Annotated in this window: 57 protein-coding genes and 1 tRNA gene (2 of these 58 cut by a window edge); 25 read left to right on the plus strand and 33 right to left on the minus strand. The window is 70.2% G+C overall.

The window, feature by feature from the left end:
* From E0L17_RS00450 to hflX, 15 genes are all read left to right on the plus strand, one after another.
* Nucleotides 1-919, plus strand: the 3' portion of a protein-coding gene (locus E0L17_RS00450; RefSeq protein ID WP_167929331.1) for a ribonuclease J. It extends 746 nt beyond the left edge of the window; 919 of the gene's 1665 nt are visible here — the last part of the coding sequence; its start codon lies off the left edge, out of view; its stop codon occupies nucleotides 917-919.
* A gap of 4 nt (nucleotides 920-923) precedes the next feature.
* The gene (locus E0L17_RS00455) at nucleotides 924-3470 is read left to right on the plus strand and encodes an FtsK/SpoIIIE family DNA translocase (protein ID WP_167929332.1); all 2547 of its coding nucleotides are present in this window, start codon (nucleotides 924-926) and stop codon (nucleotides 3468-3470) included.
* A gap of 1 nt (nucleotide 3471) precedes the next feature.
* Nucleotides 3472-5109, plus strand: coding sequence for a helix-turn-helix domain-containing protein (locus E0L17_RS00460; RefSeq protein WP_167929333.1), 1638 nt, complete (start codon nucleotides 3472-3474; stop codon nucleotides 5107-5109).
* 46 nt (nucleotides 5110-5155) lie between these two features.
* Complete coding sequence (locus E0L17_RS00465) at nucleotides 5156-5653, plus strand: YajQ family cyclic di-GMP-binding protein (protein ID WP_167929334.1); 498 nt, start codon at nucleotides 5156-5158, stop codon at nucleotides 5651-5653.
* Between the two features lie 14 nt (nucleotides 5654-5667).
* Nucleotides 5668-6990: a 30S ribosomal protein S12 methylthiotransferase RimO gene (gene rimO / locus E0L17_RS00470; RefSeq protein WP_167929335.1), complete on the plus strand. Its 1323-nt coding sequence runs from the start codon at nucleotides 5668-5670 to the stop codon at nucleotides 6988-6990.
* 3 nt (nucleotides 6991-6993) lie between these two features.
* Nucleotides 6994-7590, plus strand: a complete 597-nt coding sequence (pgsA, locus tag E0L17_RS00475) for a CDP-diacylglycerol--glycerol-3-phosphate 3-phosphatidyltransferase (RefSeq protein ID WP_167929336.1) — start codon at nucleotides 6994-6996, stop codon at nucleotides 7588-7590.
* Nucleotides 7587-8117, plus strand: a complete 531-nt coding sequence (locus E0L17_RS00480; RefSeq protein ID WP_353652919.1) for a CinA family protein — start codon at nucleotides 7587-7589, stop codon at nucleotides 8115-8117. Before pgsA ends, E0L17_RS00480 begins: the two co-directional genes overlap by 4 nt.
* Before the next feature lie 208 nt (nucleotides 8118-8325).
* On the plus strand, nucleotides 8326-9432 hold the full coding sequence (gene recA / locus E0L17_RS00485; RefSeq protein WP_167929337.1) for a recombinase RecA: 1107 nt from the start codon (nucleotides 8326-8328) through the stop codon (nucleotides 9430-9432).
* Nucleotides 9429-10088, plus strand: a complete 660-nt coding sequence (locus tag E0L17_RS00490) for a regulatory protein RecX (protein ID WP_167929338.1) — start codon at nucleotides 9429-9431, stop codon at nucleotides 10086-10088. The genes recA and E0L17_RS00490 overlap by 4 nt, the downstream gene beginning before the upstream one ends.
* Nucleotides 10089-10348: 260 nt before the next feature.
* Nucleotides 10349-11899 (plus strand): ribonuclease Y, encoded by a 1551-nt coding sequence (rny, locus tag E0L17_RS00495; RefSeq protein ID WP_167929339.1) that lies wholly within the window; start codon nucleotides 10349-10351, stop codon nucleotides 11897-11899.
* A gap of 3 nt (nucleotides 11900-11902) precedes the next feature.
* Complete coding sequence (locus tag E0L17_RS00500; RefSeq protein ID WP_167929340.1) at nucleotides 11903-12997, plus strand: ATP-binding protein; 1095 nt, start codon at nucleotides 11903-11905, stop codon at nucleotides 12995-12997.
* A gap of 97 nt (nucleotides 12998-13094) precedes the next feature.
* The gene (locus tag E0L17_RS00505; RefSeq protein ID WP_075280137.1) at nucleotides 13095-13400 is read left to right on the plus strand and encodes a stage V sporulation protein S; all 306 of its coding nucleotides are present in this window, start codon (nucleotides 13095-13097) and stop codon (nucleotides 13398-13400) included.
* A complete protein-coding gene (gene miaB, locus E0L17_RS00510; RefSeq protein ID WP_445330964.1) occupies nucleotides 13397-14767 on the plus strand; it encodes a tRNA (N6-isopentenyl adenosine(37)-C2)-methylthiotransferase MiaB in 1371 nt (456 codons plus the stop codon). The genes E0L17_RS00505 and miaB overlap by 4 nt, the downstream gene beginning before the upstream one ends.
* On the plus strand, nucleotides 14764-15708 hold the full coding sequence (miaA, locus tag E0L17_RS00515) for a tRNA (adenosine(37)-N6)-dimethylallyltransferase MiaA (RefSeq protein ID WP_167929341.1): 945 nt from the start codon (nucleotides 14764-14766) through the stop codon (nucleotides 15706-15708). The genes miaB and miaA overlap by 4 nt, the downstream gene beginning before the upstream one ends.
* Nucleotides 15695-17089, plus strand: a complete 1395-nt coding sequence (hflX, locus tag E0L17_RS00520) for a GTPase HflX (RefSeq protein WP_167929342.1) — start codon at nucleotides 15695-15697, stop codon at nucleotides 17087-17089. Before miaA ends, hflX begins: the two co-directional genes overlap by 14 nt.
* Here the strand turns inward: hflX and E0L17_RS00525 are convergent.
* Nucleotides 16979-17740 carry a heparan-alpha-glucosaminide N-acetyltransferase gene (locus tag E0L17_RS00525; protein ID WP_353652920.1) on the minus strand — a complete coding sequence of 254 codons (762 nt, stop codon included), beginning with the start codon at nucleotides 17738-17740 and terminating at the stop codon, nucleotides 16979-16981. The genes hflX and E0L17_RS00525 overlap by 111 nt on opposite strands.
* Nucleotides 17741-18397 (minus strand): transcriptional repressor LexA, encoded by a 657-nt coding sequence (gene lexA, locus E0L17_RS00530; RefSeq protein ID WP_167929343.1) that lies wholly within the window; start codon nucleotides 18395-18397, stop codon nucleotides 17741-17743.
* A gap of 196 nt (nucleotides 18398-18593) precedes the next feature.
* Between lexA and E0L17_RS00535 the strand changes: the two genes are divergently transcribed.
* The 6 genes from E0L17_RS00535 (at nucleotide 18594) to E0L17_RS00560 (ending at nucleotide 23852) form a co-directional block, all read left to right on the plus strand.
* Nucleotides 18594-19031 (plus strand): LysM peptidoglycan-binding domain-containing protein, encoded by a 438-nt coding sequence (locus tag E0L17_RS00535; RefSeq protein ID WP_167929344.1) that lies wholly within the window; start codon nucleotides 18594-18596, stop codon nucleotides 19029-19031.
* Between the two features lie 98 nt (nucleotides 19032-19129).
* The gene (gene nrdR / locus E0L17_RS00540) at nucleotides 19130-19579 is read left to right on the plus strand and encodes a transcriptional regulator NrdR (protein ID WP_167929345.1); all 450 of its coding nucleotides are present in this window, start codon (nucleotides 19130-19132) and stop codon (nucleotides 19577-19579) included.
* Entirely contained in the window at nucleotides 19572-20018 is a 447-nt protein-coding gene (gene dut / locus E0L17_RS00545; RefSeq protein WP_167929346.1) for a dUTP diphosphatase, read from the plus strand. Before nrdR ends, dut begins: the two co-directional genes overlap by 8 nt.
* An 80-nt stretch (nucleotides 20019-20098) precedes the next feature.
* Nucleotides 20099-21412 carry an NCS2 family permease gene (locus E0L17_RS00550; protein ID WP_167929347.1) on the plus strand — a complete coding sequence of 438 codons (1314 nt, stop codon included), beginning with the start codon at nucleotides 20099-20101 and terminating at the stop codon, nucleotides 21410-21412.
* A gap of 77 nt (nucleotides 21413-21489) precedes the next feature.
* Nucleotides 21490-22764 (plus strand): uracil-xanthine permease family protein, encoded by a 1275-nt coding sequence (locus E0L17_RS00555; RefSeq protein WP_167929348.1) that lies wholly within the window; start codon nucleotides 21490-21492, stop codon nucleotides 22762-22764.
* A 140-nt stretch (nucleotides 22765-22904) separates the two neighbouring features.
* Nucleotides 22905-23852 carry an NAD(P)/FAD-dependent oxidoreductase gene (locus tag E0L17_RS00560; protein ID WP_167929349.1) on the plus strand — a complete coding sequence of 316 codons (948 nt, stop codon included), beginning with the start codon at nucleotides 22905-22907 and terminating at the stop codon, nucleotides 23850-23852.
* 132 nt (nucleotides 23853-23984) lie between these two features.
* On the opposite strand, the gene E0L17_RS00565 is transcribed toward E0L17_RS00560, so the two are convergent.
* From E0L17_RS00565 to serC, 9 genes are all read right to left on the minus strand, one after another.
* On the minus strand, nucleotides 23985-25565 hold the full coding sequence (locus E0L17_RS00565; protein WP_167929350.1) for a ClC family H(+)/Cl(-) exchange transporter: 1581 nt from the start codon (nucleotides 25563-25565) through the stop codon (nucleotides 23985-23987).
* Nucleotides 25566-25572: 7 nt separating this feature from the next.
* Nucleotides 25573-26106 carry an adenine phosphoribosyltransferase gene (locus E0L17_RS00570; RefSeq protein WP_167929351.1) on the minus strand — a complete coding sequence of 178 codons (534 nt, stop codon included), beginning with the start codon at nucleotides 26104-26106 and terminating at the stop codon, nucleotides 25573-25575.
* A gap of 31 nt (nucleotides 26107-26137) precedes the next feature.
* The gene (ftsR, locus tag E0L17_RS00575) at nucleotides 26138-26878 is read right to left on the minus strand and encodes a transcriptional regulator FtsR (protein ID WP_167929352.1); all 741 of its coding nucleotides are present in this window, start codon (nucleotides 26876-26878) and stop codon (nucleotides 26138-26140) included.
* A 6-nt stretch (nucleotides 26879-26884) separates the two neighbouring features.
* A complete protein-coding gene (locus tag E0L17_RS00580) occupies nucleotides 26885-27310 on the minus strand; it encodes an FHA domain-containing protein (protein WP_167929353.1) in 426 nt (141 codons plus the stop codon).
* A gap of 43 nt (nucleotides 27311-27353) precedes the next feature.
* The gene (locus E0L17_RS00585) at nucleotides 27354-27734 is read right to left on the minus strand and encodes a RidA family protein (RefSeq protein ID WP_167929354.1); all 381 of its coding nucleotides are present in this window, start codon (nucleotides 27732-27734) and stop codon (nucleotides 27354-27356) included.
* Nucleotides 27735-27782: 48 nt separating this feature from the next.
* Nucleotides 27783-28631 carry a hypothetical protein gene (locus tag E0L17_RS00590; RefSeq protein WP_167929355.1) on the minus strand — a complete coding sequence of 283 codons (849 nt, stop codon included), beginning with the start codon at nucleotides 28629-28631 and terminating at the stop codon, nucleotides 27783-27785.
* Nucleotides 28631-29353 (minus strand): CDP-alcohol phosphatidyltransferase family protein, encoded by a 723-nt coding sequence (locus E0L17_RS00595; RefSeq protein WP_353652921.1) that lies wholly within the window; start codon nucleotides 29351-29353, stop codon nucleotides 28631-28633. The genes E0L17_RS00590 and E0L17_RS00595 overlap by 1 nt, the downstream gene beginning before the upstream one ends.
* A 109-nt stretch (nucleotides 29354-29462) precedes the next feature.
* Complete coding sequence (locus E0L17_RS00600; protein ID WP_167929357.1) at nucleotides 29463-30635, minus strand: 3-phosphoglycerate dehydrogenase family protein; 1173 nt, start codon at nucleotides 30633-30635, stop codon at nucleotides 29463-29465.
* 143 nt (nucleotides 30636-30778) lie between these two features.
* Complete coding sequence (gene serC / locus E0L17_RS00605; RefSeq protein WP_167929358.1) at nucleotides 30779-31855, minus strand: 3-phosphoserine/phosphohydroxythreonine transaminase; 1077 nt, start codon at nucleotides 31853-31855, stop codon at nucleotides 30779-30781.
* Between the two features lie 329 nt (nucleotides 31856-32184).
* Here serC and E0L17_RS00610 point away from each other — a divergent pair, with 329 nt between their 5' ends.
* Nucleotides 32185-34167 (plus strand): hypothetical protein, encoded by a 1983-nt coding sequence (locus E0L17_RS00610; protein ID WP_167929359.1) that lies wholly within the window; start codon nucleotides 32185-32187, stop codon nucleotides 34165-34167.
* A 381-nt stretch (nucleotides 34168-34548) separates the two neighbouring features.
* On the opposite strand, the gene E0L17_RS00615 is transcribed toward E0L17_RS00610, so the two are convergent.
* A tRNA-Pro gene (locus tag E0L17_RS00615) sits at nucleotides 34549-34625 on the minus strand.
* 158 nt (nucleotides 34626-34783) lie between these two features.
* Here E0L17_RS00615 and E0L17_RS00620 point away from each other — a divergent pair.
* Nucleotides 34784-35542 carry an SDR family NAD(P)-dependent oxidoreductase gene (locus E0L17_RS00620; RefSeq protein ID WP_167929360.1) on the plus strand — a complete coding sequence of 253 codons (759 nt, stop codon included), beginning with the start codon at nucleotides 34784-34786 and terminating at the stop codon, nucleotides 35540-35542.
* A 147-nt stretch (nucleotides 35543-35689) separates the two neighbouring features.
* On the opposite strand, the gene E0L17_RS00625 is transcribed toward E0L17_RS00620, so the two are convergent.
* Together E0L17_RS00625 and E0L17_RS00630 are read right to left on the minus strand one after the other, a co-directional pair.
* Nucleotides 35690-36535 carry a DUF3737 family protein gene (locus E0L17_RS00625; protein WP_167929361.1) on the minus strand — a complete coding sequence of 282 codons (846 nt, stop codon included), beginning with the start codon at nucleotides 36533-36535 and terminating at the stop codon, nucleotides 35690-35692.
* A 268-nt stretch (nucleotides 36536-36803) separates the two neighbouring features.
* Nucleotides 36804-37361, minus strand: a complete 558-nt coding sequence (locus tag E0L17_RS00630) for a cysteine hydrolase family protein (protein ID WP_167929362.1) — start codon at nucleotides 37359-37361, stop codon at nucleotides 36804-36806.
* Nucleotides 37362-37414: 53 nt separating this feature from the next.
* Between E0L17_RS00630 and E0L17_RS00635 the strand changes: the two genes are divergently transcribed.
* Entirely contained in the window at nucleotides 37415-37729 is a 315-nt protein-coding gene (locus E0L17_RS00635; RefSeq protein ID WP_167929363.1) for an MGMT family protein, read from the plus strand.
* Between the two features lie 46 nt (nucleotides 37730-37775).
* A complete protein-coding gene (gene bilS / locus E0L17_RS00640) occupies nucleotides 37776-38249 on the plus strand; it encodes a flavodoxin family protein BilS (protein ID WP_167929364.1) in 474 nt (157 codons plus the stop codon).
* A 3-nt stretch (nucleotides 38250-38252) separates the two neighbouring features.
* On the opposite strand, the gene E0L17_RS00645 is transcribed toward bilS, so the two are convergent.
* From E0L17_RS00645 to E0L17_RS00735, 19 genes are all read right to left on the minus strand, one after another.
* On the minus strand, nucleotides 38253-40061 hold the full coding sequence (locus E0L17_RS00645; RefSeq protein ID WP_167929365.1) for an ABC-F family ATP-binding cassette domain-containing protein: 1809 nt from the start codon (nucleotides 40059-40061) through the stop codon (nucleotides 38253-38255).
* Between the two features lie 242 nt (nucleotides 40062-40303).
* A complete protein-coding gene (locus E0L17_RS00650) occupies nucleotides 40304-41140 on the minus strand; it encodes a deoxyribonuclease IV (protein WP_286163182.1) in 837 nt (278 codons plus the stop codon).
* A gap of 52 nt (nucleotides 41141-41192) precedes the next feature.
* Nucleotides 41193-42398, minus strand: a complete 1206-nt coding sequence (gene coaBC, locus E0L17_RS00655) for a bifunctional phosphopantothenoylcysteine decarboxylase/phosphopantothenate--cysteine ligase CoaBC (RefSeq protein WP_167929367.1) — start codon at nucleotides 42396-42398, stop codon at nucleotides 41193-41195.
* Nucleotides 42395-43117 (minus strand): zinc ribbon domain-containing protein, encoded by a 723-nt coding sequence (locus E0L17_RS00660; RefSeq protein ID WP_167929368.1) that lies wholly within the window; start codon nucleotides 43115-43117, stop codon nucleotides 42395-42397. Before E0L17_RS00660 ends, coaBC begins: the two co-directional genes overlap by 4 nt.
* 12 nt (nucleotides 43118-43129) lie before the next feature.
* Nucleotides 43130-44320: a cysteine desulfurase family protein gene (locus E0L17_RS00665; protein WP_167929369.1), complete on the minus strand. Its 1191-nt coding sequence runs from the start codon at nucleotides 44318-44320 to the stop codon at nucleotides 43130-43132.
* A gap of 5 nt (nucleotides 44321-44325) precedes the next feature.
* Nucleotides 44326-45006, minus strand: a complete 681-nt coding sequence (rpe, locus tag E0L17_RS00670) for a ribulose-phosphate 3-epimerase (RefSeq protein WP_502706243.1) — start codon at nucleotides 45004-45006, stop codon at nucleotides 44326-44328.
* Nucleotides 45003-46043, minus strand: coding sequence for an NAD(P)H-dependent glycerol-3-phosphate dehydrogenase (locus E0L17_RS00675; RefSeq protein ID WP_167929370.1), 1041 nt, complete (start codon nucleotides 46041-46043; stop codon nucleotides 45003-45005). Before E0L17_RS00675 ends, rpe begins: the two co-directional genes overlap by 4 nt.
* Nucleotides 46040-46741, minus strand: coding sequence for a glycerol-3-phosphate acyltransferase (locus tag E0L17_RS00680; RefSeq protein WP_167929371.1), 702 nt, complete (start codon nucleotides 46739-46741; stop codon nucleotides 46040-46042). The genes E0L17_RS00675 and E0L17_RS00680 overlap by 4 nt, the downstream gene beginning before the upstream one ends.
* The gene (gene der, locus E0L17_RS00685; protein ID WP_167929372.1) at nucleotides 46741-48072 is read right to left on the minus strand and encodes a ribosome biogenesis GTPase Der; all 1332 of its coding nucleotides are present in this window, start codon (nucleotides 48070-48072) and stop codon (nucleotides 46741-46743) included. The genes E0L17_RS00680 and der overlap by 1 nt, the downstream gene beginning before the upstream one ends.
* 205 nt (nucleotides 48073-48277) lie before the next feature.
* Complete coding sequence (locus E0L17_RS00690; RefSeq protein ID WP_167929373.1) at nucleotides 48278-49663, minus strand: DUF512 domain-containing protein; 1386 nt, start codon at nucleotides 49661-49663, stop codon at nucleotides 48278-48280.
* 146 nt (nucleotides 49664-49809) lie between these two features.
* A complete protein-coding gene (gene ispH, locus E0L17_RS00695) occupies nucleotides 49810-50655 on the minus strand; it encodes a 4-hydroxy-3-methylbut-2-enyl diphosphate reductase (protein ID WP_167929374.1) in 846 nt (281 codons plus the stop codon).
* Nucleotides 50655-51392: a lysophospholipid acyltransferase family protein gene (locus E0L17_RS10990; protein ID WP_167929375.1), complete on the minus strand. Its 738-nt coding sequence runs from the start codon at nucleotides 51390-51392 to the stop codon at nucleotides 50655-50657. The genes ispH and E0L17_RS10990 overlap by 1 nt, the downstream gene beginning before the upstream one ends.
* A complete protein-coding gene (cmk, locus tag E0L17_RS10995) occupies nucleotides 51389-52099 on the minus strand; it encodes a (d)CMP kinase (protein WP_167929376.1) in 711 nt (236 codons plus the stop codon). The genes E0L17_RS10990 and cmk overlap by 4 nt, the downstream gene beginning before the upstream one ends.
* The gene (locus E0L17_RS00710) at nucleotides 52096-52956 is read right to left on the minus strand and encodes a pseudouridine synthase (RefSeq protein ID WP_167929377.1); all 861 of its coding nucleotides are present in this window, start codon (nucleotides 52954-52956) and stop codon (nucleotides 52096-52098) included. The genes cmk and E0L17_RS00710 overlap by 4 nt, the downstream gene beginning before the upstream one ends.
* A complete protein-coding gene (gene scpB / locus E0L17_RS00715) occupies nucleotides 52949-53638 on the minus strand; it encodes an SMC-Scp complex subunit ScpB (RefSeq protein WP_167929378.1) in 690 nt (229 codons plus the stop codon). Before scpB ends, E0L17_RS00710 begins: the two co-directional genes overlap by 8 nt.
* A 43-nt stretch (nucleotides 53639-53681) precedes the next feature.
* Nucleotides 53682-54485: a segregation and condensation protein A gene (locus tag E0L17_RS00720; protein WP_167929379.1), complete on the minus strand. Its 804-nt coding sequence runs from the start codon at nucleotides 54483-54485 to the stop codon at nucleotides 53682-53684.
* Complete coding sequence (locus tag E0L17_RS00725) at nucleotides 54486-55181, minus strand: site-2 protease family protein (protein WP_353652922.1); 696 nt, start codon at nucleotides 55179-55181, stop codon at nucleotides 54486-54488.
* 2 nt (nucleotides 55182-55183) lie between these two features.
* Nucleotides 55184-55492 (minus strand): hypothetical protein, encoded by a 309-nt coding sequence (locus tag E0L17_RS00730; protein WP_167929380.1) that lies wholly within the window; start codon nucleotides 55490-55492, stop codon nucleotides 55184-55186.
* Nucleotides 55485-55504 carry the final stretch of an ABC-F family ATP-binding cassette domain-containing protein gene (locus E0L17_RS00735; protein ID WP_167929381.1) on the minus strand. Its footprint extends 1969 nt past the window's final position, so 20 of the gene's 1989 nt are visible here — the last part of the coding sequence; its start codon lies beyond the right edge, outside the window; it ends in the stop codon at nucleotides 55485-55487. Before E0L17_RS00735 ends, E0L17_RS00730 begins: the two co-directional genes overlap by 8 nt.

Genomic DNA, 55504 nt, shown 5'->3' on the forward strand with positions numbered 1-55504 from the left:
GGGGCGCAAGGTCGTGGTGACGGGCCGCTCCATGCTCACCAACACCAAGGTGGCGCGCGAGCTCGGCTACCTCTCCATCGACGAGGAGAACATCATCGACGCCTACGACGTCGACCGCATCCCCGACGAGAAGATCGTCGTCCTGTGCACCGGCAGCCAGGGCGAGCCGCTCTCCGCCCTCGCGCGCATGGCCAACGGCGAGCACAAGTCCCTCTCCATCCACGAGTCGGACACGGTGATCATCTCCGCCACGCCTATCCCGGGCAACGAGAAGAGCGTCCAGTCGATCGTCAACTCGCTCTCCAAGATCGGGTGCGAGATCTTCGACAAGAGCAAGGGCCTCGTGCACGTCTCCGGCCACGCGAGCCAGGAGGAGCTCAAGCTCATGCTCGCCATGGCCAAGCCCAAGTACTTCATGCCGGTCCACGGCGAGGCGCAGCACCTGCGCGCCCACGCCGAGCTCGGCGTGCAGATGGGCGTGCCGGCCGATCGCGTCTTCGTGCTCGACAACGGCGACTCGCTCGAGATGGTCCGGCACAAGGTGCGCCGCGGCCGCGCGGTGGAGTCCGGCGTGGTCTACGTCGACGGCGGCACCGTCACCGAGGCCAACCCGATGGTCCTGCGCGACCGCCAGAAGCTCGGCGCCGACGGCGTGGTGAGCTGCACCGTGGTGGTCTCCAAGCGCTCGGGCTCGGTGAGCGCCGTCGAGGTCTTCGGCCGGGGCGTCTCGTCCTCGACCGACGAGCTGCTCGACGGCGAGGCCCAGAAGCTCGTCCGCGCGCAGGTCGAGAAGCTCGCCAAGTCCGACGGGTCGAGCATTGAGGCGCTGCGGCGCGGCGTGCGCAACACGCTCTCCAACCTGCTCTGGAACAAGACGCACACGCGGCCGATGATCATCCCGGTCGTGATGGAGGTCTAGGCAGATGCCCTCGAAACGCACCTCAAACGCAGCACGCGGCAGGGGGGCGTCAGGGAAGGGGAGGGGCAAGGCCCCCGCGCGGCGCGCAGCCCAGCCCACCCCGGCGCTCACCAAGACCCAGTCCGACATCCTCGGCGTCGTGCTCGCCGTGACGGCGATCGCGATGCTCGTCTCCATCGTCTCGCCGAGCTCGGCGGTGGTGACGAGCGCCGTGCACGACTTCCTCGCGCTCTCGTTCGGCGCGGCGGCCGTGCTCGTGCCGGTGGCGCTCTTCGTCTTTGCCATGACCTTCTTCCGCGGCGACGAGGGGCCGGTCTCGGGGCGCGTCGCCCTGGGGCTCTCGCTCATCGTGCTCGCCGTCATGGCCATGCTCTCGGTCAACCTGCCCGAGGCGGCCGCTGACCCGTCCGTCGTCTTCGAGCCCGCCGTCGCCGAGCTCGCCGGCGGCTACGTGGGGGGCGCCGTCGCCTACTGCCTGCTCTGCCTCGTCGGCCAGGTGATCGGTGACGTCCTGCTCGCGGGCGTGGTGCTCGCGGGCGTGGTGGTGTGCGGCTTCTCCATCTCCGACGCCGTCGCCCGGGCGCGCGAGGGCATCGAGGGGATCGCCGACGAGCACCACGCCCGCGTCGAGGCGCGCCGCGCCCAGGCGATCATCGACGCCGCGGCCGACCCCGACTGCGCGCCGGCCTCGGCCGGGCCGCAGGCCTCGCTCTTCGACGAGACCGGCGAGCAGGCCACGACCTTCATCGGCGACCGCAAGACGACGGTCCTCAAGCGCCGCGCGAGGCTCCTCTCGGAGGACGCCCCCGCCGATCCCGCAGAGGCGCCGACCACGCTCATCGACCACGGGAGGCGCCCGTCGGCGACGCTGTTCGCCTCCGACGCCGAGGCGGACCAGGACCGCGCCGAGGCGGGGAGCGTGCCCTCGTTCCTGCGCGGCGGCAAGGGGGCCGGGCGCAAGAAGGGCGAGAAGGGCGAGAAGGCCGAGGGGGCCCGCCCCGCCGCAGCGAGGAAGCCCCGCGCGGAGCGCGGGCAGGTCCCGGCCGCGCCCGAGAGCATCACGCGCCCCGGGGACGCCGACGAGTCCTACCAGCTCCCGCCCCTCTCCATCCTGCGCGCAAACCCCGACGCGAGCGGCTCCTACGGCAACGACGAGGAGCTCGCGGGGACCGCGGCGAAGCTCCAGGCCACGCTCGAGGAGTTCGGGCTCACCTCGCGCGTCGAGGGCTGGATCGCCGGACCGTCCGTCACCACGTTCAAGATCTCGATGGGCGAGGGCGAGCGCGTCAACAAGATCGTCAACCTCGAGGACGACATCGCCCTCTCGCTGGCGGCCAAGTCGGTCCGCATCTTCGCGCCCATCCCCGGGACCTCGCTCGTGGGCATCGAGATCCCCAACGACAAGCCCCAGCCGGTCTTCCTCTCCGACGTGCTCCCGTACGCGAAGGGCGGCCCGCTCGACTGCGCCTTCGGCCGCGACTCCGAGGGGCGCCCCATCGTGGTGGACCTCGCGGGCCTGCCGCACCTGCTCGTCGCCGGAACCACGGGATCGGGCAAGTCCGTCCTGCTCAACGCCATCATCATGTCGATGCTCATGCGCGCCACCCCCGAGCAGGTGCGCCTCATCATGGTGGACCCCAAGCGCGTCGAGTTCACGGGCTACGCCGGCCTCCCGCACCTCTACGTGCCGGTGGTCACCGAGCCCCGCCAGGCGGCGAGCGCCCTGCAGTGGGGCGTGACCGAGATGGAGCGCCGCCTCAAGGTCTTCGAGCACTACAAGGTGCGCGACATCAAGACCTTCAACAAGAACGTGGACGGCGACAAGTACGCGGAGATGGAGAACCCCCCGAAGCACATGCCCTACTTCGTCATCGTGATCGACGAGCTGGCCGACCTCATGATGGTCGCCGGAAAGGACGTGGAGTCCTCCATCGTCCGCATCGCGCAGCTCGGCCGAGCCGCGGGCATCCACCTGATCGTGGCCACGCAGCGGCCCTCCGCGGACGTCGTCACCGGCCTCATCCGCGCCAACATCGACAACCGCGTGGCGCTTTCCGTCGACAACTCCATCAACTCGCGCATCATCCTCGACCAGAAGGGCGCCGAGCAGCTCCTCGGCAAGGGCGACATGCTCGTCAAGCTCCGCGGGCGCAAGCCGCGGCGCGCCCAGGGCTGCTGGGTCTCCGACGAGGAGATCGAGCAGACCGTCAAGTTCGTGCGCGAGCAGGTCACGGCCGACTACCACGAGGACATCCTCACCGCGGTCGTCCCCAACGCCCCCGGCGGCGGCGAGCCCGGCGCGCGGGGCGACGACGACCCCCTCATCTGGGAGGCCGCGCGCATAGTTGTGGACTCTCAGCTCGGCTCCACCTCAGGGCTGCAGCGCGCCCTCTCGGTGGGGTACGCTAGGGCCGGCAGGATCATGGACATGCTGGAGGCGAAGGGGGTCGTGGGCCCGGCCAACGGGTCCAAGCCCCGCGAGGTCCTTCTCGACAAGGAGGCCCTCGAGGAGCTGAAGGTCGCCGACGCAGCGTACGAGGGGGTGGAGTAGCATGTCACGGCCGCGGTTCAGCGAGGCGCTCGTCATGCGGCGCCACGACCTCGGACTCTCGCTCGAGCAGGCCTCCCGCATCCTGAAGCTGCGCCGGGACGTCCTCGTCGCCTTCGAGGAGGGCGACTACGACCACATGCCCCAGAGCGGCTATGCCCAGGGCATGCTCTCGAGCTATGCCCGCTACCTCGGCCTCAACGCGCGGGAGATCGTCGACCTCTTCCAGGAGGAGCTCTACGAGCACCGTCACGGCAGCTCCTCCCACGAGCTGAGGAGAAGGACGCGCCAGACGCAGGCGGGCAGGAACATCTCCGGGTACGACGTGGTGAACGAGGCCGGCTCGCGCCCGAAGGCCTACGTCGAGTACCGCCCGCTCCTGCCCACCTCGGGCGGCCCGGCGGGCGACATGGGCAACTTCGCCACGACGGCGCCCGCGCGCCCGCGCTCGTCGCTTCCCCTGGCGGGCGTCGGCACCCCGGCGCCCGGGACGCGGGCGGCGTACTCGTCCCCGTCCTATGAGGGGTGGGACCTCGGCCCCGAGCGGCGCCCCTACAACAGCGGCTCGGCTCGGGAGCGCGCGGGCGCCTCGTCGACGCGCCGCCGCGCCCAGCGCCCGCGCCGCGGCTCGGACGCCCGGCAGGGGAGGGTGCTCGGGGACGGGGACGGCCCCTCCTACGACGACCGCCCCTCCGCGCGGCTCTACCGCCGCGACGACGTGAGCACGCGCCGGGTGTCGCCGAGCGAGTACACCGACGACATGCGCTACGACGACCACGCGAGCCCCTACGCACCGGCCTCGACCATCTCCGGGCGGCGCTCGTCGCGCAACATCGCCCAGATCGAGCGCCCGAACGTCCGGCGTCGCCCGTCCTCGCCGCACCGCTCCTCGGCCAGGCAGGGCCGCGGGGGACGTCGCCCGCCCGCGCGCGGCGGCGCGCTCGGCTGGCTCCAGTGGTTCTTCTCGGACGCGCGCCGGGCGCTCCTCGCCATCGTGGTCGCCCTCACCGTCGTGCTCACCGCCATCGTCGTGCTCTCGGTGAGCTCGTGCGTGAGCGGCCCCTCCCGCTCAGTCGGTCAGACCGTCGCCGTGAACAGCGCGAACGAGACCGAGGCGGAGACGGGCGCTCAGCAGTCCGGCGCCGCCGCCCAGGGCTCCGACGAGGCGGCTCACGAGCCTGACGAGGGGCAGGGCGGTGACGACCAGGGCGACCAGGCCGCCGGCGGGGACGAGGGCGCCGCGTCGGACGCGTCGCCTGACGACCAGGCGGCGAGCGACGAGCCCAAGGAGACCGTCGTCGAGGTCAGCATCGCCAGCGGCGAGTATTCCTGGCTCGAGATCGTCTGCGACGGCACGAGCGTGGTCGCCGACGACCTCACGGGGCCGTGGTCGCAGACCTTCACCGTCTACGACTCGATCTCCATCTCCGCCGGCGACCGCTCGGCGGTGACCGTCACGGAGAACGGCGAGCGAGTCGAGTTCAGCAAGACCGCGAGCGGGCTCGGGAGCGTGACCATCAAGGGGACGCCGCGCCAGGAGCCCGCGGATGACGCCTCGGGCGCCTCCTCCGACGGCTCCTCGGACGCCGCTCCGGCCGAGGACGCCGTGCCCGAGGCCGACCAGTCGGGGCAGGACCAGTAGCATTGATGCGGCCCGGCGCGCGCCGGGCCCGGGAAGGAGAGGGGCAATGGCCAAGGAATCGAGCTTCGACGTCGTCTCCGTCGTCGACATGCAGGAGGTCGATAACGCCTGCCAGCAGGCCGCCCGCGAGATCACCCAGCGCTATGACCTCAAGGGCACGGGCGCGACGCTCGAGCTCTCCAAGAAGGACGGCGTCTTCAAGATCTCGGCGCCCTCCGAGTTCGTGGCGTCCCAGGTGCGCGACATCCTCGGGACCAAGCTCGTCAAGCGCGGCGTCGACCTCACGGCCGTGCGCTGGGCTGACCCCGTGGCGGCGTCCGGCATGAGCGTCCGCCAGACCGGCACCGTCCTCCAGGGCATCGACCAGGACACCGCAAAGAGGATCGCGAAGGACATCCGCGACCTCAAGCTCAAGGCCAAGGCGACGGTCGAGGGGGACAAGCTCCGCGTGAGCTCCGCCTCCAGGGACGTCCTCCAGTCCGTCATCGCCGAGCTCAGGCAGCGCGACTACGGTCAGCCGCTCCAGTTCGTCAACTACCGCTAGCGGAGGGGGGTCCCGTGCGCTTTCTCATCGTCACGCTCGGCTGCGCCAAGAACGAGGTGGACTCCGACCGCATGCGGGCGCTCCTGCTCGCGGACGGCTTCGAGGAGGCCGCCGAGGCGGCCGACGCCGACGTCGCCATCGTCAACACCTGCTCGTTTCTCGCCTCGGCGACCGAGGAGTCGGTCGAGGCCACGCTCGAGCTCGCCGAGGAGCGCTCCGAGGGCGTCCGCGCCTGCCCGATCGTGATGTGCGGCTGCGTGCCCTCCCGCTACGGCGACGCGCTCGCCGCCGAGCTCCCCGAGGTCGCCGCGTTCGTGCGCGCCGAGGACGAGGACGGCATCGCGGGCGTGGTCCGCGAGGTGCTCGGGATGGCCTCCGACGAGGGCGCCGAGCTTCCCAGGACCCTGCGCACGGTCGAGGGCACCAGCGCCTTCGTGAAGATCTCCGAGGGCTGCGACCGCTTCTGCACCTTCTGCGCCATCCCCTACATACGCGGGCGCTACCACTCGCGCCCCTCCGACGAGATCGTCTCCGAGGTGCGCGACCTCATGGACGGCGGCGTCCGCGAGGTCGTCCTCATCGGCCAGGACACGGGCGTCTGGGGCTGCGACCTCGGTGAGGGCGAGACGCTCGCCGCGCTGCTCGCGCGCGTCGCCGAGGCCGTCCGCCCCTACGGGGGTTGGGTCCGCGTGCTCTACCTCCAGCCCGAGGGCATGACCGACGAGCTCATCGCCACCATCCGCGACGTCCCCGAGGTCCTTCCCTACATCGACATCCCCATCCAGCACTGCTCCGCCCGCGTGCTCAAGGCCATGGGTCGCTCCGGCTCCCCCGAGGAGCTGCATGAGCTCTTCGCGCGCCTTCGCGCCGAGATTCCCGGCATGGTCCTCAGGACCACGGGCATGGCAGGCTTTCCCGGCGAGACGGACGAGGAGGCCGATGAGCTCTGCGAGTTCATCTCCGACGAGGCCTTCGACTACTGCTCCGTCTTCGCCTACTCCCAGGAGGACGGCACCGCGGCGGCGCGGATGGCCGACCAGGTGGACGAGGACGTCAAGCTCGAGCGCACGCAGCGCCTGATCGACCTGACCGAGCAGCTGGGGTTCGCCGCGACCGCCGCGCACGTCGGCGAGCGCGTCCGTGTGATCGTGGACGGCGTCGAGGAGTCCGAGGGCGGCCCCGAGCTCATCGGCCACGCCTGGTTCCAGGCCCCCGACTCCGACGGGGCCGTGCACATCCCGTACGGCGAGGCGGCGGTCGGCGACATCGTCACCGTGGACCTCGTCGACTCGTTCTGCTACGAGCTCGTGGGCGAGATCGTCGGGGAGGGGGCGTAGGGCATGGCCGGCGAGAAGGACATCTGGACGCCCGCCAACGTCGTCACGTGCGTGAGGATCGCGTTCATCCCGGTCTTCATGGCGGTGGCCATGGCGGCGCACGGGCACGCGAACGCGCCTTTCGCCGTCGCGGCGTTCCTCATCTACGTCACGCTCTCGCTCACGGACAAGGTCGACGGCTACCTGGCCCGCTCCCGCGACGAGATCACCGACTTCGGGAAGTTCCTCGACCCCATCGCGGACAAGCTCCTCGTCTTCTCGGCGCTCCTGCTCCTGCTCTCCGACGGGCGCGTCTCCGTGTGGGTCGTCTTCGTCATCCTCCTGCGCGAGTTTCTCGTGAGCGCGCTTCGCATGGTCGCCGCCTCGAGCGGCGAGGTCATCGCCGCCGACGCCCTCGGGAAGGCCAAGACCGCCGTCACGATGGTGTCTCTGTGCGGCTACTACCTCTCCTACGCGGTCTCCGCGGTCGGCTTCGACGACCTCGGCATCGTCGCGTTCGTCGCGTGGGCGCTCATGGTCGCCGCCGTCGTGCTCACGGTGGTCTCGGGTGCCCAGTACTTCTGGAACGCCCGCCACGTGGTCTTCGGGAGAGGGGAGTGAGCGGCGTGGGCGCCCCCTCGTGGGACGACTGCGTGCTCGGCGCCGCCTCCGCGCTCGACGCCGCGCGCGCGTCCGGGGTGACCCTGGGGTGCGCCGAGAGCTGCACGGGCGGGCTCGTCGCGGGCGCGCTCACCGCCGTCGCCGGCTCCTCCGACGTCATGAGGGGCGGCGTGGTGAGCTACGCGGTCCCCGTCAAGCACGAGGTGCTCGGCGTCTCGTCCGAGGTTCTCGACGAGCCTGGCGTCGGCGCCGTGTCGGGCGAGTGCGCGACGCAGATGGCCGAGGGGGCGCGCCGCGTGCTTGGCTGCGACGTCGCGGTCTCCGTGACCGGGATCGCGGGCCCCGGCGGCGCCGAGCCGGGAAAGCCCGTCGGCACCGTCTGGATGGGGCTTGCCACGCCGCTCGGGACGCGTGCCGAGCGGTTCGTGTTCCCGGGGGCGAGGGACGAGGTCAGGCGCGGCGCCGTCGCCGCCGCGCTCGCCCTGCTCCGTGAAGGCTCCATGGAGGCCGCCCGCGCCGGTCGATAGGCGCGGCCCCGCCCCACGCTCGTGACCGAGCCCGCTGCCTCGCCCTTTCCCGTCCCGCCCGTCTCCGCCGTCGGCCTGGCGGCAGCGTTGCGTCCGAGCCGTGTCCGCCCCGCGTCAGCGGGCCCGCCTACAATCGGGACGACGGTGTTGACTTAGAACGGTTGTTCGGATACCATCGACGGCGGAAGAACGAGCCAAGGGAGCGAGCATGGCCAAGACTAAGGGCGTTGCCAAGGAGATCCACCCCAGGACCACCGGCGAGGAGCGGGACAAGGTCCTCGAGTCCACGACGGCGGAGATAGAGAAGAAGTTCGGCAAGGGCGCGATCATGCGCTTCGGCGATGACGGCCCCAGCCTCGAGGTCGAGGCCATACCCACGGGCTCGCTCGCGCTCGATGCCGCCCTCGGCATCGGCGGCGTCCCGCGCGGGCGCATCGTCGAGATCTACGGGCCCGAGTCGTCCGGCAAGACCACGCTCTCGCTCGAGATCCTCGCCGAGGCGCAGGCCATGGGCGGCGTCGTCGCCTTCATCGACGCCGAGCACGCGCTCGACCCGGGCTATGCCGCGCGCATCGGCGTGGACATCGACGAGGTCCTCATCTCGCAGCCGGACACCGGCGAGCAGGCGCTCGAGATCTGCGACATGCTCGTCCGGTCCGGCGCCATCGACGTCGTGGTCATCGACTCGGTCGCCGCCCTCACGCCGCGGGCCGAGATCGAGGGCGAGATCGGCGACTCCACCGTCGGCCTCCAGGCGCGCCTCATGAGCCAGGCGCTGCGCAAGCTCGCGGGCTCCCTCTCCAAGTCCAACACGACGTGCATCTTCATCAACCAGCTTCGCGAGAAGATCGGCGTCATGTTCGGCAACCCCGAGACCACGCCGGGCGGCCGCGCGCTCAAGTTCTTCTCGTCCGTCCGCATGGACATCCGCCGCATCGACTCCATCAAGTCGAACAACGAGGTCGTGGGCAACCGCGTCCGCGTCAAGGTCGTCAAGAACAAGGTCGCCCCTCCCTTCAAGCAGGCGGAGTTCGACATCATGTACGGGCAGGGGATCTCCAAGGAGGGCTCGATCCTGGACGAGGGCGTGAAGTACGGCGTCGTCACCAAGTCGGGCTCCTGGTTCACCTACGAGACCGAGCAGGGCTCCGAGCGCCTGGGCCAGGGCAGGGAGGCCGCGAAGGAGTTCCTCGCCTCCAACCCGGAGCTCAGGGACGAGATCGACCACAGGGTCCGCGTCGCGTGCGGGCTCGAGCTCGGCGACGAGCGCGTCGGTGAGCCCGTCGACCTGATTGAGGGGGACATCCTCTCGTGAGCGCGCCTGTGACGGGCGGGGTCGGCTGGGACGTCGTGATCCCCGCGCGCGGCTCGCGGCCCGGCTCGCCCGCCCGCGTCGTCTTCGACTCTGCGGGCGTGCCCGAGCGCGCCGTCCCGCTCGCGGTGGGGCGCCGCCTCGCCCGCCTGCTCGGGGAGGGGAGGGCGCCCGAGGCGGGCGAGCGGCTCGACGGCGCCATCGACGAGCTCCTTGACCGCTGCGCCAGGGAGCGCGTGGAGCAGCTCGTCTCCCGCCGCGACTACTCCGCCGACGAGCTCGGCGCGCGCCTCAGGCGCGACGGGTACCCCGCCGACGTCGTCGATCGCCGCGTTCGCCGGGCGTGCGAGTCTGGGGTCATCGACGACGCGCGCTACGCCGCCTCGTTCGTCCGCTCCAAGGCGCTCGCCGGATGGGGGAAGGCGAAGATCGAGCGCGCGCTCGCGGCGCGCGGGGTCTCCCTCGATGCGCTCGGGGACCTCTCCGGCGAGCTCCTCTCGGAGGACGACGAGCTCGACCGCGCGGTCGAGCTCGCCGGGCGTCGCGTGCGCTCGGGGCGCGGCGAGCTTCGCTCGCTCGTGCGCTTCCTCTGCGGTCGGGGCTTCTCGCCCGGCATAGCCTACCGCGCGGCGCGCTCGGCGCTGGGGGACGGAGAGTAGCCGCTCCGCGGCCTTCCGCGGCCCGCTACCACGCGCTCATTTGACATAACGTTACGCGGAACTTACGATTGAGGGGCTATTGGAGCGTCCGCTCACGCTGGCTCGCCAGCTGATGTCTATATTTCGTTCGATACCCGTCGGCCGTTCGCGGCCCACAGCCGAATGCAACTTGACAGCGCCTCCGATGGCGGGTTCCGCGGCAGCGCCGCGGTCTCCAGAACCACGCTTGACCTACATTCGTCGTCCGAGGAGCAGCTAACATGGAAATCCTATTCGCAGTCGTGGGGCTCGTCATAGGCGCGGGCATCGTCTACTTCATCCTATCGGGGCAGAGCAACTCCAAGGTCAAGGCTGCCGAGGCCCAGCTCGAGAGCGCGCGCGTCGACGCCGACCGCGTCCGCGAGGAGGCCGCGCGCCAGGCCGAGAACGCCAAGAAGGAGGCCGTCCTCGAGGCCAAGGAGCAGATCCTCGCCCTCAAGCAGGCCTCCGAGCAGGAGGAGAAGAAGCGCAAGGGCGAGCTCCAGTCCCTCGAGAACCGCATCATGCAGCGCGAGGAGTCGCTCGACCACCGAAACGACGCCCTCGACCGCCGCGAGCACCAGCTCTCGAGCCTCCAGGGCCAGCTCGACCGCCGCAAGAACGACCTCGACGAGATGGAGGTGCGCCAGACCGCCGAGCTCGAGCGCATCGCCGGCCTCTCCTCCGACGAGGCCCACGACGAGCTGCTCGCCCGCGTCCGCGCCGAGGCCGTCCGCGACGAGGCGCAGATCCTGCGCGAGTCCGAGCAGCGCGTCCGCGCCCAGGCCGACAAGACCGCCCGCGAGATCGTCTCGACCGCCATCCAGCGCTGCGCCGCCGACCAGGCCGGCGAGATCACGGTCACGTCGGTCCACATCCCCTCGGACGACCTCAAGGGCCGCATCATCGGCCGCGAGGGCCGCAACATCCGCACCTTCGAGCAGGTCTCCGGCGTGTCCCTCGTCATCGACGACACGCCTGAGACCGTCGTGCTCTCGAGCTTCGACCCGGTGCGTCGCGAGACCGCCCGCGTCGCGCTCGAGAACCTGATCGCCGACGGCCGCATCCACCCCGCCCGCATCGAGGAGCTCTACAAGAAGGCCGAGACCCTCGTCGCCGAGCGCGTCCGCGAGGCCGGGGAGCAGGCCGCCTTCGACGCCGGCATCCACGACCTGCACCCCGAGCTCGTCAAGACCCTCGGCGCGCTGCGCTATCGCACCTCGTTCGGACAGAACGTCCTGTCCCACTCCGCGCAGGTCTCCGCGCTCTGCGGCATCATGGCCTCAGAGCTCGGCGTCGACGAGGTCGCAGCCAAGCGGGCCGGCCTCCTTCACGACCTCGGCAAGGCCATCGACCACGAGGTCGAGGGCCCGCACGCCGTCATCGGCGCCGACCTCGCCCGCCGCTATGGCGAGCGCCCCGACATCGTGCACGCCATCGAGGCGCACCATGCCGACGTCGAGCCCGACACCGTCCTCGACGTCCTCGTCCAGGCCGCCGACGCCATCTCCGCCGCTCGTCCCGGCGCGCGCCGCGAGAGCGCAGAGAGCTACATCAAGCGCCTCGAGAAGCTCGAGGAGATCTCCAACGCCCACGAAGGCGTCGAGCGCACCTACGCCATGCAGGCCGGGCGCGAGCTTCACGTCATGGTCGAGCCCGAGAAGATCTCCGACGCCCAGGCCACGGTGCTCGCGCATGACATCGCCAAGCAGATCGAGGACGAGATGGAGTATCCCGGCCAGGTCCGCGTGGTGGTCATCCGCGAGTCGCGTGCCGTCGACGTGGCGAAGTAGCCCATGGCAGGCGCTCCCGCTGCCCAGGACCTCGTGGGCTTCGTCTCCTCCATGGGCGGCGGGCGCGCCCTTCGCGTCGAGGAGAATCTCGGCGAGGGCTTCGTCCGCCTCCGCGTCGCGGAGGCGGAGCGCCGCCAGGCGAAGCACGACGTCAGGTGCGTCGAGGACGTGGTCATCGAGATGCTGCGCAACGCCCGCGACGCCGGGGCGCGCCACATCTACGTCGCCACCACCCGCGAGGGCTCCCGTCGCGTGACGACGATGCTCGACGACGGCCGCGGCATACCGGCCGACATGCAGGAGCGCGTCTTCGAGGCGCGCGTCACCTCCAAGCTCGAGAGCTTCCACATGGACCGCTGGGGCGTCCACGGCAGGGGGATGGCCCTCTACTCCATCCGGGAGAACGCCGTCTCGGCCGAGGTCGTCTCGTCGGCGCCGGGCAGGGGCGCCGCCATCAGGGTCGTGACCGACGTCGCGACGCTTCCCGAGCGCGCCGACCAGTCCACCTGGCCCTCGGTCGGGACGGACGACGACGGCGAGCAGTCCTGCGTGCGCGGGCCCCACAACATCGTGCGCACCTGCTGCGAGTTCGCGCTCGAGGAGCGCGGCGCGTGCGAGGTCTACCTCGGCTCGCCCGCCGAGATCGCGGCCACCGCGCGCGCCCGCATGCGCCCCTCCGCCGACGCCTCCGAGCTCCTCTTCATGGACGTTCTCTCCGAGCTCCCCGTCCTCGAGCGCCTGAGCGCCGCAGCCGACGCCTCCGAGCTGCTGCGCGTGGCCGCATCCCTCGGCCTCGAGATGTCCGAGCGCACCGCGCACCGAATCGTCTCGGGCCAGGTGAGGCCCGCCCGCAGCGTCCTCGCCCGCCTCACGCACCGCGGCGACGCCCATCCGCAGCGCCCGCGCGAGGTCGACCTCGCGCGCGACCGACGCGGTCTCAGGATCGCGCCTGCCGACGTCGAGGAGTTCTCCCGGACGATGGAGCGCGACTTCGCCCTCCTCGCCGACCGCTACTACCTCTCGCTCTCCGCGGACCCCAAGGTCCGGGTCGGCCACGGCAAGATCACGGTCACCTTCGACCTGGAGGAGAGCGACTGACCACCACCTTCTTCTCAAACGGACCCGTTACCAGTAGAATCGTACGAGCGCGACAAACGCAGCCGCTCTCATGAGCCACGCAGCAGGAGAAAGCAACATGGACTATCTGAAGGTGTCGAGCAAGTCCTCGCCGGCCTCGGTCGCCGGGGCCATCGCCGGACTCGTCAAGGACGGGGTGCCCGTCAACATCCAGTGCGTCGGCGCCGGCGCGGTGAACCAGGCCATCAAGGCCATAGCCATCGCCCGCGGGTTCCTCATCCCCACCGGCATCGACATCTCGTGCGCCCCCACCTTCTCGGACATCGAGATCTCGGGGGAGAGCAGGACCGCCATCAGGATCGCGGTGTACGTACATCGCCTCCAGGCGCCCTCCGCCGCGAGCGAGGCGGGGGTGGCGTCGTGACGCAGGCCCCCTCCGCCCTCGTCGGCAAGACGTACTGCGTCAGGACCTTCGGCTGCCAGATGAACCTGCACGACTCCGAGCGCGTGGCCGGCCTGCTCGACGCCTGCGGCTGCATCTGCGTCGAGGACCCCGACGACGCAGACATCGTCGTCTTCATGACCTGCTGCGTGCGCGAGAACGCCGACCAGCGCCTCTACGGGCAGGCCTCCGCCATGGTCTCCGCGCCGACGCCGCCCTCGGGTCGCCGCGTCGTCGCCATCGGCGGGTGCATAGCCCAGCGAGACGGCGAGCGCATCCGCGACCACATCGCCTGCGCCGACGTCGTCTTCGGCACGAGCGCGCTCGCCAGCCTCCCCGGCCTGCTCGAGGAGGCGTTCGCCGCGGACGGCCGCGCCGTCGAGGTCGACACCGTCGAGGAGGGCCGGCCCTTCTCGACCGACCTGCCGAGCCGGCGCGAGAGCCCCTTCCACGCGTGGGTCCCCATCATGACGGGGTGCAACAACTTCTGCACCTACTGCATCGTCCCCTACGTGCGCGGCCGCGAGAAGAGCCGCACCATGGAGAGCGTCGTCGCCGAGGTCGAGCACCTCGTCGCCGACGGGGTCCGCGAGGTGACGCTGCTCGGCCAGAACGTCAACTCCTACGGGCGCAACCTCTACGGCGAGCCGCGCTTCGCCGAGCTTTTGCGCCGCGTCGCCGCGACGGGGGTCGAGCGCATCCGTTTCACCTCCTCAAACCCCAAGGACCTCTCGGACGAGACCATCGCCGCCATGGCGGAGCTCCCGAGCGTCATGCCTCACCTGCACCTCGCCGTGCAGAGCGGCTCGACGAGGGTCCTCAAGGCGATGAACCGCAGCTACACCCGCGAGGAGTACCTCGCGCTCGTCGGGCGCCTGCGCTCCGCGATGCCGCACCTCGCCCTCTCGACCGACATCATCGTCGGCTTCCCCGGCGAGACCGAGGAGGACTTCCTCGACACGCTCTCGCTCGTCCGCGAGGCCGCGTTCTCGTCCGCCTACACGTTCATCTACTCGCCCCGGCCTGGTACCCCCGCCGCCAAGATGGCGGACGACACCCCGCGCGAGGTCATCCAGGGCCGCTTCGACCGGCTCGCCGAGCTCGTCGCCCAGCAGGCGCACGACGCCAACCAGGCCGACCTCGGGACGCTCGCGAGCGTCCTCGTCGAGGGTCCCTCGAAGCGCGACGACGGCATCCTCGTCGGGCACAGCGAGAAGAACCAGACCGTGCACTTCCCTGTCCCGGAGGGCGTCGACGCCGCCTCGCTCGTCGGCTCCATCGTCGACGTGCGCGTCGAGGAGGCGCGCACGTGGTACCTGCGCGGGACCGTCGAGGGCGACCCGCGATGAGCGCCCCGGGCCCCGTCGTCTGCGTCGTCGGGCCCACGGCCTCAGGCAAGAGCGCCGTCGCCGAGCTCGTCGCCGAGCGCCTCGGCGGGCCCGTCGTCTCCGTCGACGCGATGCAGGTGTATCGCGGCATGGACGTGGGCACCGCCAAGACCCCCGTGGCGGAGCGCCGCGCGCCCCTGCTGATGGTCGACGTCGTCGACCCCCTCGAGGACTACTCCGTCAGGCTCTTCCAGAGAGATGCCCGAGCGTGCGTCGATGAGGCGCTGCGAAGGGGCGTCACCCCCGTGCTCGCGGGGGGCACGGGCCTCTACCTCGACGCCGTCATCGACGAGATGGAGTTCCCGTCCGGCGAGCGCGGGGCGGCCTCGCGCGAGCGCTACGAGGCGCTCGCGGCCGAGCGGGGCGCGGAGTGGCTCCATGCCCTGCTCGCGGGGCGCGACCCCGAGAGCGCCGCGCTCATCCACCCCAACAACGTGAGGCGCGTCGTCCGTGCGCTCGAGATGCTCGACGAGGGCGTCTCCTACGCCCGTCATCACGAGGGGCTCCGCCGCCGCGCGCCCCACTACGACGCGCGCATCTGGGGCCTCACGATGTCTCGGGAGCGCCTCTACGCCCGCATCGACGAGCGCGTGGACCGCATGGTCTCCCAGGGGCTCGTGGAGGAGGTCTCCGGGCTCGCGAGGCGCGGCCTCACCCCTGGGACGACGGCCGGCCAGGCGATCGGCTACAAGGAGGTCCTCGGCGCGCTCGCGGGCGAGACGACGCTCGACGAGGCGGTGGAGCTCGTGAAGCTCAGGAGCCGGCGCTACGCCAAGCGACAGCTGTCCTGGCTCAGGCGCGACGGCCGCGTGCGCTGGCTCGACCTCGACGACATCACGCCGGAGGCCGCCGCGCGGGCCATCGTCTCCGAGCTCGGGGGTGAGCCCCATGCCTCGATTTAGCCCGCTCTCGACGGCGCCCGTGCCGGAGCGCGCCATTCTCGTCGGCGTGGACCTCGGCAGGTCGGAGTGGTCCTGCGAGGAGTCCCTCGCCGAGCTCGCCCGCCTCGCCGAGACCGACGGGGCCGAGGTCGTCCATACCATGTACCAGCGCCTCGACGCCCCCGTGCCGCGGACGTTCATCGGGCGCGGCAAGGTCGAGGAGCTCTGCTCGCTCGTCCGCGAGCTCGGGGCCGACGTCGTCATCTTCGACGACGAGCTCACCCCCTCGCAGCAGGCGAACCTCGAGCGCGCGGTGGGGGAGCCCGTCAAGATCATCGACCGCACCGCGCTCATCCTCGACATCTTCGGCGTCCACGCCAGGACGCACGAGGGGCGGCTCCAGGTACAGCTCGCCCAGCTCCAGTACGTCCTGCCGCGCCTTCGCGGCATGTGGAGCCACCTCGTGGGCGAGCAGACGAGGGGCGGCATCGGGAGCCGCTTCGGCCAGGGCGAGAGCCAGCTCGAGGTCGACCGCAGGCTCGTGAGGTCGCGCATCTCCACCCTCCGCCGCGAGCTCGAGCGGCTCGAGCGGCGCAGGGGCGTGCAGAGCAAGGCCCGCTGGGACTCCGGCGTCTGGCGGGTCGCGCTCGTCGGCTACACCAACGCGGGCAAGTCGACCCTGCTGAACCTCCTCACGGGCGCGGACGCCTACGCGAAGGACGAGCTCTTCGCGACGCTCGACCCCACGACGCGCTCGCTCGTGCTCGACGAGGGGAGAAAGGTCACCCTCACCGACACCGTCGGGTTCATCCAGAAGCTCCCGACGACGCTCGTCGAGTCCTTCAAGTCGACGCTTGCCGAGGTCCGCGCCGCCGACCTCGTCCTTCTCGTCGTCGACGCCTCGGACCCCCACCGAGAGCTCGAGATCGATGCCGTCCGCTCCGTGCTGGATGACATCGGCGCGTCCGGGATCAGGAGCGTCACCGTCCTCAACAAGTGCGACCTCCTCGACCAGGAGGGGCTGCGCGAGGCGGGTGCGGCCCATCCCGACGCCGTCGCCATCTCCGCCCGCACCGGCTGGGGCGTGCGGGGGCTGCTCTATAGGATCGCGCGGGAGGCCGCCGAGGGAAGCGTCACCATGAGCGTGCTCGTGCCCTACGACAAGGGCCTGCTCATGAAGATGGTCCACGAGCGATGCCAGGTCATGCGAGAGAGCTACGTCCAGGGCGGCCTCATGGCCACGGTCAAGGCCGACGAGCGCATGGCGCGCACGCTCGCACCGTACGAGGTGCTATCCGAAGACGAGCTCGAGGGCCTCGCAGAGGACGAGAAGGACGGGCTGGTGGATGACATAGACGGCCAGGGCATGCCTTCCGACGAAGTTGAGAGGGGTGACGCGTAGCCGGCGGGCCCAGCCGGGATAGCCCCGCTCGGCCCAGGATGACCCCATCGCGGCCCCGGCGAGGTAGAGCATGAGATAGGGGAGGAGCGGGTAGTAGTCCCCCGAGGAGAAGGCAGGCCCGGGCAGCCCCAGCCAGGAGAGCCACTCGCTCCCATAGGCCCATTCAGGCAGGGCGACGCTCACGGGGCCGATGCCGACGAAGCCGCGCGGCAGGCCGAGCAGCACGACGAAGGCGACGAGAAGGGCGGCCGCGGCGACGGGCCCGCGCGGGACGAGGCCTCCCGCCGCGAGCGCCCACGTGACGAGCGTGCAGGCGGCCATGCAGTAGATGATGCCGAACGATATGGGCGTGTCGACCGACGCGACGCTCGTCACGACGAAGATGGCGAGCGCGACGCCCGCGTACTGCGCCCCCCGCCTCAGGTTGCTCCTCGAGAGCGGGAACATGCAGCCCGCGATAAAGACGAAGGTCCACGAGATGCTCGCCCGCCAGACGTCCTGGAGGGGAGGGGCAAACCACCCGAGGCCGAGGCCGTAGATGAAGCGCAGGTCATAGCAGAGGTGGAAGAGGACCATCGATATGACGGAAAGGCCGCGCGCCGCGTCGAAGGCCCCGATGCGACCGCCCTGCGGCCTGTCTGAGCCGCCCACCTACGAGATGGAGCGGATGAGGGCCGTCACCCTGCCGAGGATGACGGGGTCGTCGACGTAGATCGGGTCCATGCTGTCGTTCTCCGGCTGCAGCCGCACGCGGTCGCGCTCGCGGTAGAAGGTCTTCACCGTGGCGGAGTCGTCGATGAGGGCGACGACGATCTCACCGTTGTGCGCGTCGTGCTGCTCCTTCACGACGATGTAGTCACCGTCGAAGATCCCCGCGTTGATCATCGACTCCCCGCGCACGCGCAGGACGAAGGAGCTCGCGTCACCGACGATCGAGGTGGGGAGGGTGAGCGTCTCCTCGACGTTCTGCTCGGCGAGGATGGGCGTCCCGGCGGCGACGCGCCCGACGAGCGGCAGCGAGATAAGGTTGCGGTCGACGTCCTGGGAGACGCTCGCCTGCGGGACCTGCTCGTCCGTGGAGGACGCCTGCTTGTCCACGACCTCGATCGTGCGCGGCTTCTTGGAGTCCCTGCGGATGAGCCCGTGCTCCTCGAGCACCTTGAGATGCATGTGGACCGTCGAGGGCGAGGCGAGGCCCACGGCGGCACCGATCTCGCGCACCGAGGGCGGATAGCCGTGCTCGGTCGAGTAGGTGCGGATGAAGTCGTAGATGGCGAGCTGACGCTTGCCGAGCTTTCCACGTGCCATGTTGTGCCTCCTTGTCCTCCGTCATCCCATCATAGCCGATTTCGAGATATTCGCAAACATTTGTTCGTCAAATCTCTTGACACGAACAATTGTACCACCATAATTGAGTACAGACGTTCCGGTAATTCCGAGGGGCCAATTATTGTCCGGCCCGTCCGATATAACCGTCCCAGCACACAGAACGAGAGGGGACACCATGAGCCACAACGCCTGCACCGCCGTCTACGCCTTCGAGGGCACCGCCGCGCTCGCCGCGCGTCCCGCACGCCGCCTCACCCTGGTCGAGGGAGGCCTTGGTCGCAGGCACGGAGCGCCCGTGCGGCGCGCGGGGGAGCTCGACGCGAGGCAGCTCGGCCTGGCCCTCGTCGCGGGCGTCGCCGTTGTGGCCGCCATCGTGCTCGGGTCCATCCTCTCCGACCTCGTCATATCGTCCTCGCGCGCCCGAGCCCTCGAGGGCGTCGCCACGACGACCGTCACGGTCTCGGAGGGCGACTCCCTCTGGGGCATCGCGGCCGAGCGCCCCGTCGACGGCGTCGAGACCGCGGACCTCGTGCGCTGGATCGCGGACGCCAACTCCCTCGACGACGCCTCGCTGCGGCCCGGCCAGTCCCTCGTCGTTCCCGCGAGGGGATAGCGGCCCTTCCTTTCCAACGCATTTCAAGACGGCCCGACCGCGGCATCTTTGTGCATTTTGTGATAACTTCACTAGGTGCCGTTTGCCGAGGAGGTTAGATGCGCTGTCCCAAATGCGGTTGCGAGGAGTCGAAGGTCGTCGACTCGAGGCCCTCGGAGAGCAATGACGCCATCAGGCGTCGCCGAGAGTGCACGAGCTGCGGGTTCAGATTCACCACGTACGAGCGCTGCGAGGAGGTCCCGCTCCTGGTCATCAAGCGCGACGGCCACAAGGAGCCCTTCGACCGGCAGAAGCTCATGCGCGGCCTCCTCACGGCCACGGTGAAACGCGACGTCCCCATGAGCGCCCTCACGGGGCTCATCGACAACATCGAGTCCACGCTTCGCGACTCCGGCAGGACGGAGGTCACCTCAGCCGACCTGGGCAGCATGGTGCTCAAGCGCCTGGTCTCCATCGACAAGGTCGCCTACGTCCGCTTCGCCTCCGTGTACCGCGACTTCAAGGACGTCGACGAGTTCAGCGAGGAGCTGAGGAGCCTTAATGACTGACGACAGGATCGACCTTCCCATCAAGCGGCTCGACCCCACGGTCGAGCTGCCGACCTACGCCTACGAGGGGGACGCCGGGCTCGACCTCAGGGCCAACGAGGACGTGACGCTCGCCCCGCACGAGCGCCGGCTCGTCTCGACGGGCCTCGCCATCGCCATCCCGGAGGGCTACGCGGGCTTCGTGCAGCCCAGAAGCGGCCTTGCGCTGCGCGAGGGCCTCTCGATGGCGAACACCCCCGGCCTCATCGACGCCCACTACCGCGGCGAGCTCAAGGTCTGCGCCGTCAACCTCGACGACCGCGAGCCCATACGCATCGAGCGCGGCGAGCGCATCGCGCAGCTCGTCATCCAGCGCGTCCCCGTCGTACGCCTCGTCGAGGTCGACGAGCTCGACGAGACCGACCGCGGCGCCGGCGGCTTCGGCTCGAGCGGCGTCTAGGCCCCGCGCATCAGGTTCCCCCGCCGCCCGTGCGGCGTCCGAACGCAGTGTACGTGTCACAACGGAAAGGGATGCATTACATGGAAAAGTTCTTCAAGGCCCAGCAGAGGGGGTCGAGCGTCGGACAGGAGCTTCGCGCCGGCCTGACGACGTTCCTCGCGATGGCGTACATCATCGCGGTGAACCCCTCGCTGCTCACCCAGGCGGGCATTCCCGCGACGGCAGCCGTCACCGCCACCTGCGTTGGCGCCGGCATCATGACGATCTGCATGGGCCTGTTCTCCAACCGCCCGCTCGCCTGCGCCTCCGGCATGGGCGTCAACGCCGTCTTCGCGTTCAGCCTGACCGCCATCGCGGGCGGTGACTGGCACGCCGCGAGCGCCGTCATCTTCATCGAGGGCATCGCGATCCTCATCCTGGTCCTCTGCGGCCTGCGCGAGGCCATCATGGACGCGATCCCCGTGTCCCTGCGCCACGCGATCTCTGTCGGCCTCGGCCTGTTCATCGCGATGATCGGCCTCAAGGACGGCGGCATCATCGTCGCCGACGAGTCCACGATGGTCGCCCTCGGCGACGTCTTCAGCCCGACCTTCCTCGTCGGCCTCATCTCCATCATCGCGACGATCGTGCTGTACGCCATGAACGTCAAGGGCTCGCTGCTGCTCGGCATCATCGTCGCCGTCGTCGCCGGCATCCCCCTCGGCGTCACGCAGCTTCCCGCCGGCATCGTGTCCGGCCTCGACTTCTCCTCCTTCGGCGCCCCGTTCCTCGCCGACGAGGCCGGAGTGATGGGCATCGCCAAGGTCGTCACCAACCCTACGCTCCTCGTCTTCGCGTTCTCCCTCATGATGTCCGACTTCTTCGACACCATGGGGACCGCGATGGCGGTGGCCAAGCAGGGTGAGTTCCTCGAGCCCGACGGCCGCGTCCAGAACATCAAGGAGATCTTGATCGTCGACTCCGCCGCCGCCGCGGTGGGCGGCCTGACCGGCGCCTCCTCGATCACCACGTTCGTCGAGTCCGCCTCCGGCGCTGCCGACGGCGGCCGCACCGGCCTCACCTCCGTCACCGCCGGCGTGCTGTTCATCATCGCCGCGTTCTTCTCGCCGCTCATCTCCATCGTCAACTCCGCCACCACCTGCGGCGCCCTCGTGTTCGTCGGCTTCCTCATGATGAGCGAGGTCGCGGAGATCGACTGGTCCGACCTCCTCGAGGGCCTGCCTGCCTTCCTCATCGTGGCCGGCGTCCCGATGACCTACTCGATCTCGAACGGCATCGGCTTCGGCTTCATCGCGTACGTGATCGTCGCCGCCGTCACCGGCCAGCTCAAGAAGGTCAAGCCGCTCATGTGGGTCGCGGCCGTCGCCTTCCTCGTCTACTTCCTCGTCGTCTAGCGCGAGGCGCCCCTGCGCGGGCCCGGGCACGGCGCCCGGGCCCGCTTTCTTGTACGCACGTCCCGAAGGGAGGTCTCATGAGCTCTCATGAGCGTGAGGTCATCGGCGTCGACGACCGCGTCTCGGTCGGCCGCGCCATTCCGCTCGGCATCCAGCACATGATGTCGATGTTCGGCTCGACGGTGCTCGTCCCGGTCCTCACCGGGCTCGACCCCAACGTCGCCATCATGTGCTCGGGCATCGGAACGATCTGCTACCTGCTGGTGACCGGCAACAAGATCCCGAGCTACCTCGGCAGCTCGTTCGCCTTCATCAGCCCCATCCTCGCCGTCGGCGCGACCAAGGGGCTTGACGCCGCCATGTCCGGCGTCATCGTCGCCGGCATGGTGTTCCTCGTCGTCGCCGGCATCATTCGCCTCGTGGGGACGGGCTGGCTCGACCGCTTCCTGCCGCCCGTCCTCGTCGCGTCGGTGATGGTCGTCATCGGCGTCGGCCTCTCCGCGACCGCGGCCGACATGGCCTTCATGACCGACCTGCCGGACGGCACGTCCGCGTTCTTCGGCGTCGGTGCCATCGTCGCCGCCGTGACGCTGGTCGCCGCCGTGGTCTTCTCGAGCATGGGCGGCATGTTCGGCACCATCCCCGTCCTTCTCGCCATCATCGTCGGGTATCTCGTCTCCATCCCCTTCGGCCTCGTCGACTTCTCGCCTGTCGCGCAGGCCGCCTGGGTCGGCCTGCCGAGCGTCTCGGCGCCCCGCTTCGACTGGGGCGCGGTCGCGCTCATCGCCCCGGTCGCCGTCGTCGTGGTCATCGAGCACATCGGCCACCTGCTCGCGGTCGGCGAGATCGTGGGCAAGGACTATCGCTCCATGCTGCCGCGCTCGCTCGCCGGCGACGGCATCTCCACGATGATCTCCGGCTTCCTCGGCGGTCCCCCGACGACCACCTATGCGGAGAACATCGGCGTCATGAGCGTGACCCGCGTCTACTCGACGCAGATCTTCTGGTACGCGGGCGGGTTCGCCCTCGTCATCGGCGGCTTCTGCCCCAAGCTTGCGGCGCTCATCCAGTCGATCCCGAGCCCGGTCATGGGCGGCGTGTCGCTCCTGCTCTTCGGCCTCATCGCGTCGAATGGCCTGCGCATGCTCGTCTCCAACCGCGTCGACTTCGACGTCAACCGCAACCTCATGATCGCGTCGGTCGTCATCATCCTCGGCGTGGGCATGGAGACCTCCGGCATCGCCATCCCCATCGGCGACTACACGCTTCCCGGCATGGCCACCTCGGCGCTGGCGGGCATCCTGCTCAACCTGATCCTTCCGGGCCGCCCGTCCGCGGAGGCGGACGACTAGGGCGAGCCGTCCCGCATATTTCGTTGACGAGAGGGTGGTTCGCTATATGTGGGCCGCCCTCTCTCATTTTGGCGTTGCGGCGGGGGAGCATGGGGTACCATCAGAGAAAGGAAGTCAGGAGCAGGGGAGGAGCCCGCATCATGGAAGCAACTCAGAAGGACCTTGTCATCGTGGGCGGGGGGCCTGCCGGCCTCTCGGCCGCCATCTACGCGAGCCGCTCGCTTCTCGATGCGGTGACGCTCGAGCGGGAGGCCCTCGGCGGTCAGGTCATCCTCACGAGCGAGGTCGACAACTACCCGGGCGTCCCGCACGCGGACGGATACGGTCTCACGGAGGCCATGCGGGAGCAGGCGGTCGGCCTCGGGGCCGAGATTAGGATGGAGCCCGTCGAGTCGCTCGAGCGAGACGCCGAGACCGGCCGCCTCCTGGTCCGCACGCCGTCGGCCGCGTATGACGCCGCCGCCGTCATCGTCTCCGCCGGCGCGCAGCCGCGCAAGGCCGGCTTCGATGGCGAGGACCGCTTCGCGGGGCACGGCGTCTCGTACTGCGCCACCTGCGACGGGATGTTCTATAGAGGCAAACAGGTGTTCGTAATTGGTGGGGGAAACTCGGCTGCCGAGGAGGCGCTCTTCCTGACGCGGTTCGCGAGCAAGGTCACCGTGGTCGTGCGCAAGGACCACCTGAGGGCGCAGGCATCTGTCGTGTCGGAGCTCGAGCGCAACGAAAAGGTCGAGCTGCGCCTCATGACGAGCATCGTCGAGGTCGACGGCGGCGAGCTCCCGTCGAGCATCACGTTCCGCGACAACGCCACCGGCGAGACGCGCGTCGAGACCTATGAGGAGGGCTCGTTCGGGATCTTCGTCCTCGTGGGCCGCGTGCCCGAGTCAGGGCTTCTGAGAGGCCTCGTCGAGCTTGACGAGAGCGGCTATGCGGTGACGGACGAGCGCATGGCCACGACGACCCCGGGGCTCTTCGTGGCGGGCGACGTGAGGAGAAAGCCGCTCAGGCAAATCGTCACGGCGGCCTCGGACGGCGCCATCGCCGCGACGAGCGCCGCGGCGTACCTGGGACATCCCGTCGAGGGATGACGTCATCCCTCGGGTTCTCGGACCGTCGTCTCAGACAATGCGTTGAGGCGGCGGTCCCCTTCTCTTCCTGCGATTTCTAAAACCGCGATAATATATCTTATGTAAAGTAGCGATGACGGAAAGAATCCCCCGTCAGAGGACGCGCTGCGAGGACATGAGGCGGAGCTTGAGGAAGGCGTCGTCGGTCACCGATGAGTCGACGATGACCAGGAGGCGGTCGAGCGCCTCGATGCGCGTGCTCCCCGTGGGCACCACGTCACCTCCCGCGCGCTCGATCGTCACGACGCGCATCCCGTCGGGCCACGGCACCTCGCGGACGAGCATCCCCTCGAGGCGGCTTCCCGCGCCCACGAGGATGGTCTGAAGCGACTTTCCGCCCACCGTCCCCGCCCCTCTATCGGCCTCGTGACCCGAGGAGCCGAGAAGCGCCGCGAGCAGGTGCTCGTAGAACGACTCGGTCTCGGTGAGGTTGGCGGTCACATAGGCCACGACGGACACGATCGAGGCCGAGAGAAGCGCGTCGAGCGAGCCGGTGAGCTCGAAGACGAGCACGACGGCCGTCACGGGCGCCCTCACGACGCCCGAGAAGAGCCCGGCCACGCCGAGCGCGACGAAGTTCGGGAAGTACTCCCCCGGCACCCCGAGCGCGCCAGCCGCGCGCGCGAAGAGGCCGCCCATGAGGGCCCCCATGACCACGAGCGGCAGGAGCGTCCCTCCCGGCGCCCCGGAGCCGAAGCAGACGGTGGTGAAGAGGTACTTGCCGAGCAGGAGCGCGAGGATGGCCGCGACGCCGAGCCCCTGGGGGGACTCGAGGAGCTCGATGATGGCGTCCCCGCCGCAGAGGAGCTCCGGCCAGGCGAAGGCAACGATGCCCGCGAGCGCGAAGGGCACGGCGAGCCGCGCCAGCGGCAGGTGGGAGCGCACCCTCCCGAAGAGGTCCTGGCAGGCGAACATGCCCCGGTTGTGGAGCGCGCCGAGGACTCCCGCCAAAAGGCCGAGGGCCACGACGAAGGCATAGCTCGCATGCGGCAGGTCGGCCCCGAGGGCGAGGCTGATCACGGGCGAGACGCCGAGCGCCTGGGAGACGAGGTAGTCTGAGGCGACCGACGAGCACATGACAGAGATGATGAGCGGCGCGGTGAACTCCTTGTGGATCTCCTCGAGCGCAAAGAGGACGCCGGTCAGCGGGGCATGGAACGCGGCCGACATCCCGGCGGCGGCGCCGCAGGTCACGAGCAGGCGCTCCTCTCCCCTCTTCCTGCGCAGGGCACGGGAGACCGCCTTTCCCGACATGCCGCCGAGCTGGACGGACGGACCCTCGCGGCCGAGCGAGAGCCCGGCGAGGGCGAGCATCGCGCCCTCGGCGAACTTTGCGGGCAAGACCCTTCGCCAGGGGGCGTCCATGCGGTCGACGACCTCGGCGTCGATCTGCGGGATGCCGGAGCCGGAGGTGGCGGGCTCCCAGACGATGAGGGCGGAGACGCAGGCGAGAAGAACGGCGAGGACCGCGAACCACGCGGCCATGAGCAGCGGGCTTCCCGCCGCGGCGCCCGTGACGAGGCGCAGGAGCCGCTCGGCGTTCGAGAGGACGAGGCGGTAGAGCGTGACCACGCCGCCCGCGACGAGCCCGACGACCAGGCCCTCGAGCACGAGGGCGACCTGGAAGCGCCGAGAGAGGCGCCTGACTATCTCCTGTTGCGGAAGGTCCTCCATCCGGGCGCTAGGAGACCTTGACGAGGGTGTAGACCTCGTGGTCGCACGCCTCGGAGATGACCTCGCGGGGCTTGAGGAAGGCGAGCTCGAGGATGAAGGCGAAGCCCTCGACGGCGGCGCCCGACTGCTCGACGAGGCGCGCGGCCGCGATCGCGGTGCCGCCGGTCGCGACGAGGTCGTCGACGACGAGGACGCGGTCGTCGGGGGTCAGCGCGTCGCGGTGGATCTGGATCTCGTCGGTCCCGTACTCGAGCGAGTAGCTCTGGGAGTAGACGGCGCGCGGGAGCTTGCCGGGCTTGCGGGCGGGCACGAACCCGCAGCCGAGTCGGTATGCGACGGGCGCGCCGATGAGAAAGCCCCGCGCCTCCGCGCCCACGACCTTGGTGATGCCCCGCCCCTCGAAGTGCCCGGCGATGTCGTCGACGACGGCGCGCAGCGCCTCGGGGTCGTCGAAGAGCGGCGTGATGTCCTTGAAGACGACGCCCGGCTCGGGATAGTCGGGGATGTCGATGATGCGGCTCGCGAAGTCGAAGTCTGACAAGGCTTCCCTCTCCTCTCGCGGGTGACCGGGCCTAGCGCTCGGCGCCCTTGTCCTTGAACGGTTCCTTGACGCGCCTCTGGATGAGCTCGTCCCTCACGGCGTTCGTGAGGCCGAGCATGCGGGAGAACGCATGGTTGAAGCGCTGGCGCGTCTCGTCGGTGGGCTCGAGCTCGACGCCGCCTCCCTTGCGGGCATAGACGACGAGGGCCTGCTCGAACATGGCGGACTCGCGGTTGGCGGCGATGACGTACTGGCGGAGGTTCTTCGGCCCGATTCCGAAGTGGCGCAGCTCGTCGCAGACGCGGATGAGGGGGAAGTCTCGCCCGTCGACGAGGTCGCGCCCGTGGGGGGACCTCGTGAGCGTGATGACGCCGGCCTCGGAGAGCTGGCGCACGAAGCTCGCGGTGGCGCCGGTGAGCTCGGGCATGCGGTCGATGGGGTGGAGCTTGCCGGCGACCTCCTCGTCGTCGACGGGGAGCGCTATGGGGTCCGCCCCCCCGAGCTCGGGGCTCGGCTGCTGGCCGCTGTCCGCGCGCTCCAGCTCCTCCTTGATGACCGAGAGCGGGAGGAAGCGGTTCTTCTGTAGATAGAGGATCGTCTCGAGGCGCCTGACGTCGCGCTGCGAGTAGAGGCGGTAGCCGCTCGGCGTGCGCGAGGGGTTGAGAAGGCCCTCGTCCTGCAGGTAGCGCACCTTGGACACGGAGAGGTCGGGGTACTGCTGCTGCAGTCGCTTGACGACCTTCCCTATGGTCAGGTATCCCGCGTCGGCCATGGGGGCTTACGCCTCCGCGTCGATCCTGCGCGGGCGGCCGTTCACGTGGAACACCATGCGGAACGTGCCGATCTGGATGGTGGAGCCGTCCTTGAGGCTCGCCTTGCTCACGATGGCGCCATCGACCCAGGTCCCGTTGAGCGAGCCGAGGTCCTCGATGGTGGCGAGGCCGAGCGCGCTGTTGGAGAGGTCCATGGTGGCGTGGCGGCGCGAGACCGTCATGTCGTTCAGGAAGACGCTGTTCTTGGGGTCGCGCCCGAGCGTGATCTCGGGGGCGTCGAGCTCGAAGGTCTCGCCGATCTGCGGCCCCTTCACGATGGTGAGCGTCGGGTGGGCGGGCTTTGCCGTCCCCATGAGGTCGGGGATCGTCGAGTCCGCGGCGGGCATGCGGAAGATCTCGGTGGAGCCGGCGCTGGTATTGGTGTTGGGCATGTGTCTCCCCTCGTTTCTGTTCAGAGTACCATCATAGCGCGCTTCACCTGCACGCGACACAGTCCATCTCAATCAGGGCGCCAAGCGGCAGCTCGGAGACCCCCACCACGGCCCGGGCGGGGGCCGGGGTCGTGAACCTGCGCGCGTAGACCTCGTTCATGGCATCCATGTCCTCGAGGCTCGCGAGGTAGACGGTGGTCTGGGCGACGTCGGCGAGCGTGCAGCCCACCTCCCCGAGGATGGACTCGATGATGTCGATGACGCGCTCGGTCTGCTCGGTGATGCCGCCCGGGACGAGAGAGCGCTTGTCGTCCGGGGAGATCGGGAGCTGGCCGGAGGCGAAGACGAGCCGCCCGGCGGTCGTGCCCTGCGAGTAGGGGCCGATGGCGTCGGGCGCCTCCTGCGCGTTGATCGAGTACTTCACGTCTGCCTCTCCCCTCTCGGGGCATCGCCCCGATCGCGTTGCGCGCCCCTAGGACGCGAGCCCCCGCGCCCCGACGAAGTCGTCCCCCGCCCTGACGATGCCCCATCCCTCGAGCTTGGCGCGGCCGAGGGCGACGGGGCCCGGCGCGGAGAGCGCCGCGGCCCAGGGGAGCCGGCTGGCGAACAGCTCGCGGACGGCCTCGACGCCCACCGGGGACACCTCGGCGAAGGACAGGAGGCTGCGCCAGATCGCGCGCGCTGACGGCGCGGGGACGAGCAGGAGGTATGCCTCGGCGTCGATGACGGGGACCCGCGCTACGAGGGCGGGGATCGCGTCGAGCAGCACGGAGGCGACCTCGCCGGTGCGGGGCAGGCGCGCCCCGGTCCGCACGAGGTAGTCGGAGACCACGCGACCGGCGCCGTCCCCGGCGCAGAGCAGGGGCACGAGCATGCCGCACGCGTCCTCGAGCGAGCAGTCCCGAAGGGGCCCCTCGTCGCCGCCTGCGCCCCGCACGAGCTCGAGCCAGGCGGTGGTCGCCTCGCCGCGCGGGGTCGGGTCGAGCAGCACGTGCTCGTGGTCGCCCGTCCTCAGGACGAGCGGGGCGCCCAGCACGCTGCCGTCCCCCCGAAGCACGGCCTCGAAGGAGGCATCGCCCACCGAGAGGGGCCTGCCGGCGAGCGCCGAGCGGGCGAGGTCGGGAGCGGCGTCGCCGGAGAGCAGGGCGTAGGTCGTGCCCGTGAGGTCGGCGACGACGGCGCCGAGGAGCGCCTCGCCCAGGTCCTTCTCGCCCTCGCAGGGGTAGGAGCGCACGGCGAGAAGCCCGGTCGACTCGTTGGGCAGAAAGCTTGCCCCGAGCAGGAGGTGCTCCTCGTAGAGGGTTCCCATGCGTGCGTCCATCAGCGCTCGCCCTCTCTGCTCGCGCGAATGATGCCGAGGGCGGTGCGGGTGTAGACGACGGCGGTCGCGGTAGAGCAGACGACGCCGGCGTACACGAAGAAGATGCCGAGCGCGGCGGCCTGGTCGTTGAGCCCAGGAAGCCAGGACGCGGCGACGACGCCGAGCCCGTCGATCACGGGCATGCCGAGCAGGAGGTCGCAGAAGCCGAACATGAGCAGGGCCGTGGCGACCTTGCCGATGTAGGCGACGTCGATCGGGCGCACGCGGAAGTGCCTGAGGACGAGGCTGCCCGCGGCGAGGTAGACGTCGCGGCCGATGACGAAGACGGGCACCCAGACGGGCAGCTCCCCCATGACGAGGAGCCCGAGCACGCCGGTGAAGAGCAGCACGCGGTCCATGATCGGGTCCATGATCTTCCCGAGCCAGCTCACCGTCTGGGTGCGCCGGGCGACCTGGCCGTCAAGGAAGTCGGTCACCGCGGCCACGGCGTAGCAGGTGAGGGCGAGGGCGCGGTTGCCGCCGCCCGTGAACAGCGCGAGGAAGGCGAACGTGAGGGCGAGGCGGCAGAAGGTTATGACGTTGGCGACCGTGAGGACCTGGGTGGAGGGGTTCTCCGACGAGCCGACGGGCGCGTTGGCGCGGCCGGTCCTCTGTCGCTCCGCGGCATCGGCGTCCGCGATGTCGCGGAGCAGCGACGTGATGCGGTCGGTTCTCTCTGACACTACTTGCCTCTCGAGCCTGGGTCTACACTCCTCAAACGAGATACCCATATTAGCGTACTTTCAATCGCTCGCCCCGGGCGCCTCCCGGGGCGAGCGAGCCCGGGTGCGGCTAGGGGCGCTCGATGACGCGGACGCGCCGCACGCCCGCGATCTGGGAGAGCTGCTCGCCCACCTCGGGGGTGACGTCGCCCGATACCTCGATGAGCGTGTAGGCGTTGCTGCCACGGCTCTTGTTGGTCATGTTCTCGATGTTGAGGCCCGAGGCGGCGAGCGTCGCGGAGAGGAGGCCGATGACGCCCTGCACGTTCTCGTGGAAGATCGCCACGCGCTCGTCGCCCTCGCCCACGGGGCCGAGGTCAACCTGCCCGTAGTTGACGGAGTTCCTGATGTTGCCGTTCTCGAGGTAGTCCTTGAGCTCGTTGGCGGCCATGACGGCGCAGTTGTCCTCGGCCTCGCCGGTCGAGGCGCCGAGGTGCGGCAGCACGATGGCGTTTTTCATGTTGGCGCTCGCCGGGTTGGCGAAGTCGGTGACGTAGCGGCCCACGCGGCCGTCGTCGAGCGCCTCGGCGAGCGCCTGCTCGTCGACGAGCAGGTCGCGCGCGAAGTTGAGCAGCACGGCGCCGCGCGGCATGCGCGCGATCATCTCGGCCGAGATCATCTTGCGCGTTGAGTCGGTGGCCGGGACGTGCAGCGTCACGAAGTCGCAGCGGGAGAGCATCTCGCCGAGGTCAGTGACGTGCTCGATCCTGCGGTCGAGGCTCCACGCCGCGTTGATGGAGAGGTACGGGTCGTAGCCCATGACCTCGCAGCCGAGGTCGATGAGGGAGTTTGCGACCGCGGCCCCGATGGCCCCGAGGCCGACGACGCCGACGCTCTTGCCCGCGAGCTCGCAGCCGCCGAACTGCTTCTTTGCCTTCTCCGCCTTCTTGCCGACGTCCGGGTCGTCGCTGTTCTCGGCCACCCACGCCGCGCCACCGATGACGTCGCGGCAGGCGAGGAGCATGCCGCAGATGACGAGCTCCTTCACCGCGTTGGCGTTCGCACCGGGCGTGTTGAAGACGACGACGCCCTGCTCGGCGCAGCGCTCGACGGGGATGTTGTTGACGCCGGCCCCCGCTCGGGCGATGGCCAGAAGGCCGTCTCCGAGCTCGAGCTCGTGGAGGTTCGCGGAGCGCACCATGAGGGCGTCGGCGCCCTCCGGCTCGCTCACGAACTCGTAGCCCTCGCCGAGGTGGTCGGTCCCGACCTTGGCGATGTTGTTGAGGCAGCAGATCTTGTACATGGTTCCCTCCGCAAAATGGGGACGTGTTTTTTCGCGCAGAAGATTTGGGACAGGTTCCGTACCTGGCTGGTAAGGGGTACGCGCTCGCCCAGAGAACCTGTCCCAAATCTTCTGCGCGAAAAAACACGTCCCCATTTTGCAGGTCAGTGAGAGAGCTCGAAGTCCTTCATGAAGCTGACGAGCGCCTCCACGCCCTCGCGAGGCATGGCGTTGTAGATGGAGGCGCGCATGCCGCCCACGGAGCGGTGGCCCTTGAGGTTGACGAGCCCCGCCTTGGCGGCCTCGGCGACGAACTCCGCGTCAAGCTCCTTGTTCCCGGTCACGAACGGCACGTTCATGAGCGAGCGGTCGCGCGGCTCCACGGTGGACGAGAAGAGCTCGGACTCGTCGAGGAAGTCGTAGAGCACGGCGGCCTTCTCGGCGTTGCGCTCCCCCATCGCGGCGAGCCCGCCGTTCTTCTCGATCCACTTGAAGACCTTGCCGCAGACGTAGATGCCCCAGCAGTTGGGGGTGTTGTAGAGCGAGCCGGCGTCGACCTGCGTCTTGAGGCGCAACATCGTGGGGACGCCCGGCAGCTCGTCGGGTACGAGGTCCTCGCGCACGATCACGATCTGGACGCCCGCGGGGCCCACGTTCTTCTGCACGCCGGCGTGGATGAGGCCGTAGCGGGTGACGTCCACGGGCTCGGAGAGGAACATCGAGCTCTGGTCGGCCACCAGGACGTGGCCCTTTGTGTTGGGCAGCTCGCCGAACTTGGTGCCGTAGATCGTGTTGTTCTCGCAGATGTAGAGGTAGCTCGCGTCCTCGCGGATGGGCAGGTCGGAGCAGTCGGGGATGTAGGAGAAGTTCCTGTCCGCGGAGGAGGCCACGGCCACGGCGTCGCCGAGGATCTGAGCCTCCTGGAAGGCCTTCTTGGCCCAGTTGCCGGTGATCACGTAGTCGGCCTTGCCGTTGGTGGCGAGGTTCATGAAGACCGTGGAGAAGAGCAGGGAGTCGCCGCCCTGGACGAAGATGACCTTGTAGTTCTCGGGGATGCCCATGAGGCTCCTGAGGTCCGCCTCGGCGTCGTCGATGATCTTCTGGAAGACGGAAGATCGGTGACTCATCTCCATGACGCTCATGCCGCAGCCGGCATAGTCGAGCATCTCGTCCGCGCACTGCCTGAGGACCTCCTCGGGCAGAACGGCGGGGCCAGCGGAGAAGTTGTACACGCGTGCCATGTCGTCCTCCAATGTCTGGTGCAGAAACGTCCCTCCATCTTAGGCACGCCAGTGTGTCGTGCGGGTTTCCGCCGCGCAAACGCCGTGTGGCGTGAGCGACGCCCGGCATGTATGCGCCCGCGTCAGTAACATAAATGCGTTGACCAAAGGCGATATAGCGGGAGTATATTGAAATATACGTTACCTTACGTCATCGTCTAACCGCTCGCCAGCGGGGAGGCGCCGTTCGTCGGTTCTTCTCGCTATGGGGCGCCCTCCTGCTCGCCAGCGGGTCCGCGACGTGCTACCGTGCGCGCACCCAAGACACCCGAGACGATGCGGAGGTCACGATGGACGTGCGGGATAGCGTGCAGGAAGCGGGGCGCGAGCGTCCCGACGAGAGGCTGGCGGGGCGCGCCCGACTCGCGCGGGTCGCCTGCGGCGTGGGGCTGGGGCTCGCCCTCGGGCTCGGCGTCGCGATGGCCCCCGTCCCCGTCACGGCGGGGGTGGCCCCCGTCGGCGCCGCCGTCGCCCGCGCGGCCGAGGGAACGGGCCTCAGTCAGGGCGACCCGATTGTGATCGACGCGTCCGAGGAGGCCGAGAACCCCTTCCCCGACAAGCTCACGCCCGAGATGATCGCCGAGAGCACGCACGAGGGCAAGGGCCCCTACCAGAACTACGCCATGTACGTCGAGCTCGAGATGAAGGACGGCTCCGTGGTGAAGATGCCCTTCAAGCCCAACGCGCTCAACATGCCCCCGCTCGAGCCCTTCGTGCAGTATCACGACCAGCTCGCGCACATCCACTTCTACGTGGCGTTCATGCCCGCGAACCTCTCCTACGGTCACGGCTTCACGTTCACCGTGGGACACCTCTCCTATGACGCGTGGGACAGCCCCAACCCGCTCGTCTCGGGCCCCGGCAACGGCTCGTTCCAGCTGCTCCCCACCTCCGTGGTCAGGCACAACGGCGAGGACCTGCCCGCCCAGGGCATCTACTGGCGCATCAACTATCCCGTCGGGGCGACCCAGTACTTCGAGGTGCGCTTCGACGTCCCCGAGGGCGCCACGACGATCGTCGCGGACGGCTATCCCGGAACTCCCGACGCCACGGTCCCGCCCGGGAACCTGTTCCGCAGCTATCGGACGCAGCAGCCCACGAGCGCGACCTTCCACCTCGTCGAGGAGGGGGCGTATCGCGCCGCGCGCGGGCTCGGCGCCAAGGACCCGATCCGGGAGCGCAGCGCGGGCGAGCGCGCCTATTCCGAGGCCCCCTTCCCGCCGCTCGACGTCGCCGACCTCGCAGAGCCCACGGTCACGCGCGGGTCGTCCCAGACCGCGTACGGCTCGATGATGCTCTACGGCCAGCCCCTCCTCAGCCCCGAGGGCTCGCCGAGCAAGGACTTCGTCTACGACGCCGCGGCGGACCGCTGGGTCTACGGCGAGGTGAAGCCCACCTACGCCGAGCTCGCCGCCCGCACGATTCCGGGCTACGTCCTCGTGGGCGACGACATCGACAAGGCCCCGCACCCCGAGAGCGCCGACGCTAACGACCCGCTCAAGGCGGAGGGCCAGGGTAACCACTACCTCACCATGGCGCGCGACGCGTCGGGGAGGGTCTATCGCGACAAGAACTACTACCTCGTGTATCGCTCGCTGCCCATCCCGGTCAACTTCACGGTCACCACCGGCGGCACGCCCGTCGAGGGGGTGGCCTATGACCTCCTCGCCGTGGTCGACGGCCAGGAGCGGCCTGTCGCGAGCGGCCTCGCCTCTGACGCCGCCGGGTCCTTCTCGCCGGCCACCAAGGCGACGCCCGCCTATGAGGAGCTCCAGGCCGTCGCGGCGCGCGACGACGCCTTCGATGCCGACGCCCGCGCGTGGCGCGACGGCGACGACGCCTACCTCGTGCCGGGCGACTACGTGCTGAGGCCGACGTCCGCGCCGGAGGGCTACGAGGCGAGCGAGCTTCGCTTCACCGTGGTGCCGATCGGCGTGACCGGCTCCGAGGAGGAGGGCTACGCGGTGACGCCGCAGCACTTCGACCTCGCCGCGAGCGTGAAGAGCACGCCCGAGCCCGAGCCTCAGCCCGGGGTCGACCCCGGGTCAAGGCCGTCGACCGACGCGCCGTCCGGACGCGAGGGAGGCGCGTCCGCGACGGCGCGCGGCGATGCGAAGCCTGCCGGGAAGCGCGCCCGGAAGCGGCCGCTGCCCGACACGGGCGACGCCACGCCGACGAGCGCCGGCGCTGTGGCGACGGTCGGCGTGACGGCCCTCGCGGCCGGGGCGGCGATCGCCGTGCGCATGGGCGGAAGGAGGCGGCGGGCCCGCTAGGAGGGCGCAGGCGCGCGATCAGGGGGCGCGGGGGTGACAGTCTCCCGTGCCCCCCTTCATGTCCTTGACGCTTCCGCGAGGAGCTCCGGGACGCCCTGCGTCAACGATTCTGGGGTCGTGGCAATCCAGCCGTCCGCAGTGTTGCGGAATGTGGGGTCGTGGCGGCAATCGCCCTGCCACGACCCCACATTCCGCAACGGGGCGAGAAGAACGCCCAGTTGGTGCACGGCCGTGATTGCCACAACCCCCAACGGGACAACGCCACGGCCCCGGAAACTGCCATGACCCCCAATCCCACAACACGTTCGTGGGAACCCGGGCGTCCAGCCGGTTGCGACGCACGAAAAAGGCCAGGGATGACTCCCTGGCCTCGTCAATTCCTGGTCGGGTGGACTGGATTCGAACCAGCGACCCCTTGACCCCCAGTCAAGTGCGCTACCAAACTGCGCCACCACCCGGTCGTTGTGCGAGGAAGAACTATAGCACCCTTCCCTCGGCGTGACAAGTACGAATTTGAGCGCGTTCTTCTCGCGACAGCCGCCCGCCGAAGGGGCACCCCGACGCCGCTGCGTCGCGGCGTACCATGGGTCCGTCATCCCAGCGAAAGGAGAAGAACATGCTCAACCTTGACTTCCATGGCCGCGTCGCCCTCGTCACGGGCGCCTCCTCGGGCCTCGGCGTCGCCTTCGCGCACGCCCTCGCCGAGCAGGGCGCCGACGTCGCCATCCTTGCCCGCCGCGTGGAGCGCCTCGAGCGGGTCGCCGACGAGTGCCGCGCCTTTGGTGTCCGCTGCCTGCCGGTGGCCTGCGACGTCTCGAGCGAGGAGTCCATCAAGGCGGCCGTCGCGCAGGTGAAGGAGGAGTTCGGCCGCATCGACGTGCTCGTCAACAACGCGGGCGTCTGCGAGTACGCGCCGCTCGAGGACCACACGACCGCACAGTGGGACAAGGTCATCGCCACCGACCTCACGAGCGTCTTCCTCATGACGCGCGAGGTGGCGCCGCTCTTCCGCGAGCAGGGCTACGGCCGCGTGGTCAACATCGCCTCGGTGGGCGCCATCCAAGCGGGCGCCACGCAGATCGGCTACTTCGCCGCCAAGGGCGCCGTCCTGCAGGTCACGCGTGCGCTCGCGGCCGAGCTCGCGCCCTACGGCGTGCTCGTGAATGCCATCGCGCCGGGCGTCTTCGACACCGAGATGACCCACGACGCCCTCGAGGCGGAGGGCTCGCTCGTCCTCAAGAACCGCACCGTCCTCAAGCGCTTTGCCGACCCGGTGGAGCTCGTGCCGCAGATGCTCGTCTTCGCGAGCGAGGCCAACACCTACTGCACCGGTCAGACCATCTACGTCGACGGCGGCCTCACGACGCAGCTGTAGTGGTTGGGGCGGCCCGCGGACGCCTTGGACAAGCATCCCGTCCACGGGCCGCCCCGACTTTTCCTGGCGAGAAGGACGTGCGGGTTCTGGACGCCATTCCACGCGGAGACGTGAACAGGCGGCATGCTCTTCTCGCCCGCCGCTCCCCTAGCCCGAAACCACCACGACACCCGTGGCGCCCTCGATGTCCCGGATTACCTCGCCTACGGCCGGCAGCGTGATACGGCTCCCCTCGAGCGGGTTCTTGATGCTCGCGATGGGCGCCGTGAGCGCGGCCTGGACGTGGCTACGCTCGAAGGCGAGGTCGCAGCCCTCCATCCGACAGTTCACGAGCCGCAGGCCCCTGCAGTAGCAGAGCGGCTGCGTGCCCTCGATGAGGCAGTTCTCAAAGGTCACGTCCTCGCTGTACCAGCCGAGGTACTCGCCCTTCACGTGCGAATCGCGCACCACGACGTTCTTTGCGTGCCAGAACGCATCCTTGGTGTCGAGGTCGCAGTCCTCGAAGACGGCGTCCTCTATGTACTGGAACGAGTACTTTCCTGAGAGGCGCACGTTCCGGAAGAGGAGATGGCTCGAGCGCATCATGAAGTATTCGCTTTCGGCCGCGCAGTCCTCCATCTCGATGCCGTCCGTGGACCAGCCGAATTCGGGCGAGGCGATGTCGCAGCCGCTCATGCGGACGTCCGCGCACTCGCGCAGCGCCTTGATGCCGTGGAGCCGGCTGCCCTCTATCGTGACGTCGCGTGAGTACCAGAGCGCGGCGCGGCAGAGCTCGGTCATCTCGACGTCGCGGAGCGTGAGCCCGCGGTCATGCCAGAACGGGTAGCGCAGGTTCATGAAGGCCCCGTCAACGGTGACGCCCTCGCACTCCTTGAAGGCGCTCTCGCCGTCGGCGGGCCCGTCGAAGCGGCAGTTGCGCACGACGAGGTCCTTCTCGCCGTACAGGGCCCGCTCCTCATCGAACGTCCGGTTCTCAACGATCTTCTCGCCCATCACATTCCCTCCCAAGCGTGGAAAAGGGACTGTCCCTTTTCCACATCCTGGGTCCAGTTTAGCGACGCAGCGTCATTATGTACAATTCCCATACCGCATGAGATGTCATGCGGAAATGGCATGGGTGAGGTTGCGGATATGGTGAGGTGCCTCCGGCGCAGGCGAAAATTAATCCGCCCTGTGGCATCAAGGCCAAGGAGCCATCAGGGAAAACGCGACGTGGGGGCATCAGGGGGCGGATTAATTTTCGGGGGGTGCCCGTGCTCCGCTACCCCAGCGCCGCCTCCAGCTCCGCGACGGTCACGAGCTGGGACCCATAGCACTTCTCGCAGTGCTCGAGCGCGCCCTCCTGGGTGCCGCAGAGGAAGGTCATCGTGGCGTCGGTCACCACGACGGACGCGTAGTTGTTGAAGTAGGCGTCGGCAAGCGTGTGAAGGACGCAGATGTTGGTGTCCGCGCCCACGGCGATGACGGTCGTGACGCCCAGCTCGCGCAGGGTGAGGTCGAGGTCGGTCTGGAAGAAGCCGGAGTAGCGGCGCTTGGGGACAATGATGTCGCCTTCCCCCACCTCGATCTCGGGGAAGATGCGGGACTCGCCGGCGATGCCGTGCTCACCCCAGAGCGCGAGCTCGCGATCGAGGCCGCGGACGTGGGCGTCGTTGCAGAAGATCACCGGGACGCCGGCGGCGTGGCAGGCGGCCACGGCACGCGCCACGGCATCGCGGTAGGCGGCGGTCGCGGCGTCGGGGTCGTAGAGCGAGTCCTCGCCCACGGCCTCGATGGCGTCGATGACGAGCAGGGCGGAGGCGTTCTTCTCGAGCTCCATGGTGGGGTCCCCCTTCGATTGGTGTAGCCTGAGCATAGCGGATTGGAGGCGCTATGGAGCAGTCGTTCTTCGAGCGCGCCTGGGACGTGGTGCGCCAGGTCCCGGAGGGACGCGTAGCCAGCTACGGCCAGGTTGCGCGCCTCATGGGGGCGCCGAGGTGCGCCCGTCAGGTTGGCTACGCCATGCACGGCAGCCCCGGCGTCGCCGGCGGCGTGCCGTGCCACCGCGTGGTCTTCGCGGACGGCTCCCTCGCGCCCGGCTTTGCCTTCGGGGGCCCGGGCGAGCAGCGACGGATGCTGGAGGCGGAGGGCGTTGGCTTCCTTCCCAGCGGGCGCGTGGACATGAAAACCTCCCAGTGGGAGGTTTAGAAGCGCGCCCTTGGGTACAAGATGGCTAGCCAACAGAGGAGGATTCATGACCTGCGCAATCATCTGCAGCTCAAAGACCGGAAACACCGAGAAGCTCGCTCAGCGAGCGAGAGACGTCCTGGGTGACGCGATCGTCGACTCCGTCGCCGATGCCGACACGGTCCTTCTTGGCTCTTGGACCGACAAGGGCGGACTTGACCCGGCGCTGTCAGATGCCCTCGCCGCGCTCGACGGAAAGCGCGTCTTCCTCTTCGGCACCTGCGGCTTCGGGGGCAGCCAGGCGTACTACGACCGCGTGCTCGACCGGTTCCAGTCCGCATTGCCCGAGGGCGCGGAGGTGGTTGGGCGCTTCATGTGCCAGGGCCAGATGCCGCCCGCAGTGCGCGAGCGCTACGTCAAGATGGCAGAGCAGGACCCGAAGAGGTTCGGTCCCATGATCGAGAACTTCGACCGCGCGCTGGGTCATCCCGATGTCGCGGACCTCGACGCCTTCGAGGCGGCTCTGCGCGCCGCGCTCTAAGACCTACTCGATGCCGAGCCTCTCGGAGAGCTCGAGCCACTCGTCCTCGAGGTCCTCTCGCTCGGCGAGGCACGCGTCGAGCGCCTCCTGCGCGGCCATGAGGGCGGCGTAGTCGCTCGCGTCCACGGCGGCCATCTCGGCGCGCAGGCGGTCAGGCTCCCCCGCCGTCTTCTCGAGCTTGCGGCTCACCGCGTCGAAGCGTTTCTTGAGCTCGCGGCGCTCCTGGTTGGTGAGGCCGGACGCCGCGGGGCGAGAGGGACCGTCCTTCTGCGCCTCAGGCGCGGCGGCGGCCGACGACCCGTCGTCCTTCTCGTCCAGCAGGCGCAGGTACTCGTCCACGCCACCCGGGACGTGGCGCACGTGGCCGTCAATGAGCGCGAACTGGTCGTCGGTCACGCGCTCCATGAGGTAGCGGTCGTGGGAGACCACGAGCAGCGTGCCCGGCCAGCTGTCGAGCAGGTCCTCCATCACGGCGAGCATGTCCGTGTCGAGGTCGTTGCCCGGCTCGTCGAGCACGAGCACGTTGGGCTCCTCCAGGATGACGCAGAGGAGCGCCAGGCGCCGACGCTGCCCGCCGGAGAGGTCCTTGATGAAGTTCTGCAGCTCGCGCTGCTCGAAGCCCAGGCGCTCGATGAGCTGCGTGGGGCTCTGCATCTTGCCGCCCACGAGGTAGCTCCGCTTGTAGCGGCCGAGGACCTCGAGCACCCGCCAGTCGTCCTTCTCGCCGAGCGCGTCGAGGTGCTGGCTCATGAAGCCAAAGCGCACCGAGGCGCCGATCTTCACCGTTCCGGACGTGGGCGCGAGAGCCCCCGTCATGAGCGCGAGCAGCGTGGACTTGCCCGCGCCGTTGGCGCCGAGTATGCCGTAGCGGTCGCCGGGGCCGATGAGCCAGTCCACGCCGTCGATCACGCGCGGGCCGTTCGCGTACGCAAAGCACACGTCCTTCATCTCGATGACCTGCTTGCCCAGGCGGCTCACGGCAAGGCGCTTGAGCTCGAGCGGGTTTCTGAGCGGCGGGTCGTTGGCGATGAGGGCGCGCGCGGCCTCGATGCGGAACTTCGGCTTGCTCGTGCGCGCCTTGGCGCCGTGCGCAAGCCAGTTGAGCTCCTTGCGCAGCGTGTTCTGGCGGCGCTCCTCGATGACGGCCGCCTGGCGTTCGCGCTCCACGCGCTGCTGGATGTAGGCGGAGTAGCCGCCCTCGAAGGGCTCGATCCTGCGGTCGTGGACCTCCCACATGTGCTCGCAGACCTCATCGAGAAACCACCGGTCGTGCGTGACCACGAGCAGCGCCCCCTCGCCCGCCGGCCAGCGGCGCTTGAGGTGGTCTGCCAGCCACTCGATGGCGGCGAGGTCAAGGTGGTTGGTGGGCTCGTCCATGAGGATGACGTCCCAGGTGTGGCAGAGCACGCGGCAGAGGTCCACGCGGCGCCGCTGCCCGCCGGAGAGCTCGCCCACGAGGCCGTCGAGGTCGAGGTCGCCCACGAGCTCGTCAAGGATCGCGCGGATGCGGGCGTCCGAGGCCCAGGTGTACTCCGGCACGTCGCCGAAGATCGCGCGCCGCACGCTGTCCTTGTCGCCGAGCTCGTCCGACTGGCCGAGGTAGCCCACGCTGATGCCGCGTCGCCACGTCACCGTGCCCGCGTCCGGATCAAGCACGTGGCCCACGATCTCGAGCAGCGTTGACTTGCCGTCGCCGTTGCGGCCCACGATGCCGATGCGCTCGCCCTCGTTGATGCCTATGGTCTGGTCCTCGAGCACGCGCTTGCCGGGCCACTCGTGGCCCACGTGCTCGAGTCCGATGAGGATTCCCATCGCGGGTTCCTTCCTGTCGCGGTCCCGGACCATTATAGGGCCGCCCGCCGCTCTTGCCGCGCGCGGCGCGCCGCTCCGTCACGCGGTTGGAGGATTTATTACATGGAATACCATGTAGCAACAGGCGTCCGGACGTGGGAAACGGCCTTCGAGGGCCCGTTGCCCCCTTCCCTTTCATGTAATAAAAACGTCAATCGACCGTAGCGCGGTGCGGCACGGGAGGCGAGAAGGACGCCCGCCCGTCACTCCCCCGTCGCGAGCCCGCGGAGCAGAGCGATCTCCTCGGCCCAGCCGTCAAGCCCGGGCTGCGGGGTCTCGAGGACCATCGGCAGGCCGGCGAGGCGCGGGCTCGTGACCACGGCGCGGAAGGTCTCGAGTCCGAGCGTGCCCGCGCCGATCTTCTCGTGGCGGTCCTTGTGGGACCCGAGCGGGTTCTTGGAGTCGTTGAGGTGCAGGGCCCTCAGGCGGTCGAGCCCGATCACCCGGTCGAACTCGTCGAGCACGCCGTCGAGGTCGCCCACGATGTCGTAGCCCGCGTCGGCCACGTGGCAGGTGTCCAGGCACACGCCGAGGAGCTCGTCGTGCGCGACGCCGTCGATGATGCGCGCGAGCTCTTCGAAGGAGCGCCCGACCTCGGTGCCCTTGCCCGCCATGGTCTCCAACAGGACCGTCGTGGACTGACCGGGCACAAGGACCTCGTTCAGGCCCTCGCAGATGAGGCGGATGCCCTCGTCCGCGCCCTGCTTGACGTGGGAGCCGGGGTGGAAGTTGTAGAGGTGGCCGGGCAGGCGCTCCATGCGGGCCAGGTCCTCGCGCATCGCCCGACGTGCGAACTCCACGGTCTCGGGCTTCGCGGAGCAGAGGTTGTAGGTGTACGGAGCGTGCGCGACGAGCGGGCCGATCTTGCGCTCGCGAAGCGTGTCGAGAAACGCGGCGAGGTCGGCGTCGTCAAGCTCTCGCGCGTTGCCGCCGCGCGGGTTGCGCGTGAAGAACGCGAACGTGGTGGCGCCGATGGAGACGGCGTCGGACGCCATGGCCGCATAGCCGTTCGCGGTTGAGAGATGGCAGCCTATCAGCAAACCTGTCCCCTTTTCTCTGAGAGAAAAAACACGTCCCCTATTTGCGCGTCCCCTATTTGCGGACCCGGTCGAGGATGGCGTTGGCGACGTCGGAGAGCGGCATGGTCTCGAGTTGCTCCACGCCGGCGGCGGAGACGAGCGCCACGCGGTTGGTGTCCGCCCCGAAGGTGGACTCGGGGCGGCTCACGTCGTTGGCCACGATGAGGTCCGCTCCCTTGCGTCGGAGCTTCTCCGTGGCGTGGGCGAGGAGGTCGTCGGTCTCGGCGGCAAAGCCCACGACGACGCGCCCGCCCTTGACGGCGCAGAGGTCGGCCAGGATGTCTGCGGTCTCCGTGAGCTCGATCGCCTCCAGGTGCTCGCGGGACTTCTTGAGCTTGTGGTCGGCCGGGGCGGCGGGCGTGTAGTCGGCCACGGCGGCGCTGCAGATGGCGGCGTCGGCGTTCGCGAACGCGGAGAGCATGGCATCGTGCATCTGTGCGGCGCTCTCTACATCCACGCGGCGAACGCCGGCGGGCGCGGAAAGCGACGTGGGGCCGGAGACGAGCGTCACGTCGGCGCCGCGGCGCGCCGCGGCCGCTGCGATCGCGTAGCCCATCTTGCCCGTGGAACGGTTGGCGATGTAGCGCACGGGGTCGATTGCCTCGTGCGTGGGGCCGGCGTTCACGAGCAGCCGAACGCCGGCGAGGTCGTGCGGGACGAGAAGCGCCAGCGCGGCGGAGACGATCTCGTCCACGCCCGCGAGCTTGCCCTCGCCCACGTCGCCACAGGCGAGCCGCCCGCTGTCGGGGCCCACGAAGCTCACGCCGCGCGCGCGGAGCGTGGCGGCGTTCGCCTGCGTGGCGGGGTTCTGCCACATGTGGACGTTCATGCCCGGGGCCACCAGCACGGGGCGCGGGCAGGCGAGGATGGTCGTGGTGAGGCAGTCGTCGGCGATCCCGCAGGCCATCTTGGCCATGACGTTGGCCGTGGCCGGCACCACGACGGCGGCGTCGGCCCACTCGGCGAGCTCGATGTGCGGGATGGGCGAGTCGGGGTTGCCGTAGAGCGAGGTCGCCACGGGGGCGCCGGAGAGCGCCTCGAAGGTGGCCGTCCCCACGAAGCGCTCCGCGTCGGCGGTCATGGTCGCGCGCACGTCGCAGCCGGCCTTCTGGAGGCCCCTCAGGACCTCGCACGCCTTGTAGGCGGCTATCCCCCCGCAGACGGCGAGAAGGACGCGCGGCCTGCGGCCCTCGCGCGCCGCGGCGGCCTCCCCGCTCACTCCTGCCCCTCCTCGGACGTGATGAGCATGCGGTGGCAGTACGGGCACTCCGTGATCTCCTCCCCGTGGGAGAGGTCGTGGAACTGGCTGGGTTGGAGCCTCACGCGGCAGACAGAGGGGACGTTGCCGTTGAGGCGCTCGACGGCGAGGCCCCTGAAGCGCTTCCTCGCCGCCTCGTAGGCGGCCAGATGCTCGGCGGTGAGCTCGGCCGCGGCCGCCTCGCGCGCCCGCGAGAGGGAGACGATCTCCGCCCTGATGCTCTTCGAGCCCTCGTCGAGCGAGGCCTGCGTGGCGGCGCGCTCGGACTCGATGCGCTCCTCGGTGCGCCGGGCGTTTCGCTCCGCGCGCTCGAGCCGCTCGAGACGCTCGTGCGCGGGGCCGAGCGCGAACTCGCACTTCTCGATGCGCTTGGCGAGCGAGGTGAGCTGGCGCTCGTAGTCGCGGAGCTCCCGGTGCGTGAGGGCGCCGGAGTCCGCCTGGGCCTGGACCTCGGCGGACTTCTCGCGGTAGTGCGCGAGCTCGGCCTCGGTCTCCTCGATCTCTATCTGCGCGTCCTTGCGCTGCCCGACGATGCCCGTGAGCTCGGCCGCGACCTTCTTGCGCGCGAGCTCGATGGTCTTGAGGCGGGCCTGCTGCGGCATCTTGGCCAGGCTCGAGGCGAGCTTGAGGAGCCTGAGGTCGAGGTCCTGGAGGGAGAGGAGTGCTGCTGCTTCGGTCATCGGTTCCCCTTGCTATCTGCGCCCGCGACGTCGGTCGCCGGCATGGTCACGTACGATTTCGAGAAGCGCCTCGGCGAGGCGCTCGAGGTCCTGCCCGGCGACGCGCTCGTCAAACGAGACGCGCAGCGACCCGAGGGCGCTCTCGCGCGGGACGCCCATGGCGAGAAGGACGTGGCTCGCGTCGAGCGAGCCGGAGGAGCAGGCCGAGGCGGCGGAGACCTCGAAGCCGGCCTGGTCGAGCTCGAGGACGAGCGTCTCGGAGTCGAGCCCGGGCACCATCACGCTGACGATGCCGGGAAGTCGCGAGGACCCGTCGTAGGGCAGCGGCGTCGTCTCCACGATGCCGCTGCCCGGCGCGCAAAGGGCGCGGACGAGCGAGTCGGCGCGCCGGGAGACGTCGGCGGCGGCGTCGGGCAGCGCCCCGCAGGCCGCCCGCGCGGCAGCGGCGAAGGCGAGCGCGCCACGCACGTCCTGGGTGCCCGCGCGCATGCCGCGCTCCTGCCCCCCGCCGAACGTGAGCGGCCTCATCGGCGCGCGCCCGCGGACGAGCAGTGCGCCCACGCCCACGGGGCCGCCGAGCTTGTGGGCGGCGACGCTCGCCGCGTCGACCTCGGAGAGGTCGAGCGGAAGGTGTCCGAAGGCCTGGACGGCGTCCGTGTGGAAGAGCGCGCCGGCGGCGTGCGCGGCGCGGGCGAGCGCGCCCACGGGCTGGCAGGCGCCGGTCTCGTTGTTGGCCGCCATCACCGAGACGAGGGCGCAGCCCCCGTCGACGAGCCCCTCGAGCCCCTCGGGGCGCACGACCCCGTCGGCGCCGGCGCCGGCGAGGCGCACCTCGAAGCCGCGGTCGCGCAGGACCGGGGCGAGGTCGAGGACCGAGTCGTGCTCGATCTGGGAGAGCACGACGGTGCGCCGGCGCGAGTCGCGGGCCCGGGCCCCCTCGGCGAGCCCGAGGACCGCGAGGTTGTTCGACTCGGTGCCGCCCGAGGTGAGGATGACGTCCGATGGCCTGAAGCGGCCGCCCGCGCAGCGCGCGATGTCGGCCCGCGCGCCGTCGAGGGCGCGCGCGGCGGCGCGGCCGAGCGTGTGGAGCGAGTTGGGGTTGGCCCCGGCGATCTCGCTCGCCTCGTAGGCGCGCTCAGCGGCGAGCGACTCCTCGCGCGCGGGAGCCGAGGCGGCGTAGTCGAGATAGGTCGGGCTCGTCACGGCGGCTACGCCCTCCTCGAGGTGCCGCTCGTGCCGGACGTGCGGATCGCCGCGATTGCGGCCGCGCGGTCGGCGGCGCCGAAGACGGAGCTGCCCGCCACGAGGACGTTGGCCCCGGCGGCCGTGACCTCGGCGGCGTTTCTCGCCGTGATGCCGCCGTCAACCTCGATCGCGGGGCTCACGCCCTGCTCGTCGCACATGCGGCGCAGGCGGCGGAGCTTGCGCAGGGACGACTCGATGAAGCGCTGGCCGCCGAAGCCCGGGTTCACGGTCATGACGAGGACCATGTCGAGCTCGCAGAGGATGGGCTCGAGCAGGCACACGGGCGTCGCCGGGTTGATGGCGACGGACGCCTTGGCGCCGCGGTCCTTGATGAGCGAGACGAGCCGGTGCGCGTGGGAGGTCGCCTCGTAGTGGAAGGAGACGACGTCCGCGCCCGCGTCGAGGTACCTCTCGACCATCTCGTCGGGGTTGGAGATCATGAGGTGGACGTCGACGGGAAGCTCCGTCGCCGACTTGACGGTGCGCAGGAGGTCGATGCCGAACGAGAGGTTGGGGACGAAGTGGCCGTCCATGACGTCATAGTGCAGCAGGTCGGCGGTGGAGACGTCGGCGAGCTCGTCGGCGAGGCGGCGGAAGTCGGCGGAGAGGACCGAGGGGGCGACCCTGATCTCATCGTTCATCATGCGTTCTCCTTGTCTTGCGTTGCGATTCCGTAGAACTCCTCGGTGGGGCGCCGCCCAAGGAGGGCGTCCGTCGCGGCGGTCACGTCGAGCCTGCCGTGGAGGACGGCGTGGACCGCCTCGGTGATGGGGACCTCCACCCCGCGGGAGCGCGCGAGCGAGAGCACGCTCTCGGCGGCGCGCGCGCCCTCGACGACCATGTGCGTGCGTGCCTCGTAGGACTCGAGCGTCTCCCCGCCCGCGAGGGCCTCGCCGAATGTGCGGTTGCGGGAGTGGCGCGAGGTGCAGGTCGCCACGAGGTCCCCCATGCCGGCAAGGCCCATCGGCGTGAGGGGGTCGGCGCCGAGCGCCGCCGCGACGCGGCCGATCTCGGCGAGCCCGCGCGTCATGATGACGGCGAGCGCGTTGTCCCCCGCCCCGAACCCGGCCGCCGCTCCGCAGGCGATGGCGACGACGTTCTTGATGGCGCCGCAGATCTCGACGCCCGTGACGTCGCCGGAGACGTACACCCTGAAGCTCTGGCTGACCACGAGCCCCTGGAGCCGGCTCGCGACCTCGGGGGTCTCGGAGGCGAGCACGGCGGCGGAGAGCTTTCCGAGGCAGACCTCCTCGGCATGGTTGGGGCCGGAGAGGACGGCGATCCGCCCGCGGTGGCCGAGCTCGTCCGCGACGACGTCGAGCATGAGCTCGTTCGTACCGACCTCGACCCCCTTCGTGAGCACGAGCAGGGGCACGTCGTCGGCAACGAGGCCCGCGAGCGAGGCGCACGTCCCCCTCAGGTATGAGGAGGGCACGGCGAGGACGACGACCTCCGCGCGCGCGAGCGCGCGTTCGCGATCGGACGTGGCCCCGACGTTTCCAGGGAGCTCATAGTCGACGAGGTGGCGCGGGTTGCGGCGCGTGGCATTGATGGCGTCGGCGACGGCGGCGTCACGGCACCAGAGCGTGACCTCACCGCAGCGCGGCGCGAGAAGCCCGGCCATCGCGGTCCCCCACGAGCCGGACCCGATGACGGCGACGCGCCCGGCGCGGGCGCTCATCGTGCCTCACCGTCGCCCTTCTCGGCCCCCTCGCCCTTCTCGCCCGACTTGTGGAACGAGAAGCGGCGCTCCTCGCCGTGGATGAGGCGTCGGGCGTTCTCGCGGTGCGACCAGATGACGACCACGGCCGCGACGACGACCGGCGCGATCGAGACCGCGGGGAACCCGAGCACGGCGCACCACGCGGGAAGCGACGCGGCCGCGGCGAGCGAGCCGAGCGACACGTAGCGCGTGGGCACGGCGAGAAGGACGAAGACGAGCAGCGCGCCCAGCCCGACCGGCCAGTAGAGCCCGAGCGCAGCCCCGAAGCCGACGGCGATCCCCTTGCCCCCGTGGAAGCCGAGGTACGGCGAGAAGACGTGGCCGAGGATGCAGGCGAGGAACATGACCGACATCGCGGTTCCGAAGAGGGTGGTGTGGTCGAGCGAGGCGACGTCGCCGCCCAGGGCGAGCGCGGCGATCGCCCAGCGCGAGACGAGCATCCAGACGAGGCCCTTCAGGACGTCGCACGCGAGCGTCGCGGCCGCGGCGCCCTTGCCCACCGAGCGCGCGACGTTGGTGGTCCCGATGTTGCCCGACCCGACGGTCCTCACGTCGACGTGGCCCATGGCCAGGGCGATCACGAGGCCGAAGGGGATGCCGCACACGAGGTAGGCGCCGGCGGCGAACAGCGCCGTCCAGAGGGCGAGCTCCCCCATCAGCGATCGCCCCCCTCGGACTTGCGGCGGAACCGGAGCCGCACGGGGGTGCCGACGAGGTCGAAGCGGGCGCGCAGGCGGTTCTCGAGGAACCGCTCGAAGTTGTCGTCGACGAGGTCCGGCGCGTTGCACCAGAAGGAGATGACGGGGGGCCTGGAGCCCGTCTGCGTGGCGTACTGGATCTTGAGGCGCCGGCCGCGCTCCGAGCGGGTGTGGCCGCCCTCGCGGATCTCGGCGAGAAGGTCGTTGAGCTCGGTGGTCCTGAGCTGGGCGGCATGGGCCGCCGCGGCGCGGACGGCGAGCTCGAGGACCTTGTCCGTGGCACGGCCGGTCAGGGCGGAGACGTTCACGGTGGGGATCCACGGGGCGAAGGCGAGGCGCTTGTCGATGGAGGCGACGATGTCGTTTCTCTGCTGCTCGGTCTCCACGAGGTCCCACTTGTTGAGCACGAGCACGAGGCCGCAGCCGCGGTCGATGGCCATGCCGGCGACCTTCTGGTCCTGCTCGGTGACTCCGATCGTGGCGTCCACGACGAGCAGGCACACGTCCGCGCGGTCGATGGCCTGCAGGCCGCGCACGAGGCTGTAGTACTCGACGTCCTCGTGGACCTGCGTCTTCTTGCGCATGCCCGCCGTGTCGACGAGCTTGATGGGCTGGCCCTTCCACTCGATCACGGTGTCGATGGCGTCGCGCGTGGTGCCCGCGACGTCGGACACGATCGAGCGCTTCTTGTTGGCGAGGCGGTTGGCGAGGCTGGACTTGCCCACGTTGGGGCGCCCGACGATGGCCAGGGACAGCATGTCGTCCTCGGGCTCGTCCTCGGTCTGCTCCGGGAAGGCGGCGACGATGTCGTCGAGCAGGTCGCCCGTACCGTGGCCGTGTCCGGCGGAGAGCGGGCGGGGCTCGCCGACGCCGAGGGCGTAGAAGTCCCAGAGGCCGTCCTGCTCGGTGGCGGGGTCGTCCTTCTTGTTGACGACGAGGAACACGGGCTTGTCGACGCGGCGCAGGACGCGCGCGACCTCCTCGTCCTCGTCGGTCACGCCGGTGGTCCCGTCGACGACGAAGACGATGACGTCGGCCTCCTCGCAGGCCATGAGCGCCTGCTCGCGGATGCGCGGGGCGAAGACGTCCTTGGACTTAGCGGACTCGATGCCGCCGGTGTCGATGAGGGTGAAGTCGCGACCGTTCCAGTCGGCGTCGTGATACGAGCGGTCGCGCGTGACCCCGCGCGACTCGTGGACGATGGCGTCGCGGCTCACCGCAATGCGGTTGACGAGCGTGGACTTGCCGACGTTGGGTCGGCCGACCACGGCGACTACGGGCTTAGGCATCTGGTCTCCTTGCTATTCCATTGGTGTCGCAAGGATACCACGAGCGGTCGGATTTGACCCGTGAGCGCGCAAAACCCCCATGCGCTATGCAGACCATGCCGCTGCCACGCCAATTACGTCGCGTTCGTCTGCCACATGCGTTCAATGTGGCAGACGAACGCGACGTAATTGGCGTGGCAGCGGCACGGCCTAATTGGCACACGGCTCACGTCAGGCCAAGGACGACGAGGAGGGCGTCGAGGTAGTCGCCGGGGCTCGGGACGCTCACGGTCACGAGGGCGCCGCGGCGGCGGAGCTCCTCGAGGATGTGGTCCTGGGTGTCGCCGTCGAGGGTGAGGCGATCGAAGTTGAACATGACCTCGGGGAGCACGACGAGCGCGCCGGAGAGGTCGTCCGGCATCTGGGCGAGCAGGTCCTCGGAGACGATGAGGCCCGTGACGTTGACGTCGCCGCCGAAGTAGTCGTTCCTGATCGCATGCGTCGCGGCCCATCCGTCAGGCGAGAGCGCGCGGCAGAAGGCGCCGATCGTCTCGGCCGCCGCCTCGCCGCAGACGAGCTCGAGCCGCAGGCCCTTCTCGGCAAGCGCCCCGTCGACGGAGCAAAGGTCCGCCGCGCGCTCCCGCGCCACGAGCGCCGTCTCGTCGAGGAAGCTCCTGAGCATGCCGATTCCGTCGTAGAACTGCGGGTAGCCGTCGTAGGTCTCGGCGGGGGGTACGGGGAGGCGCGCGTCGACGTAGAACTCGTCGGAGAGCTGGAAGCGCGTGATCCCGAGGGTCTCCCGCGCGCGCCGCTGGTAGGGCTCGATGAGGCGCACCACGGCGCGCGACGCCTCGACGTCGTCGGAGTACGAGCTGTGGAAGCGCCTGCTGTGCTTGGTGTAGCCGAGGGGCACGACGGCGAGCGAGGTGATGCCGTCCCGCGCCTCCACCCAGTCGAGCGTGGCCGCGAGCTCGGCCCCGTCGTTGATCCCCGGGCAGAGCACGATCTGGGCATGGACCTCGATGCCGCCCTCGAGCAGCCGCTCGAGCACCTCGATGCCGCGGTCTGCGCGGCGGCCGATGAGGTTGCGGCGCACCTCGGGCGTGATGGCGTGGATGGAGACGTTCATCGGCGAGAGCCCGCAGGTGACGATGCGCTCGGCCTCCTCGTCGGAGACGTTGGTGAGCGTCACGAAGTTGCCCTGCAGGAAGGAGAGGCGGTAGTCGTCGTCCCGCAGCGTGAGCGTCGAGCGCGCCTCGGGCGGGAGCATCGCCATGAAGCAGAACTGGCAGGCGTTCACGCAGGTGCGGATGCCGTCGAAGAGGACGTCGGTGAAGTCGATCCCCCAGTCCTGGCCCGGCTCGCGCCAGAGCTCGCACGCCGAGGTTGTGCCGTCGCCGGGGTCAAAGACCTCGAGCTCGCAGCAGGCCCCGTCGGCCTCCCAGCGCCAGTCGATGAGGTCGCGCGGCACGACGCCGTTCACGCGCTCGATGCGCATGCCGGGCTCGATGCCGGCCTCCCAGGCGGGGCTTCCCTCCTCGACGGCGGCGACCCAGGCGCCGAGCGCCCGGTCCTTCGTCGAGGCGTAGTCCGCGCGTCTCTGCTCGGCCATCGGCTGCCCCCGTTCTTCTCGCCCGATGCGTCCCGCGCACCAATAACGTACAAGATCAAGCACAACTATCTATATGCCCAGTTGAAAATATCGCACACGTACGATTTTGTGCGTAATTTGCCGCGGGCGAGAGGAACGTGCGCTCGCTACTCCCCCACCATGCGGGCAATCTCCGCGCGGACGGCCTCGATCTGGCTTGCGGGCGTGCTCGCGCCGGCGGTGATGCCGATGAGCGACGCCCCCTCGAACCACTCCGGCCTCAGCTCGTCGTCGCCCTCGACGTGGTGCGTGCGGGGGCAGCTCGCCGCGGAGATCTCGGCGAGCCGGGTGGTGTTGGCGGAGTTGCGCCCGCCGATGACGACCATGACGTCGGCCTCCCGGGCGAGCGCGTCGGCGGCCGCCTGGTGGCCGGAGGTCGCCTCGCAGATGGTGTTGATGACGCGCACCTCCTCGGCGACGCCGAGCAGGGCCTCGACGACCTCGGCGAGAAGGACCCGGCGCGCCGTCGTCTGCACGACGACGCCGACCTTGCGCGCGTGCGGGAGCGCGGCCGCCTCCTCGGCGGAGCCGACGACGACGGCCCCGGGCGCGTGCGGGAGCGTGGCCTCCACCTCGGGGTGCCCCGCCTCCCCCACCACGACGACCTGATAGCCCTCGCGCGAGAGGCGCTCGGCCGCCTGGTGCACCTTCTTCACGAAGGGGCAGGTTGCGTCGAGGACGCGCGGGCAGAGCTCGCGAGCGCGCGCCTCCTCCTCAGGGACGGTTCCGTGCGTCCTCAGCAGCAGGGTGTCCCCCGCGGCCTCGTCGGGCGAGCCCACGGCGTCGACGCCGCGGGCCGCGAGCCCCGAGACGACGCGGGGGTTGTGGATGAGCGGCCCGAGGGTGTGCACGGCCCCCGAGCGCTCGTCGGCGGCCGCCTCGACCATGTGGAGCGCGCGCTCGACGCCGTAGCAGGCCCCCGCCTCGGCGGCGACGCGGATCTCGGGCGCCATCACTCCACTCCCGGGTGGTCCTCGCGCAGGGCGTCGCGAAGCTCGTAGACGCGCGCCATGCCGACGCGCTCCATCTCGGCGAGCTGCTCCTTGCGCTTGCCCGCGGCCAGGTCAGACCACTCGATCGGGTCGCCGACCCTCACGTAGACGGGACGGCGGAAGCGCAGATGACGGGCGCCGACGATCGCGACGGGCTGGACCGGCGCCTTGGCGAGCTGGGCCATGATCGCATAGCCCCCGTGGGACTGCTGCTCCGCGTCGTCGCGGACGCGCGTCCCCTCGGGGTAGATGAGGACGCACTCGCCGCGGGAGAGCATGGCGCGGGCGCGCCGGACGACCTTCATGTCGGCGGTGCCGCGCTCGACGGGAAAGCCGCCCGCACGCGAGAAGAGCCAGGTGGCGGGGAGCAGCTTGTCGAACTCGCTCTTGTAGACGATGCGCACCGGGACGCGGGCGAGCCACATCGTCACCACCACGACGACGGGGTCGAGCATGGACTCGTGGTTCATGATGATCACGCGCCCGCGGGCGTCGTCGAGCAGGCGCTCGGCCCGCTCGATGCGCCACGGCCACAGGAGCTTGGTCACCAGCCACAGGATGCGCACGACGGCGCCGATGAGCAGGCGCCCGGGCAGCGGGTGGTCGCGCAGGTCGTGGTCGTAGTAGTCGTCGAAGGTGTTCCCGGCGAAGGCGCGCATGCGCCCGCCCTTCTCGCCGCGCGCGTTCTTCTCGCTCATGAGCGCCTCCCCTGCTCGCGCGCCGCAAGCTCCGGCGAGAGCGCGATGATGGCTGCGACGACCTCTTCGAAGGAGAGCTCGGAGGAGTCGATGTGGCGCGCGTCGGCGGCCGGGCGCAGCGGGGACGCCTCGCGGCTGGAGTCGTACGCGTCGCGGCGCACGAGGTCGGCCAGGATCGCGCGCTCGGCGTCAGCGTCGACGGCGACGACGTCGCCGGTCGCGAGATTGCCGCCGCCGCGCTGGACGGCGCGTCGGCGGGCGCGGGCCTCGGGCGAGGCGCTGAGGAAGACCTTGACGTCGGCGGCCGGGAACACCACCGTGCCGATGTCGCGCCCCTCGGCGACGACGTCTCCGCTCGCGCCGAAGGCGCGCTGGAGCTCGACCATGGTCTCGCGGACGCGCGGGTTGGCCGAGACCGGGGAGACCGCGAGCTCGACCTCGGGGGTGCGGATCTGGCTCGTCACGTCACGCCCGTCGAGAAGGACCCGCTGGGCGTCCCCGTCGGCGAGAAACTCGATGCGCGCGCCGTGCGCCACGCGCGCGACGGCGTCGTCGTCCTCCGGGTCGACGCCCGCATCGAGGCAGGCGAGGGCGACCGAGCGGTACATCGCCCCCGTGTCGAGGTAGGTAAGGCCGCACCGCCGCGCGACCTCGCGCGCGACCGATGACTTTCCCGAGCCCGAGGGCCCGTCGATGGCAACGATCATCGAATCCCCAATCTTCGTTCCTGCCGCCCGGGGGCGCCCCGGGAGGGGCGTCCCGTCGGTCGCTCGCGCAGCGCGCGGGACTCGGCCTCGCTGAGCTCGCGCCACGAGCCCTCGGGGAGCCCCGCGAGGCCGAGCGGGCCGAAGGCGTCCCGATGGAGCGCGAGGACGCGATGCCCTACCGCGAGCAGCATCTTCTTTACCTGGTGCTTGCGGCCCTCGTGGATGGTGATCCCCACGACCGCGTTGGGCTCCCCGCCCCCCGTCCGCCCCGCCCCGCGGGGGGCGACGACCGCGAAGAGCGGGTCCGAGGGGTCGACGAGCTCGGCCCCGGCCGGGGCCGCAGGCCCGTCCTCGAGCATGATACCGCGTCTCAGGCGGTCGAGGTCGCGCTCGGAGGGCGTGCCCGAGACGAGGGCGACGTAGTGCTTCTCGACGTGGCGCGACGGGTGGAGGAGCGCCTGGCCGAGGTCGCCGTCCGTGGTGAAGAGCAGAAGGCCCGTCGTGTCGAGGTCGAGCCGCCCCACCGGGAAGAGCCCCGGGTGCTCGCGGGCGGGCACGAGCTCGGCCACGGTGGGACGCCCCTGCGGGTCGCTCATGGTGGTCACGTAGCCGGAGGGCTTGTTGAGCACGATGTCGACCGGGCGAGCCTCGAGCCGGCAGGGCATGCCGTCGACGGTCACGACGTCCCTCTCCGGATCGACCTTGCTCCCGAGCTCGGTCACGACGACGCCGTTCACGCGCACGCGGCCGGCCGTCATGAGCCGCTCCGAGCCACGCCTGCTCGCGACGCCGGCGCGCGCGAGGAAGCGCTGGAGGCGCATGGGGTAGACGCCGCTCTCGCGCAGCGGCTCACTCATCGCGCGCGTCCCCGTCCGGGCCGTCGGGATCGCCCTCGGGGCCAAGCAGGTCCGCCTCCTCCTCGAGGTCGGCCTCGGCCTCCTCGAGGGTCGAGCCGATGGAGCGCCCCGAGAGCCGCTCGCGGATGAACCTGCGCGACTCCTCGTCCGGGGCGAAGTCCTCGAGCGGGGGCAGGTCGCGGATGCTCCTCAGCCCGAAGTGCTCGAGGAACAGGCGCGTCGTGCCCCAGAGCTGGGCCTGGCCGCGGTCCCGCTCGCGGCCGACCTCGCGGACGAGGCCCTTCTCCTTGAGCGAGCCTATGACGCCGTCGGAGTTGACGCCGCGGATGGCGCGGACCCCCTCGCGGGTGACGGGCTGGTGGTATGCGATGACGGCGAGCGTCTCGAGGGCGGCCTGCGAGAGCCGGCGGGTGTCCCAGGAGAGGACGTAGTCGGCGACCTCGTCATGGTAGGCGGGGTGGGTGAAGAGCCGCCAGCCGCCCGCGACCTCGCGGAGCTGGAACCCCCGGTTCGCGTCCGCGTACTCGGCCGCGAGCTCCGCGAGCGCGGAGGCCACCTCCCCAGGCTCGGCGCCAGCGGCGCGCGCGAGCTCGGTCGCGGGGACCGAGTCGTCGGAGACGAGGAGCAGCGCCTCGAGCAGCCCCTTGAGCGATCCGGATTCCATGCGTTCGAGCCCGCTCACGAGCCCTCCCTCCCGTACGTGACGCCACGGCGCGGTCGCGCCCCTAGGCGTCGCCTCCATCATCGTAGCCCACCTCGGGCTGGTAGGCCTCCGCGCCCTCGACGTGGGTGACGTCGATCTCCCCGAAGAGCTCGTCCTGCCGCACGCGGACGAGCCCGCGCTTGTAGAGCTCGAGCACGGCCAGGAAGTTGGCGACGACGGTTTCGGCGTCGTCCTGCCCGTCCAGAAGCTCGCTGAACGAGACGCTGCCGCGCGCGCGGACCACGCGGTCGACCGCGGCGATGGTGAGGGCCACGGGCAGGCGCCGGGGGGCCACGTGCTCGGCCTCGAGCAGGAACGTCTCGCGCCTGGAGTCTATGTCGGCGCAGATGACGGCGAGGCTCCTTAGCGTTATGCCCTCCAGGTAGTCCGGCATGAGGCCGAGGAAGTCCGGGTCGGGGCCGACGGTCCGGGGGTGCATGCGCCCCTCCGCCTCCGCGCGGGCGGCGAGCGATGCCGCGGCGGACCTGAACTGCTTGTAGGCCACGAGGCGGGCGATGAGGACCTCGCGCGCCTCGTCGGGCGAGAGGTCGGCGAGGTCGTCCTCCTCGTCGTCGACGACGTCGCGCGCGAGGGGCTCGTCGGGGACGAGCGAGGCGGCCTTGATGTCGAGCAGGGTCGAGGCCACGAGCACGAAGTCGCTCGCGACGTCGAGGTCGAGGTCGCGCATGCGCTCGACCTCCTCGAGATACTGGTTGGCGACCTCCGAGATCGAGATGGCGCCGATCGTCACCTTCTGCCTCGTCACGAGCTGGAGCAGGAGGTCGAAGGGCCCCGAGTATGCCTGCGTCCGGACGCGGTACGACACCTAGCCCACCGCCCAGCTGAGAAGGACCCGCATGACGGTGCCCGCCGTGGCGTCGAGGTAGGACGAGAGGGGGTCGACGTGCAGGAGGCCGGGGAGGACGTAGAGCGCGGCGAGCAGGATGGCCATCGAGTAGCCCTGGAGCTCGTAGTACCTCGCGCGCGCCCTCCCCGTGAGGAAGAACAGGACGACCTTGGAGCCGTCGAGCGGCGGCAGCGGGATGAGGTTGAAGAAGCACAGGACGAGGTTCACTCGCACGTAGGAGAGTAGGATGGCGTAGGCCCAGTACGCGACCTCGAGCCCTGCCGACGTTGCGGCGACCCACGCCACGGAGCGGTCGAGAAGCCCGAGCAGAGCCGCGCCCACGACCGCCTGCGCGAGGTTCGAGGCGGGTCCCGCGAGGGCGACGAGGACCTCGTCGCGGCGCGGGTGGCGCAGCCTGGACGGGTTGTACGGAACGGGTCGCGCGAACGCGAAGACCGGCCCCCCGGCGAGGGCCATGATGAGGGGCAGGACGATGGAGCCAAAGCCGTCGAGGTGCGCGCGCGGGTCGAGCGTGAGCCGTCCGGCCTCCTTGGCCGTGGGGTCGCCGAGCCTCAGCGCCGCCCAGCCATGCGCCACCTCGTGAACGATGGCCGACGCCATGACGAGCACGACGGTGATGGCGATTGACGCGACCCTGTCGGTCAGGTATCCCACGGCTATCCCCTCTCGCGTCGGCGCATCGAGGCGGACGCGCGCCCCAGCGCCCAGGCGAGCGCGAGCAACATGATAGCAGCGAGCACGAAGTCGCCCCGCAGCGCGCCTCCGAGGGGCGTCTGAAACACGAAGAGTCCCGAAATGGGGCCGGGGAGGAGGCGGGAGGCGAGCCCGTTGAGCGGGAGCAGCGACGTGCGGGCCCCCGCCGGCAGGACGGCGTCGGCGACGGCGAGGGCGACGAGCGCCGCGGCGAGGGCGCGGCACGCGACGGCGCCGGCTCGTGGCAGGAGCGATGCGAGGGCGCTAGCCAAGCGAGGCCCCCT

This window comes from Olsenella sp. SW781 (genome assembly GCF_012027725.1).
Lineage (GTDB): Bacteria > Actinomycetota > Coriobacteriia > Coriobacteriales > Atopobiaceae > Thermophilibacter.

Excerpts from the sequence above, each read along its gene's own strand:
- E0L17_RS00455 (WP_167929332.1), top strand. The coding sequence starts at position 924 with ATGCCCTCGAAACGCACCTCAAACGCAGCACGCGGCAGGGGGGCGTCA.
- E0L17_RS00460 (WP_167929333.1), top strand. The coding sequence starts at position 3,472 with ATGTCACGGCCGCGGTTCAGCGAGGCGCTCGTCATGCGGCGCCACGAC.
- E0L17_RS00465 (WP_167929334.1), top strand. The coding sequence starts at position 5,156 with ATGGCCAAGGAATCGAGCTTCGACGTCGTCTCCGTCGTCGACATGCAG.
- pgsA (WP_167929336.1), top strand. The coding sequence starts at position 6,994 with ATGGCCGGCGAGAAGGACATCTGGACGCCCGCCAACGTCGTCACGTGC.
- recA (WP_167929337.1), top strand. The coding sequence starts at position 8,326 with ATGGCCAAGACTAAGGGCGTTGCCAAGGAGATCCACCCCAGGACCACC.
- rny (WP_167929339.1), top strand. The coding sequence starts at position 10,349 with ATGGAAATCCTATTCGCAGTCGTGGGGCTCGTCATAGGCGCGGGCATC.
- E0L17_RS00500 (WP_167929340.1), top strand. The coding sequence starts at position 11,903 with ATGGCAGGCGCTCCCGCTGCCCAGGACCTCGTGGGCTTCGTCTCCTCC.
- E0L17_RS00505 (WP_075280137.1), top strand. The coding sequence starts at position 13,095 with ATGGACTATCTGAAGGTGTCGAGCAAGTCCTCGCCGGCCTCGGTCGCC.
- miaA (WP_167929341.1), top strand. The coding sequence starts at position 14,764 with ATGAGCGCCCCGGGCCCCGTCGTCTGCGTCGTCGGGCCCACGGCCTCA.
- hflX (WP_167929342.1), top strand. The coding sequence starts at position 15,695 with ATGCCTCGATTTAGCCCGCTCTCGACGGCGCCCGTGCCGGAGCGCGCC.
- lexA (WP_167929343.1), bottom strand. The coding sequence starts at position 18,397 with ATGGCACGTGGAAAGCTCGGCAAGCGTCAGCTCGCCATCTACGACTTC.
- E0L17_RS00535 (WP_167929344.1), top strand. The coding sequence starts at position 18,594 with ATGAGCCACAACGCCTGCACCGCCGTCTACGCCTTCGAGGGCACCGCC.
- nrdR (WP_167929345.1), top strand. The coding sequence starts at position 19,130 with ATGCGCTGTCCCAAATGCGGTTGCGAGGAGTCGAAGGTCGTCGACTCG.
- dut (WP_167929346.1), top strand. The coding sequence starts at position 19,572 with ATGACTGACGACAGGATCGACCTTCCCATCAAGCGGCTCGACCCCACG.
- E0L17_RS00550 (WP_167929347.1), top strand. The coding sequence starts at position 20,099 with ATGGAAAAGTTCTTCAAGGCCCAGCAGAGGGGGTCGAGCGTCGGACAG.
- E0L17_RS00555 (WP_167929348.1), top strand. The coding sequence starts at position 21,490 with ATGAGCTCTCATGAGCGTGAGGTCATCGGCGTCGACGACCGCGTCTCG.
- E0L17_RS00560 (WP_167929349.1), top strand. The coding sequence starts at position 22,905 with ATGGAAGCAACTCAGAAGGACCTTGTCATCGTGGGCGGGGGGCCTGCC.
- E0L17_RS00565 (WP_167929350.1), bottom strand. The coding sequence starts at position 25,565 with ATGGAGGACCTTCCGCAACAGGAGATAGTCAGGCGCCTCTCTCGGCGC.
- ftsR (WP_167929352.1), bottom strand. The coding sequence starts at position 26,878 with ATGGCCGACGCGGGATACCTGACCATAGGGAAGGTCGTCAAGCGACTG.
- E0L17_RS00580 (WP_167929353.1), bottom strand. The coding sequence starts at position 27,310 with ATGCCCAACACCAATACCAGCGCCGGCTCCACCGAGATCTTCCGCATG.
- E0L17_RS00590 (WP_167929355.1), bottom strand. The coding sequence starts at position 28,631 with ATGGACGCACGCATGGGAACCCTCTACGAGGAGCACCTCCTGCTCGGG.
- E0L17_RS00600 (WP_167929357.1), bottom strand. The coding sequence starts at position 30,635 with ATGTACAAGATCTGCTGCCTCAACAACATCGCCAAGGTCGGGACCGAC.
- serC (WP_167929358.1), bottom strand. The coding sequence starts at position 31,855 with ATGGCACGCGTGTACAACTTCTCCGCTGGCCCCGCCGTTCTGCCCGAG.
- E0L17_RS00610 (WP_167929359.1), top strand. The coding sequence starts at position 32,185 with ATGGACGTGCGGGATAGCGTGCAGGAAGCGGGGCGCGAGCGTCCCGAC.
- E0L17_RS00620 (WP_167929360.1), top strand. The coding sequence starts at position 34,784 with ATGCTCAACCTTGACTTCCATGGCCGCGTCGCCCTCGTCACGGGCGCC.
- E0L17_RS00625 (WP_167929361.1), bottom strand. The coding sequence starts at position 36,535 with ATGGGCGAGAAGATCGTTGAGAACCGGACGTTCGATGAGGAGCGGGCC.
- E0L17_RS00630 (WP_167929362.1), bottom strand. The coding sequence starts at position 37,361 with ATGGAGCTCGAGAAGAACGCCTCCGCCCTGCTCGTCATCGACGCCATC.
- E0L17_RS00635 (WP_167929363.1), top strand. The coding sequence starts at position 37,415 with ATGGAGCAGTCGTTCTTCGAGCGCGCCTGGGACGTGGTGCGCCAGGTC.
- bilS (WP_167929364.1), top strand. The coding sequence starts at position 37,776 with ATGACCTGCGCAATCATCTGCAGCTCAAAGACCGGAAACACCGAGAAG.
- E0L17_RS00645 (WP_167929365.1), bottom strand. The coding sequence starts at position 40,061 with ATGGGAATCCTCATCGGACTCGAGCACGTGGGCCACGAGTGGCCCGGC.
- E0L17_RS00660 (WP_167929368.1), bottom strand. The coding sequence starts at position 43,117 with ATGACCGAAGCAGCAGCACTCCTCTCCCTCCAGGACCTCGACCTCAGG.
- rpe (WP_502706243.1), bottom strand. The coding sequence starts at position 45,006 with ATGATGAACGATGAGATCAGGGTCGCCCCCTCGGTCCTCTCCGCCGAC.
- E0L17_RS00675 (WP_167929370.1), bottom strand. The coding sequence starts at position 46,043 with ATGAGCGCCCGCGCCGGGCGCGTCGCCGTCATCGGGTCCGGCTCGTGG.
- E0L17_RS00680 (WP_167929371.1), bottom strand. The coding sequence starts at position 46,741 with ATGGGGGAGCTCGCCCTCTGGACGGCGCTGTTCGCCGCCGGCGCCTAC.
- der (WP_167929372.1), bottom strand. The coding sequence starts at position 48,072 with ATGCCTAAGCCCGTAGTCGCCGTGGTCGGCCGACCCAACGTCGGCAAG.
- E0L17_RS00690 (WP_167929373.1), bottom strand. The coding sequence starts at position 49,663 with ATGGCCGAGCAGAGACGCGCGGACTACGCCTCGACGAAGGACCGGGCG.
- ispH (WP_167929374.1), bottom strand. The coding sequence starts at position 50,655 with ATGGCGCCCGAGATCCGCGTCGCCGCCGAGGCGGGGGCCTGCTACGGC.
- E0L17_RS10990 (WP_167929375.1), bottom strand. The coding sequence starts at position 51,392 with ATGAGCGAGAAGAACGCGCGCGGCGAGAAGGGCGGGCGCATGCGCGCC.
- cmk (WP_167929376.1), bottom strand. The coding sequence starts at position 52,099 with ATGATCGTTGCCATCGACGGGCCCTCGGGCTCGGGAAAGTCATCGGTC.
- E0L17_RS00710 (WP_167929377.1), bottom strand. The coding sequence starts at position 52,956 with ATGAGTGAGCCGCTGCGCGAGAGCGGCGTCTACCCCATGCGCCTCCAG.